A 57,671-nucleotide genomic window follows, 5' to 3' on the forward strand; every position below is an offset into this window, starting at 1 on the left:
AAACAAAAATCTCATTAATGGGTAAAGTTTTAGATACAGTAGCCCACCAGTGGAAAAATCCTATTTCAAATATTACTATACAACTTGCTTCTTTAAATGCTAGGATTTTAAAAAATACTTTTGAAAAAGAAGAGCTAAAAAAAATACATGATGAAATTGAATACCAATTAAAAACTTTATCAATAACTTTAAATGAGTTTAAAACTCTTTTTAATAAAAATACACAAAATGATAAATATAATTTATTTCAAGTATTAAGTGACTCTAAAAATATCGTAAAAATGGAGTGTTTATTACATAAAATAAAAATAACTTTAAATGCAAAAAAAGAGATATATTGTTTTGGAGTATATAATGAAATTAAATTAATAATTACTAATTTATTTAAAAACTCTATTGAGGAAAATATAAAAATAAAACAAAATAATGCTGAGATTAAAATTGATGTTATTGAAGACGATAATAAAGATATAATTATTAGAATAATTGATTCCATACCATACAATAATAAAATCAAAGAATTTTTTGAAAATGATGAAGCAAAAGATGAAGAAGATTTAAATCTTCATATTGCAAAGCTTCTTATTAAAAAAACAGGCTCTTCAATCTGGTTTGATAAAAATGAACAAAGCAGGGTTATTTACTTAAAACTTATCTCTAAAGATAGACGAAAGAAGGAAAGAAAATGAAAAGCATTCCTTTTTACTTAAAAATATTTTTTGCTTTTATTCTTTTTTCTTCTATTTTATTGGCACTTTTTATTTTCTTATTTAAAAACTTTTATGAAGCTGATTTACAAAAAAGAGAAATTTTTGAGGTTAAAAAAACTTTAGAATATAAAGAAAAACTTTTAACAGATTATATTAAAAAAGTAAATAATAAACTTCAAGCTTTAAATAATACGCATATTTTTAAAGAGTTTAGTTTAGATAAAAAAAATAAAACTGATGTGGAAGATTTGTTTAAATTAATTATGTCAAGCAATAATGATATTTTACAAATTAAATATATGAATTTTTTAGGTAAAGAATTAATTAGAGTAGATTTAAAAAACAAAGTGCTAACTCCTATTAAAATCAATGAACTTCAAAATAGTAATATAAGTGAATATTTTAAAGATATAAGAATATTAAAAGATAGTGAAATTTGGCATTCTAAAATTGAAATTTTTAAAGATAAAGGTGAAATAATAAAGCCTTTAAAATATATATTAAGAGTTGTTTTAAGAGTAGAAAATGGTTTTTTATCTATTGTTTTAGATGTAAATAATCTTTTAAATGAAATTCAAAATATTTCAAAAGATAGTTCTTTTATTATAGATGAAGAGGGATATTTTTTAATAGGAAATGAAGCTAAGTATAATTGGTCAAGATATTTTAATTCAAGTTTGAAAGTAGATAAACTTTATGCAAATTCTTCAAATTTAATTTTAGAAAAAAACTATTTTGAGTCAAAAAGTTTTATTTCTAAAAGAGTGTATTTAAACTATAAAGATTATATTATTCTTTTAACACAATTGAAAAATTTTGAAAATAGTAGTTTGGAAAATTTTAAACAGTATTTATATACGATTTTTACAGTAGGTTTAATAATTACGATTATTCTTTCATTAATCTTTTCAGAACCAATTGCAAAACTAAATAAAAAAACAGAAGATGAAAATAAAGATTTAGACCTTTATATTAAAAAAAGTTCAGAGGAACTCGAAGAAAGTTCAAAAATTATTGATAAATATGTAATGTTTGTTAAACTTAATAGTGAAGGTATAATTGAAAATGTTAGTTCTGCTTTATGTAATGCTTCTGGATTTTTAAAAGTAGAATTAATAGGACATCACCATAAAATTTTAATTCATTCAGATATGTCTGATAAAAATTATAATTCCATTTGGGATAGTTTAAAAAAAGGAAATACTTTTACTGCTGAAATAAAAGCAAGTAAAAAAGATGGAAATTTCTTTTGGGTAGAGTCTTTTACTGAGCCAATTTTTAATCAAAACCATGAAATAGTAGGTTTTAGTATTATAAGAAATAATATTACTGATAAAAAAATAATTCATGAACTATACAATGATATAAACTATAAAATGCAACAATATAATGCAATTTTTGAAAATGCAAACAGTGGTATAGGACTTGTGGATTTAGATGGAAACTTTAAAAAAGTAAACTTTATGTTTTCAAAAATTTTAGGTTTTTCCAATGAAGAACTTTTAAATATGAGTTGCTTTGATATTATTTTAAAAAACTCAAAAAAAATATTAAGAAAAATTTTTGAAGAGGCAAAAGAAATAGGTTTTATTTCAAATATTGAAAAAGTTTTTATTCATAAAGATAATTCATATATTCATCTTGAAATGTCATTAAATTTACTTCCAGATAGGAAAAATTTTGTATTAGTTGTTAATTCACTTCAAGATAAAAGAAAGCTACAAGAGTTAAATCAAAATCTTGAACAAAGAATTAAAGAAGAAGTTGAAAAAAGTCGTCAAAAAGATAAAATACACCAAGAAGAACAAATAAAAAGTATTAAACTTTCTTCAATAGGTTCACTAGCAGCTGGTATTACACATGAAATTAATACTCCATTAACTTATATTAAAGGTAATTTTGAAATGATGGGGTATGATATTGAGGATTTACCTAATAGTGAAATTAAAACTAGAATGAAAGAAGACTCTCAAAAAATTAATGAAGGACTAAATAGAATAGCAAATATTATTGAATCAATGAGAGAAATTTCTCAAAGCTCTTCTGAAATAAAAGAAGAAGTAAATATTTATTCTACTTTAATTACTTCTTTAACAATGGCTTATAACAGGTCAAAACAAATATGTAAAATATATTTAAATAATAAATTATTTACTATTGATAATATAAATAAAGATGAATATACTTTTTTATCAAAAGTTCAAAAACAAAGAGTAGAGCAAGTTTGGATTGTAATAATTAATAATGCTTTAGATGAATTATCAAAAATTGAAGATTATGAAAAAAGAGTTTTAAATATTAATATACAAGAAGATAATAAAAATATAATTGTTTATTTTGAAGATAATGCAGGAGGAATTAATGAAGAGATACTTGATACTATTTTTGAACCTTTTGTCTCTTCTAAAACTCATGGTGGTATGGGAGTAGGGCTTAATATTTCTAAAAAAATTATAGAACAACAAAATGGAGAGATAATTGCTTACAATAAAAATAATGGTGCTGTTTTTGAAGTAAGATTAAAAAAGCTTAGTTAGTAACAAAAGTTACTAACTAAGTAGATGAATAAAGTGCATATGTTTTTGGTAGTGATCAACTATATCATTTCTAACACCTTCTTTTGACCAACCCATAATATCATAATCTTGCCCACCTTCTATTAGGTGAACTTCTGCACAATAGTATAACTCTTCTTCTTGTTTTAAAGAGTTTTCTTTTTCATCTTGAGCAAAATTTGGTTTTGTTCTTTCAACTAATCTTACTTCATAAATAAAGTTTTTATTTTCTCCAAAATTTCCCTCTTCTCCTATATTTACAATTAAAGTGATTTTTTCATTTTTATCATCTTCTTTTATTGTGGCATCTAAATCATGTTTTCTTAACTGTGTCTCAATATCAATAAATGCAGGTTTTGCAATAGTTTGTATAAACTTTTTTACATTTGTTTTTGATGGATATTTTATTATATTACTTAATCTAGTATCCCAATTATCCTTAGTTTGACTAGGGGTAAATGGAGTAACATTGTATTGTAAGCTCTCTTTTTTAGCTATATCAACCCTTAATGCTTTTATAAGACCATATGTGGCTACTAATAAAATAATAGAAAAAGGTAAAGCACTTGCTATTGTCATTGTTTGTAAGGCTGCTAAGCCTCCAGCTATTATTAAAATAGAAGCTATAACTCCCTCTCCAACAGCCCAATATACCCTTTGCCAAATAGGAGTATTATTATTTCCATTTGAACAAAGCATATCTATTACCATAGAACCAGAATCAGCTGAAGTTACAAAAAATATAATTACCATTATAGTTGCAAAAAATGAAGTTATACCACTAAAACTAAAATTTTCTAAAAATGCAAAAAGTGCAATTGTTACATCATTTGATACGGTACTTCCTAAAGCTGTAATACCTTCATTTAAAATTAAATTAATAGCAGAATTTCCAAAAAAAGTCATCCACATTAAAGTAAATCCTGTTGGGACTAATAAAACACCTAATGTAAACTCTCTAATTGTTCTACCTCTTGAGATTCTTGCAATGAAAAGCCCCACAAAAGGTGACCATGAAATCCACCATGCCCAATATAAAATTGTCCAACCCCCAATCCAATCAGTTTTTTCATAAGCATATAAATTAAAAGTACTATTTAGTAAGTTTGAAGCATAAGCTCCTATATTTTGAACATATGCTTTAAGTAAAAAAATAGTAGGACCTACAAGTAAGATAAATACAAGTAAAATTACTGCTAATAAGATATTTAGCTCAGATAACTTTTTTATTCCTTTATCAAGTCCTGTTGTTACTGAAATAGTCGCAAGTGCTGTTATACCTATGATTAATACCACTTGTGAAGTTGTATTAACAGGAATATCCCAAAGATAATTAAGTCCTGTATTTACTTGTAAAACTCCATATCCAAGTGAAGTTGCTACTCCAAAAAGTGTTCCAATTACTGCAAAAATATCAACAGTATGTCCTATTGGGCCATATATTTTATCTCCAATTATGGGATATAAAGCAGACCTTAGAGTAAGAGGAAGATTGTGTCTATAACTAAAAAAAGCTAAGATTATAGCTACTATTGCATAAATAGCCCAAGCATGTAATCCCCAGTGAAAGAAAGTGATTTTCATAGCTTCTCTTGCTGCTTCAACTGTTTTTCCATCACCAACTGGAGGATTTAAAAAGTGCATAACAGGTTCAGCCACCCCAAAAAACATAAGACCAATTCCCATTCCAGCAGAAAAAAGCATAGCAAACCAAGATAGATATGAATAATCAGCAGTTGAATGATCAGGGCCTAATTTTATATCCCCATATTTTGAAAAGGCTAAATAAGCAACAGTAATTAAAATAATAGCAACAGTTAAAACATAAAACCAACTTCCATTTTCTACAATAATATTTTGTAGTTTTTGAAAAAAATCATTGGCATTACTTGGAAATATTGAAGCAAAAAGTGCCAATGCCAAAATAAGTCCAGATGAAATAAAAAATACATTTTTATTTAATTTTTTTTCCATTAATCTCCTTTATTTATACAATTGATAAATTTAATACAAATAAAAGACTTACAAATTGTATAATTGCTTTCTATTCTAACATTTAAAACTTAGAGCTTTATTAACACTATTTAAATTAAACCTTGTCTAATTGGTAATAAATCAAGATTTAAATACAATTTGAAAAAAATTAAAAAGAAGAATTTTATAAATGAGAATAGCTTTTATTGGAGATATAGTAGGAAGACCTGGACGAAAAATAATAAAAGAGAATCTTCAAAAAATTAAAAATGAATTTTCTATTGATTTTATTATTGCAAATGCTGAAAATGCTTCCCATGGATTTGGATTAACTATAAAAAATTGTGATGAATTATTAAAATGTGGAGTTAATATAATAACAGGAGGGAATCACTCTTTTGATAAAAGAGCTGATATGATGACACTTCTTGAAACTAAACCAGTTCTAAGACCTGATAATTACCCTAAAGGTTTAATAGGAAGTGGAGTAAGAGTTGCTGAGGTAAATGGTGAAAAATTAGCAGTAATAAATCTAATGGGACAGTTTGCAATGCCAACTGTTGAAAATCCTTTTAATTGGGCAACTCAATTAATAGACTCACTGCATAATGAAGGTATAAAAAATATTTTTATTGATTTTCATGCAGAAGCTACAAGTGAAAAAAGAGTTCTTTTTATGATGCTAAAAAATAAAGTAAGTGCTATTTGTGGTACACATACTCATGTGGGAACAGATGATTTACAAATTAGTGATAACACAGCATATTTAACAGATATTGGATTAACAGGTTGTAGGGATAATGTAATAGGAATGGATAAAAAAATACCTATTTTAAAAGCTACAACAGGACTTGGAGGACATTTTGAAATACCTTCAACTTGTAAAACAATTTTGCAAATAATGGTTGTGGATATACAAGAAGGTAAAGCAATTAATGCTTTTAAGATTAAAAAATTATGTAATAAGCAAGAATTGATTCTTACAAATGCAATCATTGACTAACTCTTATGAACTTTTAGTTTTTCTAAAAGAGCAAAATTTACTAGAAAACTCTCCTAAATTTTGGTGGCCTAGTAGTGATGATTTTGAAATTTTAGTAGGAGCTATATTAACTCAAAATACAAAATGGATAAATGTAGAAAAATCTTTACAAAACCTAAAAAAATTAGAACTTCTATCTTTAGAAACTTTAGCAAATGCAGATATTAATCTTCTTATAAATGCAATTGCCCCAAGTGGTTTTAAAAATCAAAAAGCAAGTAGATTAAAGCTTTTATGTAAAAATATAATAAAGACTTTTGAAACTTTTGAAACTTTTCAAAAAAGTGTTACTTCTTCTTGGTTATTAAAACAAAAAGGAATTGGATTAGAGACAAAAGATGCAATTTTATGTTATTGTTGCCATCAAGAGTATATGGTTGTGGACAAATATACAGCAAAGTTATTGTTAAGATTTGGGTATGAATTTGATACATATGAGGATATACAGACATGGTTGGTATATGGAATTAATGAAAATTACGATAAAATAGTCAAGCTTTATGGCTATGAAATATCTCTAAATGAGATTTATTGTAAATTTCATGGCAAAATTGTTGAATTTATGAAACGAAATCCAAAGGATTAATTGATGATTATAATTCCACAGACAAAGGGTGGTGTAGGAAAATCAACTGTTGCTATGCAAGTTATTGCACCATATCTTTATAAAAAACATGGTAAGAAAATTACTTATATAGAAATAGATGATGAAAACAATGATAGTAAGTCTTTTACAAGAACTGAAATTGTTGATAAAAGAATGTTAGGAACAAATAAACTAACTGAATTAGATGAACTAATTTTAATGGATGATAATCATGAGATTATTGTTGATGTTGGTGGAAATAAGACATCATCTTTAGTATTAGAAGAGATTAAAAAAGTTGGTTCTTTTGGAAATGTAAAATGGATTATTCCCTTAGGTGATGGTGAGCTAGATGGGAAAAATGCAATTGCAACTATGAAAAAAATTAAAAAAATTGAAAGCAATCCAGAAGAAAATATGATATTTGCACTAAATAGAGCAGTATCTATGGAACCTGATTATATTGAAGAACAATATATTAATTTTTTTGGACATAAATATTTAGATAGTAACTCAGTATTATGTGATTTTGTAAAAAATCCAAAATATTTCCCTGTTAAAAATGATAAGATAATTACTATGAGTAGGTATCTTGGAAGTACAGTATGGGAAATGGCTTATAACAATACAGATTTTGCTGCTAAAGCTATAAAAGCAAAAGAATTAGGGGATATAGAAGGTGCTAGAAAATATCTTTTCTTTAGAAGAATTCAAACAGAAGCAAAAGATTATGTACTTGGTGTATTAAATAGAATTTTTCTTGATTTAGATAGATGGATAGACATTAAAAAATGAGTGAAATGAGTTTTAAGCAAGCAAAAGAGATAGTTGAAAAACTAGAATTCTCTGAACTTGCATTAAGAAAATCTTTTAAAGATATAAACACTTCATCTAAAGTGCTTAATGAGACAACAAAAGAGCTTGAAAAGTCTTTAGAAAAACAAAAACTAGTATTAACACAATTGCCAACAATGAATAAAAAAATAAATGTTTTAAGGTCATTAATTATGATAAATATAGGATTTATTTTAGGATTATTTGTTGGAAAATATTTATTATGATTTAGGATTATTTATATGAGCAAACAAGAAAAAATTGTATCAATGTTTAATGATATTGCTGGAACTTATGATATTACAAATAGAGTTCTTAGTATGGGAATTGATAAAACTTGGAGAAATAAAGCTTGTAGATTAGCTTTTGATTTTTATGGAAAAAATGAAATAGAAAAAATTGTTGATGTTGCTTGTGGAACAGGTGATATGATAGATTATTGGATAAAAATAGCAAAAGATAATAGAATTAAACTTGATAATATTGTTGGTGTTGATCCAAGTGTTGGGATGATGGATGTTGCAAAGAAAAAACTTCCAGAAGTGCAGTTTATTGAAGCTGGTGCTGCTTCTATGCCTTTAGAAGATTCAATTGCAGATATTATTTCTATTTCTTATGGGATTAGAAATGTTGTTCAAAGACAAGAGGCTTTTTTTGAATTTGCTAGAGTTTTAAAGCAAAATGGATTAGTGGTAATTTGTGAATTTACAAAAAATGAAAAGAAAAATCCAATAGATTATATAACTGATTTTTATATAAATAAAATTTTACCTACAATTGGTGGATTAATCTCTAAAAATAAAGAGGCTTACACATATCTTCCAAATTCAATTGATGAGTTTTTAACAACTGAAAATTTATGTAAAGAGCTAAAAATTGCAGGTTTAGAACCAATTTATGCAAAAGCTTTTTCTATGAATATTTCAACTTTAATCATAGCTAGAAAAATATAACTCAAAGAGGATTATTATATCCTCCTTGTAAAAAAAGAAGGAAAAATGAACGCACCTCTTAGTGTAACTGCTTTAAATACTCAAATAAAATCCCTTTTAGAAACCACTTTTTTAGATGTATATGTTGAAGGGGAAGTTTCAAATTTAACTTATCATAACTCTGGACATATATATTTTTCTATAAAAGATGAAAATTCAACCATTTCATGTGTTATGTTTAAAGGTAATACAAAATATTTAAAGTTTCAATTGGAAGTAGGATTAAAAATCTTAATTAGAGGAAATATTACTGCATATACTCCAAGGGGAAGCTATCAGTTATTATGCACAAGAATAGATCCTTCTGGACAAGGGGCTTTAGCTTTGGCTTTTGAGCAATTAAGAAATAAGCTTCAAGCTTTAGGATATTTTAATCCTGAAAATAAAAAATCTCTTCCAAAATATCCTAAAAAAATAGCTATTGTAACCTCTCCCACAGGTGCAGCAATTGAGGATATGAAAAAAGTAGCAACAAATAGATGGCCATTGGTTGAATTTATTTTAGTTCCTAGTTTAGTTCAAGGAGTTGAAGCAAAGTTTGATATTGCCACATCAATAAAATATGCAGATAGTTTAAATTGTGATATTATGATTGTTGGACGAGGTGGGGGAAGTATAGAAGATTTATGGGCTTTTAATGAAGAAATAGTTGCAATGGCAATATATGAAGCAAAAACTCCTGTTATTTCAGCTGTTGGTCATGAAGTTGATTTTTTAATTAGTGATTTTATTGCTGATGTAAGAGCTGCTACTCCTTCAAATGCAATTGAAATAGCCCTTCCTGATATAAATGAACATAGAATTTATATGGATAATTTGGAATATGAATTTAATAATAAGTTTAAAAATATTTTATATTCAAAAGAACAAAATATAATATATTTAAAAAGAATGTATGAACAAAATTCTCTTGAAACAAGATTTAATCTTATTGCTTCTGAGATAAAAATGTTAAATTTAAGTTTTGATAATAGTTTTAAAAATATTATAAGTTCTTATCAAAATAGTTTAAATTTATTAAAAAATTCATATGATTTAAGTAATCCTAAAAATAAAGAAAAAAAAGGTTTTGTTCAACTAAGTAAGGATGAAAAAATAATAGATTTGGATGAAGTAAAAGTAAATGATATTGTATCTTTACAAACACCAAATTATATAGCTTTTGCTAAAATTGAAAATATTAAAAAACAATAAAGTATTAAGTTTATAATAGATAAAATAAATAAAACTTGAAAGAAGGTTCGGTATGTTCGGTTCTGTTTCTAAAAAAGAATTAGAAATTATTGATAAATATTTTGAGCAATTCGTAAAATTTGTACAATATAAACAAAATAGTTTTAATTATATTCACTCTACGGGTAATAAAAGTATTGATGAGATGTTTGTAAAGTGGAATAAATTAATTTGTGATACAGATAAACAAATAAAAGATGATATTAAAGTTATTGGAGAGATTGTTTTAACTACAGATAAAGTAGAACAAGGTATTTTTAGATGTAGAGTAAAAGCAGATACTAAAAATCCTATGGTTTTTACTTTAAAAGATACAGTAAATAAAATGCTTGATACTTTAGAAACTCATATGAAAAATCTAGAATCAACACTACAAAGCTACGCAAATAATGATTTTACAAAACAAATAGAAATATCACCAACACTAAAAGCAAGAATGTTGTCAGTAATGCAAGGAGTAAATGCTTTAGGAAAAGCATTAGCAACAGGAGCAAAAAATAACCTAGAAAATGGACAAATGCTAGAAAGAAACTCAAATACAATGAAAGCATCAATGAATAATCTAGCAGCAAAAGCAAATGAACAAGCAGCGTCACTAGAAGAAACAGCAGCAGCAGTAGAAGAGATAACATCAATAACAAGAAATAATGCAGAAAATGCAAATAAAATGGCACAACTAAGTACAACAGTAAGAGGCTCAGTAACAAATGGACAAGAATTAGCAAGTAAAACAGCCCTATCAATGGATGAAATAAATCAACAAGTAACTTCAATAAATGAAGCAATAACAGTAATAGATCAAATAGCCTTTCAAACAAATATCTTAAGTTTAAATGCAGCAGTAGAAGCAGCAACAGCAGGAGAAGCAGGGAAAGGATTTGCAGTAGTAGCACAAGAAGTAAGAAACTTAGCAAATAGAAGTGCTCAAGCAGCAAAAGAGATAAAAGATTTAGTAGAGAATGCAACAAATAAAGCAAATGAAGGGAAAGTAATATCTGATAATATGATAAAAGGATATGAAGAGCTAAATGTGCATATAAATGAGACAATACATATAATAGAGAATGTAAGTGCAGCATCAAAAGAACAGATGACAGGAATAGAACAAATAAATGATACAATCACAATGTTAGATAGAGTAACACAAGAGAATGCAAATGAAGCAACACAAATATCAAATATAGCCTCAGATGTATCATATATGGCAAAAGAGTTAGTAGATGATGCAAAAAGTAAGAAGTTTTAAAGGAGGTGAGATATGGCAGCAGGACAAGAGACAGTATTAGATGAATATGCATTTTTAGTAAGTGAGACAGATTCAAAAGGGATAATATCATTTGCAAATGATGATTTTTGTAAAATAGCGGAATATAATTTAGAAGAATTAATGGGGCAGCCACATAATATGGTAAGACACCCAGATATGCCAAAGAAAGCCTTTAAAAGTTTATGGGATAGTGTACAAAAAGGTGAGATATGGACAGGATATGTAAAGAATGCGACAAAATCAGGGGGATATTACTGGGTATTTGCAACAGTATATCCATTTGAGAGTTGTGATGGTTCAAAAGGGTATTTATCATGCAGAAGAAGAGCTTCTGAAGATGAAATTAAAGCCTCTGAAGAACTTTATAGAAAATGGAAATTAGAAGAATAACTTTTATAAGGAGATAACATGGAAAATAATTCAACAACAAATGTAGAAGAAAAAGAGATTATAGATTATGCTAATACTAGCGAATATATGACATTTGAATTAGGTGCAATGAAATATGCAATAGAGTTACCTAAAATTAGAGAGATTTTAACTTATCCTGATATTATCACACCCTTACCAAATACGGAAGATTGGGTAAAAGGACTTATAAACTTAAGAGGGGAAGTTGTTCCAATTTTGGATATTAGAATTAAATTTAATACGGGAAAACCTGTTTATAATTCAAATACAGCAGTAATTGCAGTAATTACTAAAGATAAAAGAATGATAGGAATAGTTGTAGATAAAGTAGATGATGTTCAAAGACTAGATACTTCTGCTCTTGCTCCTGTTTCAGATATGGGTTCTGCAATTCCTTCTAAGTATTTAAAAGGTTTTGTAAGATTACAAAATAATCAAATGCTTGTTATTATGGATATTGAAGCAGTTGTACATAAAGATGAACTAAAAGATTAAAAATGCAAGAAAAAATAGTTGAGTTAAGGAAATTAAAACTTCTTTTTGTTGAGGATGAAGATGATTTAATAAATATAATTACAGATACTTTAACAAAACTTCAAGCAAATTTTTTAACAGCACAAAATGGTCAAGATGCTTTAAAAATAGTTGAAGAGAATCCTGATATTGATGCTGTAATAACAGATATAAATATGCCAATTATGAATGGCTTAGAGATGATTAAAATCTTAAAAGAAAAAAATCCTTCAATCCCAGTTGTGATTATGTCTGCACATACTGAAATAGAATATATTGATAAAGCAAAAGAGTTTGGAGTAGAAAATTATCTACTTAAACCTTTTGATTTTATTAAATTTATTGAGTTGATTACAACAATGGAAATAAAAAAACATGGCATTTGATAAAGAAGTTTTAAAAAGATTAAGAGCATTATATGTGGAAGATGATGATAATATAAGAAATGAATTATCTTCCTTATTATCTAATTTCTTTGGAAAAATCTATGTGGCTAAAGATGGGAAAGAAGGTCTTGAAACCTATTTAGAAAACAAAGAAAATATTGATGTAATAATTTCAGATATAAATATGCCTTATCTAACTGGTATAGAAATGATAAAAAAAATTAGAGAAACCAATAAAGATATTTCTGTGATTTTTACCACTGCATATTCTGATACTGCCTACTTAGCTGATGCAATTAAATTAAAAGTATATGAGTATATTGTAAAACCTATTGATATTAGAAATTTACTAGTAGTGCTTAATGAATTAGCAACAATTCTTTATCAAAATGATTTAATTGCAAAACAAAATATTGAGTTAGAAAAATATAAAGATGTTATTGATGCAAATAATATTGTTATTAAAACTAATGAAAATATGCAAATAACTTATGTAAATGAACTTTTTTGTAAAACTACAGGTTTTTCTAAAGAAGAGCTTTTAGGTAAAGAGTTAAATTTTTTAAAGCACCCTGATACTGATCCTCAAATCTATAAAGATATTTACTCTAGTATTTTAAATAGTAATAAAGAGTGGAAAGGTAGAATTAAAAATATTACTAAAGAAAATGGTTATTATGTAAGTGATACTTATGTAATTACTACTACAAATGATAATGGCACAATTACAGGCTCTTTTTGTGTTCAAAATGATATTACTGAAGAGTTAAATAAAAAAAGAGAAGTTCAATTGGCTCTTATGAAAGATAAGGGTGATATTTTTATTAAAAGTAAAGCAGGTTCTGCTGAACAAACTGTAATTATAAATAATTTAAAAGCAGATATAAATGAACTAGAAAGAGAACTAGTTAATCTAAGAGTTGAAAGAGATAATTATTTATATAAAGTTGAAAAATTAAGTAAAGATAATAAAAAATTAAGATCTGATTTAAGTTATTATATAAGTAGTTCTGAGAAAAATAAAAGTGTAAGTAATTTAACACTTAAAACAAATAAAGAAAATGCTGATCTAAAAATAAAAGTTAAAAAATTAAATGCTAAACTTGAAGATACAATTGAATATTATGAAAAAAAATGTAAACAAATTGAAGTTAATTCACAAATAGAAATTGATGAATTAGAACAAGAATTACATGATATAAAAAGTAAACTTGGTAAGATTGAAAATGCAGAAGTTTTAACTCAAAAAATTGAATACTGGAAAGAAAAAGCTAAAAGTGAAGCTAAAAAGATTGAAAAACTTGAAAGAGAAATTATGAGGTCTTCTGATAAAGGTTTAATAGATAAGCTTTTTGGAATGGCAAAATAAAGTAGAAATTTCTACTTTATTTCAATAGAGATTATTTTTTGTTCAACTAAAGGTCTATTTCCTTGATATTGTCCATTTGTTGGAGTATTTTCTATTTTTCTAAGAACATCCATTCCTTTAGTTACATATCCAAATATTGTATGCTTTCCATTTAGCCAATATGCTGGAACTGTAGTAATGAAAAATTGACTTCCATTTGTATTAGCTCCTGCATTTGCCATTGCTAAAATCCCTGGTTTGTCAAATACTGCATTTGGTGCGAACTCATCTTCAAAAGGTTTTTGCCAAATTGACTCTCCACCTCTTCCTGTACCAGTTGGGTCTCCACCTTGAATCATAAAGTTTTTAATTACCCTATGAAAAATTTGACCATTATAATAACCATTTTTTGCATGTGTTGAAAAATTTTCAACTGCTTTTGGTGCCAAATCAGCCCTTAATTCAATTTCAATATCTCCCTTTGAAGTTTTAATTATTGCTGTTTGGGCATAAACTTGCATAGATAAAAATAGAGTTATTGTAAGAAAAAAAAGTTTTTTCATTATATCCCTTTGAATAAATTTTTTTTAGTATATTATTTATGGTTTTAATCTATTATTAAAAAGGATATTTTAGAATAATTTAATAATTGTTTGTTAAAATTCAAACAAGAATAAGCTATAAGGAAAAATTATGCAAATGCCATCAATGCCACAACCAACATTTTATATTTTTAAATGTGAACAAAGTGCACCTCCTGGGATGCCAAAACCTTCATGTGTTAATCAACAAACACAAGAATTATTTAACCACCTTGCACAAACACTTATGCAAAAGGGAGTTTTTGGACCAGTTCAGGCTATTAGAACTTCATGTTTAGGTAGATGCCAAATGGGTCCTGTTATGCTAGTTGAGCCTGGTCACTATATGTATAGCCATTTATCTAAGGAAAAAATAGATAAAATAGTAGAACAACATATATTAGGTGGAGAACCAGTAATTGAATATCTAATCCCAGAACAATTTTGGGGTGAACCAGTTAGTTTAGGAAAATAAAGGGTTATAAATGACATTTGATATGTTATATAGTAAGATACATAGAGCAACAGTAACAGATGCAAATTTAAATTATGTAGGTTCAATTACTATTGATGAAGAGTTAATGAATGCTGCAAAACTTAGAGTTGGACAAAAAGTAGAAATTGTAAATGTTAATAATGGTGAAAGATTTGCAACTTATGTAATAAAAGGAAAAGCAGGTAGCAAAGATATGTGTTTAAATGGTGCTGCAGCTAGAAAAGTTGAAATTGGTGATAAGATTATTGTAATTTCTTATGCTTCTTATTCAGAAGAAGAGTTAAAATCATATAAACCAACAGTAGTAATTGTTGATGAAAAAAACAATATAGACACAATAACAAATGAACTTGTAGGAAGTAAAGATGTTTGATGGAATGGATTTTAGTAAATTAAATCTAAATGATATGATGAACCAAGTTCAAGATATGGCAAGTAAAGCTAAAGAGGAAAATGCTTCTAAAATCTTTACAGCAAAAGCTGGTGGAGGTATGGTAGAAATCTCTATAAATGGAAATAGTGAAGTTATTGATTTACAAATAGATGATTCTTTACTTGAAGATAAAGATTCATTACAAATATTACTTATTTCGTGTATGAATGATGTAATAAAACAATCTGATGAAAATAAAAAAATGATGGCCATGAGCATGTTAGGCGGAATGGGTTCATTTGGACAAAAATAAAAAATGAAAGAATTATTAGTTAAATTTGAAGATTATTTATTAAATAATCTTCCCTCTTCAAATACCTTTCATCCTCACTTTGAAAATGCCTTAGCTGATATGTTAAAAGCAGGTGGTAAAAGATTTAGACCTATGCTTTTATTATCTATTGTTAAAGCATATAAAAGTTTATTGCTAAGTAACTCTATGCCAGTTGCTTTAGGTTTAGAGTATTTACATACTTATTCACTTGTGCATGATGATTTGCCAGCAATGGATAATGCAGATTTAAGAAGAGGTTTTCAAACTTTACATAAAAAATATGATGAAGTAACAGCAATTTTAGTTGGTGATGCTTTAAATACACATAGCTTTAATCTTATTGCAAATGCTTCATTAAGCAATGATATTAAAGTTGATTTAATTAAAACATTATCAAGTGATGGTGGAATTGATGGTATGATTATTGGGCAAGCAATAGATTGCCATTATGAAAATCATAAATTAGAACTAAATCAATTGGAGTTTTTACATCTTCATAAAACAGCAAAATTAATAGCTGCTTCTCTTAAAATGGGAGCAATTATTTGTGAACTTGATTTAGCATTACAAGAGAGATTGTATAAATTTGGATTGGATATAGGTTTACTATTTCAAATACAAGATGATATTATTGATGAGACGCAAACTGAAGAAGAAGCTGGAAAAACAACACAAAATGATATTGCTAAAAACTCTTTTGTAAACCTTTTAGGTTTGGAAGGTGCAATAAGTGCAGCTAATAAACTTGCATTTAAGTGTGAAGAGGAATTAAACTCTTTTGATACTAACTTACAAGATGCTTTAAAAGAGCTACTTTCAAAATATCTACATAGACATAAAAAATAGTGAAAAACTTTTAGTCAAATATGCTCAAACTACTTGACAAAAAAAGAAAAATTTTATAAAATTTAGCACTCAAAAAAATAGAGTGCTAATTTAATTTAAAAACTTGATAGGAGATACTATAATGAATTTTAAACCATTAGGGGAAAGAGTTCTTGTGAAAAGAACTGAAGTTGAAAATAAAACAGCAAGTGGAATTTATATTCCTGATAATGCAAAAGAAAAACCTCATACTGCAGTTGTAAAAGCAGTTGGTTCAAAAGTTGAAGATGTTAAAGTTGGAGACACTGTAGTATTTGAGCAATATAGAGGTACTGAATTTACTCTTGAGGGTGAAGAATATTTAGTATTAAATCTTGAAAATATTATTGGAGTAATGTAAGATAAGTTGCAAAGCAATTTATTTACAAAAAATATTTATATAACTGAAAGGAAGAATTAATATGGCAAAAGAAGTAATGTTTAGTGATGTTGCAAGAAATAAATTATTTACAGGTGTAGAGAAATTAGCAGATGCTGTAAAAGTAACAATGGGACCAAGAGGAAGAAATGTATTATTACAAAAATCTTTTGGTGCACCTGCAATCACTAAAGATGGTGTATCAGTTGCAAGAGAAATTGAATTAGAAGACACTTTAGAAAATATGGGAGCTCAATTAGTAAAAGAAGTAGCTTCAAAAACTGCAGATGAAGCAGGAGATGGAACAACAACAGCAACAGTTTTAGCATACTCAATTTTTAAAGAGGGACTAAGAAATGTAACAGCTGGAGCTAATCCTATTACATTAAAAAGAGGAATGGATAAAGCTTGCGAAGCTATTTTAGCTGAACTTAAAGCTTCTTCAAAAGTTGTTGCAAATAAAACAGAGATTGAACAAGTTGCTACAATTTCAGCAAACTCTGATAAAGCAATTGGTTCTATGATTGCTGAAGCTATGGATAAAGTAGGAAAAGATGGAGTTATTACTGTTGAAGAAGCTAAGGGAATCTCTGATGAGTTAGATGTTGTTGAAGGTATGCAATTTGATAGAGGATACTTATCTCCATACTTTGTAACTAACTCAGAGAAAATGGTTGCTGAAATGGCTAATCCATTTATTTTATTATATGATAAAAAAATCTCAAATTTAAAAGAGATGTTACCTATTTTAGAAGCTGTAAATAAAACAGCAAGACCACTTTTAATTATTGCAGAAGATGTTGATGGTGAAGCATTAGCAACTTTAGTTGTAAATAGATTAAGAGGGTCATTAAATATTGCTGCTGTTAAAGCTCCAGGATTTGGTGATAGAAGAAAAGCAATGTTAGAAGATATTGCTGTATTAACAGGTGGTACAGTTGTTTCTGAAGAGATGGGAATGACTTTAGATGGCGCTACATTAGAGACTCTTGGTACTGCTTCTAGAATTGTGATTGATAAAGATAATACAACTATTGTAAATGGTGCAGGTGAAACAAGTGCTGTTGAAGCTAGAGTAAATCAAATTAGAAATGAAATAGCAAATACAACAAGTGATTATGATAGAGAAAAATTACAAGAAAGACTTGCAAAACTTTCTGGTGGAGTTGCTGTAATTAAAGTTGGTGCTGCAACAGAAACAGAAATGAAAGAGAAAAAAGACAGAGTTGATGATGCTTTAAGTGCAACAAGAGCTGCTGTTGAAGAAGGTATTGTAATTGGTGGAGGAGCAGCATTAATTAAAGCTGCTTCAAGAGTATCTTTAAATTTAGAAGGTGATGAGCAAATTGGTGCAGATATTGTATTAAGAGCTATTAAAGCACCTTTAAAACAAATTGCAATTAATGCTGGATATGATGCTGGTGTTGTTGTAAATGAAGTTGAAAAAGCACAAAGTCCTACTTATGGATTTGATGCAGCAACTGGTGAATATGTTGATATGTTTGAAGCTGGTATTGTAGATCCAGCTAAAGTTGAAAGAGTTGCAATGCAAAATGCTGTATCTGTAGCTTCTTTATTATTAACAACTGAAGCAACAGTTACTGAAATAAAATCTGAAAAACCAGCTATGCCTGATATGAGCGGAATGGGTATGCCAGGTATGATGTAATAGATGTCTATATCTGTCATTGTATCCTTTATGGATACAATGACTATATTTCTAACCACCACAGTTGTCTAATTTTGACTAAGTTCATTGTGGGAATATAATTTCTAATTTTATATTCATTTATAATCAATAAAAAGAAGTGAAAGATTTTTTTGTCAAATAAAGTATATATAGCGGTTAGTTAAGATGGATATATTGCGGATAAAAATGGTAGTGTTGATGATTAAGTATCGTACCAATAGACGGAGAAACTCAAACTAATTTTTTAAATTTTATTGATACTATTGATAGTTTAATTATGGGTAAAAATTTAAAGGTTTTGGTGGAGAATGGCCATATAATAAAAAAGTATTTGAGATAGTAGATACTAAAATAGTTTTAGAGCTATTTATACAAACGCATTATGAAAGAAAAAAGTAATATTATCAAAATTAAGGTGTCTAAATTTGTCTAAGTAAGTCTAAAAAAGTTACCCCCAAAAATTAATAAAGCATTTTTCCCCAACTCATTTCCTATCAAAAATTATTTTAATTTCTATATCTCATATGAATTGTTTTGAAATTTTAAAATGGGTAAAACAGCCAATTTCAAATATCTATAATAATATTAAAGATTAATTATACTTATATATATAGTTAGCTAAAATCATCATCAATTTTCATATCCTTTATAATATATTTTTATTTATGAGTGGTAGTTTAGTTTATCACAGGAGAGATTGTGCTTTTTAATTCATATGAATTTATTTTTGCTTTTTTACCATTTACATTTTTTATATATTTTTATCTTAATAAAAAGAGATTAACTAAAGCTTCAAATTTTTTTTTAGTTGCCTCATCACTTTTCTTTTACAGTTGGTGGAATCCAATTTATTTACCTCTTATATTAATCTCAATGATATTTAACTATGTAATTGGAACATCTCTGACAAAAAATAAAGAATATAGGAAAGTTTCAAAGAAACAATTACTTACTATAGCAATAGTAGCCAATATTGCTTTATTGGGATATTTTAAATATTCAGATTTTTTTATTTCAAATGTAAACTTTGTTTTAGGAACAGAAATAGCACTGTTATGTTTAGCATTACCATTAGCTATTTCATTTTTTACATTTCAACAAATAGCATATTTAGTTGATAGTTATAGAGGTAAAATAAAAGAGTATGATTTTATGAATTATGCAATATTCGTTACATTCTTTCCTCAATTAATAGCTGGCCCGATTGTTCATCATAAAGAAATGATGCCTCAATTTGCTAATGTAAGAAATAAAGTAATCAATTATAAAAATATTGCTTTTGGTTTGTTTATCTTTTCAATTGGATTATTTAAAAAAGTTGTAATGGCTGATACTTTTGCGGTATGGGCTACAGCAGGTTTTGATGAGGCAACTACTTTAAGTTTATTTGAAGCATGGGCAACTTCTTTATCGTATACATTTCAGTTATATTTCGATTTTAGTGGCTATACAGATATGGCTATTGGAGCAGCACTTTTATTTAACATTAAGTTACCAATCAATTTTAATTCCCCATATAAAGCTACTGATATACAAGACTTTTGGAGAAGGTGGCATATTACTTTAACTAGATTTTTAAGAGAGTATATTTATATCCCTTTAGGTGGTAATAGAAAAGGAAACTTTCGAACATATATCAACCTTATGGCTATATTTATTATTGGTGGATTTTGGCATGGAGCTGGTTGGACATTTATATTTTGGGGATTCTTACATGGATTTGCTTTGGTACTTCATAGAGCTTGGAGTAGTTTAGGATTTAAATTATACACTTGGCTTGCTTGGTTAGTTACTTTTAACTTTGTAAACATTGCTTGGGTCTTTTTTAGAGCTAAAGAATGGGATGATGCTCTTAAAGTATTAAGTGGAATGCTTGGCTTAAGTGGAATAAATTTACCAAATATATTATCTGGTAAATTGGCATTTCTAAATCACTATGGAATTGAATTTGGTAATTTTGTTATAAATATAAAAGGTGATAATTTCACTCCCCTTTGGTTACTTTTTGGATTTATATTAATACTAGTATTTAGAAATACAAATCAAAGAATAAATAGATTTAGACTCTCTAAAGATAATATTATATTTTATGGTGTTTTATGTGGAGTGTTTTTATTTGTAGGTGTTATGTTTATTGGTTCAGAAAGTGAATTTCTATATTTCAATTTTTAGGAAATTATATGTACAAAAGATTTATTTCTATTTTGATTATAACTATGTTTTTTTGTTTTTGTATTTTTACTTATGTAACATATAAAGAAAAAAAATTCTTTCTTTCAAAAGATTATCCTATGAGAGTATTTGTAATGAATACAGTATTGAATAAGCAAAATATTAAATATAGTACCATTGTACTTGGTGATTCTAGAGTTCAATCAGGTTTTATTCCCAAAGCATATCAAAATCCATTAAATGCTATAAATTTGTCAATGAGTGGAAGTACACCTATAGAAGGTTATTTCATTTTAAAAAAGTATCTTCTTAATAACATAAAGCCTGATAATATTATATTAAGTTATGCTCCCTTTCACCTTACAAAACAAGATTCTTATTGGAAATATACTGTAAAACATCAACTTTTCACAAATGAGGAATATGAAGAAGTTGAAAATAATGCTAATTTGTTAAAAGATGATATTACCTTAGGTACAAAAAGAACATTTAAAGATTATAGAAATCTATTTCTTTATTCAGAAAATTTTATAAAAGGTATTTTAAGTTTGAGATTTCTTTATTATACAAAAATAATTGATGAAATGAATTATAATCTTGGTCATCATTATCATGGAAAAAATAATGGGAATAGTGGTCTAAATGAAGAAATAGAAAATACTGATTTTAAATACTCACCACTTATTGATATGTATATGAGAAAGTTAATAAGTCTTGCTAAAGAAAATAACATTAAAATATTCTATTATACAATGCCATTTAATGAATCATCATATAAAAAAGTTACAAAAGATTATAAAAGAAATTACTCATTTTATGTGGAAAGTTTAAATATTAATGTATGTAATAAAATTTTCTACATGAATGATTCAATGTTTGGAGATCCTTCTCATTTATATAAAGGAAGTATTGAATCAACTATGCTAATTAATAAATGTATTTTAAATTCAAAATAATACTATTTAAAAAGATGTGCCTTTTTTATAAAAAATTTAAATAGATATATTAGAACAAAAAAAAGTATCTAAAATAAAAAAGGGGAAAAAGATAACTATCTTTTTCCCCTTTTCTTTTCATAAATGTTAGAGAAAATTAAACTCTTCTCCCAAGTCTTTACTAATGACTTACATTATGTTTTTTTTGTAACAGTGATAAGTTTTTTAAATATTCTATCTATTTAAAACTCCTATTTTAAGTACCTCCGTTACTTTTGGATAAAGTAAGTATAGCACTTTATATACTTAAAAGTAAATTAATTTTTAATATTAAATTACTTTTAGCATAAGATTTGCATTTGAGTTATCTAAAGATTGAATTTCATTAAAATCAAATTTTTTATAAAAAGTTTTTAATTTCTCTAAAGGTGGAGAAAAAGAGTCCAAAGGAAGAGCATTTAAATAGATTTGTTTAAAGCCTTTTGTTTTTAAATATTCAATAGATTTTTCCATCATATTTGAAGCTACTTTTTTATTTCTATATTTATATTCAACTTTCAATAATTCAATAAAAATAGTATTTTCATCAATAATATTTGCATTTAAATAGGCTTTATCTTCATCTTTTATATAAATTTTATTATTTAAAAATTTTGCTTTCAAAGTACCTCATTAAATAAAGTACAAAATTTTGCCAAAAAAAAGAAACAAAAAAGTGTCAATAATAATTATAAGTAGTAACTATCTAAATTTTTTAAAGATTGAAGATGTAACTTTATAAATTTGTTATTAAAATCCTCTTTAAATTTATAAAAATCTATTGCTTTTAAAGTTATAGCTTTAGTTAAGTTTTCTTTTTTATTAAAGTTTTCAAAATTAAAGTGTGTTTTTATATAGTTTTCTTGATATTCTTCAAATTTATAAGTATTGAAATCCTTATTTAAAATACCATTTTTAAAAACTATTTTACCCTTATCTCCTAATGCAGGACAAGTAGTATCTAAATAAATATGATTATCTAAGTGGGCACTTAAAGGATAGTTTCTACATATTGAGGGTCTATTTTCATAAATTGAGCATTTTAAATCTTTTATATATTTACAAAAATCTTTTCCATTTGATAATAAAATCACAGGCTTTAAGTATCCTAGCTCTCCAAACATAAATAAAATAGGAAAATATTTACTACATTTTTCAAAATCTTCTAAAATAATTTGTGCATATAAGCTTCCCATTTTACCACTACAGCACTGGGCTTCACAATTTTCACAAGAACTAAAATATATAGTTTCATTTTCAACTTTTTTAAAAGACTTCATTAATATATATCTTTTAATGATTTTCTAATTTTTAGAATTTCATCTAAATTTTCAAAGAAACAGTCAATAATTTTAGGGTCAAAGTGTTTACCTTTTTCTTCTTTAAATAGCTTAAAAATCTTCTCATCTTCCCAAGCTTTTTTATAAATTCTATCACTTCCTAAAGCATCAAATACATCTGCAACTGCTGTAATTCTTCCATATATATGTATATCTTCTTTTTTTAAAGCATTTGGATATCCTGTCCCATCCCATTTTTCATGGTGCATTAAAGAGACAATAGCTGCAGCTTTTAAAATAGGTTTATTTGAATGTTTTAGCATTTCAAATCCAAGTTGTGCATGGGTTTTCATTATCTCAAACTCTTCAAAAGTTAATTTTCCAGGTTTATTTAAAATAGAATCAGCAATGGCTATTTTTCCAATATCATGCATAGGAGAGGCTTGTTTTAGTAATTCGGCTTCTTCTTTAGGTAAGCCAAGCTTTAAAGCTAAAAGTTTTGAGTATTCAGCAACCCTTTTTACATGAAACCCTGTCTCTTTACTTCTTGTTTCAGCAATTTCCCCCATAGTATAAATAATCTCTTTTTGAGTATTTATAATCTCTTCATTTAAATCCTCAATTTTACAAATTCCTTGTTTTATTGAAGCTGACATCTCTTTAATAGCATAAGAAATTTCCCCTAATTCATCAGGTCTATTTATAGTTTTTGTATTTAAATACTCTTTATTTTTTACATTTTTTATATTATTTATAATGATTTTTGTATCTTCTTTTAAAACTTTTGCAAAAATGATAGCTAAAATAATTGCAGAAATTAACATTAAAGAACCCACATAAAAAAGCTCTAACGTTACATGTTCATCAACTACTCCATCAAGATTAAATCTTCTTACAATTAAAAGTAAAGTTATTATTGGAGCAACAGTAAAAATTAAAAAAGTTTCAATTATTCTTCTTGATAATTTTTCATTAAAAATTGTATATTGTATATCTTTTGATATTTCTTTATATCTTTTTTCAAAAATTATATATTCAAGTTGGCATAATATTGCTGCACCTAAAGTTATATAACTTGAAAAGATTTTCAAATGACTTGAAATAGGGAAATTGGGATATAAATAATTGTGTAAAATAAAAGCACTAATCCCTGCTAAAACCCATGAAATAATACTTAGAAAATAAGCTTGTCTTGGTAAAGATAAATTTTTAATATTTTCTTTAAATATATAGTATAAAAGTTCTCTATATAATAGATGTAAGATAAATATTATAAATAAGTTTCTTAAAAGTTGTAAGGGTTGAAGACCATCTATAAAGGGGCAAATATTAGTACAAAAAGTTTGTAAAAAGACTATGGAACTAAGGGAAAAAAGATATAAAATTACTCTAGTTTTAAAATTTAGTAAGTCTTGTATGGTATATTTAGTTGCTTGCAATCTCTATCCTATAATTTTTTTAAATTTTATCATAAGAATTATTTAGTATTATTAATACTTTAAAGAAAAGATTGGTGGTAAAATGAAAAAAGAGTTAATTAAAATAATAAAAGAAGCAGCAAAGATATTAAAAGAGGGATACTATAAAAATAAAAAAGTATCTTTTAAAGCAAAAAAAGATTTAGTTACAAAATATGATGTTGCTGTTGAAGAGTATTTAAAAAGAGAATTTTCAAAAACTTTTAAAGAGTTTAATATAATAGCAGAAGAGTCTGATAATAGTAATTTAGAATTTAATAATTCAATTATTATAGACCCTATTGATGGAACTACAAATTTTGTAAATGGTGTACCTCATACTGCAATATCAGTTGGAGTTTATAAAAATAAAAAGCCTTTTATAGGTGTGGTATATAATCCAATTTTAGATGAGTTATATTATGCAAAAGTTGGAAAAGGTGCATATTTAAATGGAAAAAAGATAAAGGTTTCAACACAAAAAGAGTTTCAAAAAGCTTTAATTTCTACAGGTTTTCCTTATACAAGTGGAACTAATAAAAAAGATTTAAATTTAGTGGTGACACAAATTAAGTCAATTCTTCCTGCTTGTCAAGATATAAGACGACTAGGTTCAGCTTCTTTGGATTTATGTTATGTGGCAAAAGGTGTGTATGAAGGTTATTATGAAATGAATTTAAAAGCTTGGGATGTAAGTGCTGGAATAATTATTCTAACAGAAGCTGGTGGAAAAGTAAGTAATGAAAAAGCAGAAGAATATACTTTATTTAAAGATAAATATATAGTTGCTACAAATGGAAAAATTCATAAAAAATTATTAAAGCATTTTTAGTAAAAAAGTAACATAAAAGAAGAAACTTAGATACTTTTTTGTAAAATTATAGCTTCAAATTAAAACTAAGGTCAAATTTTAATGTGCGGAATTGTTGGTTATATTGGTAAAAAGAAAACAACAAAAGTTTTATTAGATGGACTAAAAGAACTTGAGTATAGAGGGTATGACTCTGCTGGAGTTGCCTTATTAGACTGTGAAAATATAGAAGTTTATAAAGCTTTAGGAAAATTAGAAAATCTTAAAGAAAAAACTAAAAATATTTTAGAAAATGATTATAATCTTGGTATTGGACATACTAGATGGGCAACACATGGGAAACCAACTGAATTAAATGCACACCCACATTTAGGAGAATATTCTTATGTGGTTCACAATGGAATTATTGAAAACTATAAAGAATTAAAAGATGACTTGATAAAAAAAGGACATAAATTTATCTCTCAAACTGATACAGAGGTAATAGTTCACTTATTTGAAAATATTAATAATAAAATCAATGATACAACACAAGCTTTTAAAGATACAATTTCACAATTAGAAGGAGCTTTTTCTATTCTTCTAATTACAAAAGCAAATCCAGATAAAATCTACTTTTTTAAACATGGAAGCCCCTTAATTGTTGCTAAAGGAAATGAAGAAAAAGAAGTTTTATTTGCTTCTTCAGATGCTCCACTTATAGGTTTAGCTAAAAAAGTAGTTTATCTTGAAGATAAAGTTGGTGGAGTTGCTAGTGCTGAAAATATAGAGTTTTTTACAGATGAATTTTCTTGGAGCACTTTACCTGAATCTAAACAGTTTGCTCAAAAAAATGGTTTTAGATTTTTTATGGAAAAAGAAATTTATGAGCAAAGTGATGTTGTAAGTGATTGTATGCTTGGAAGAATCCAAGATAATACTGTAACTTTTGATGAAATTGAGCCTTCTATTATTGAAGGTATAAATGAGATAAAAATTTGTGCTTGTGGTACAAGTTACCATGCAGGGATGACATCTTCTTACTTTTTTGAAAGATTAAGTAAAATTAAATGTCATGTGGAAATTGCTAGTGAGTTTAGATATAAAGAGCCTTTATTATCAAAAGATACGCTTTTTATAGTAATTTCTCAAAGTGGTGAAACAGCTGATACCTTAGAAGCACTTAAAATGGCTAAAAAAGCAGGTTTAAAAACTTTAGTTATTTGTAATGTTGATAACTCTTCTATGACTAGACTTGCTGATTTTACTATTTTAACAAGAGCAGGTATTGAAAAAGGTGTTGCTTCAACAAAAGCTTTTTCAACTCAAACTATTGTTTTATGGCTATTATCATTATATTTTGCAAAAATTAGAAATAGTATTTCAAGTGAAAAGATGCAAAAAGAATTATTAGCTTTAAGAGAAGTTCCTAAAGCTTTAATAATTAGTGATAAAATTCATGAAAAAACTAAAAGATTATCTAAAAGGTACCTACATGGTCATGGCTTCTTCTTTATTGGAAGGGATGTTTTTTATCCTTTAGCTTTAGAAGGAGCTTTAAAGCTTAAAGAGATTTCATATTTACATGCGGAAGGTTATCCCGCAGGTGAGATGAAGCATGGTCCAATTGCTTTAGCTGATCCAGAGCTATTTACAATTGCACTTATGCCAAAAAATCTTCTTTATGATAAAGTTAAATCAAATGTTGAAGAATTAAGTGCTAGAGATAGTACAATTTGCTCAATATCTCCACTTGACTTTGAATTAAGTGATGATTTTATAAAAATAAATGAAACAGAACATTATATGTTAGAATTTTTTGAAATGTTAGTTGTATTACAACTTTTATCAATGGAAATATCTATTAGATTAGGAAATGATGTTGATATGCCGAGGAATTTAGCAAAATCTGTTACTGTTGAGTAGATATTTCAACTTGCTGCCATATTTATTATTTTTTGGGCAGCAATAAGGTGCAATTAAAAATAATGGAAAACAAAAATGGAAAACCTACGAGGAAAACAAAGATGGAAAACAAAAAACAGACACAATATTTATTCACTTCAGAAGTTGTAAGTCCAGGACACCCTGATAAGTGTGCTGATATAATTGCAGATAGTATAGTTGATAAATTATTAATAGAAGATAGCAATAGTAGAGTTGCTTCAGAGGTATTTGTTGCAGGTAAGCATGTAGTAATTGGTGGTGAAGTTAAATCAACTTGCCAATTAACACAAACTGATTATGAAAAATTAGTTAAAGACGCCCTTGCAAAAATTGGTTATGATGGAAATGCATCATTTACAAAAGAACAATGTTTACATCCAGATGATGTGAAAGTTCAAGTGCTTTTAAATCAACAAAGTCCTGATATTAATCAAGGTGTTGATCAAGAATCTGGAGAGATTGGAGCAGGTGACCAAGGAATTATGTTTGGTTTTGCCTCAACTGAAACAGCAGATTTAATGCCAGCAGCAATAACTTATGCTAGAATGTTATGTGATAAAGTGTATAATTATGCTTTAAATCATAAACATAAACTTGGTGTTGATATTAAAACACAAGTTACTGTTGATTATGGTACAAAAGAGAATTTTGAAAATTGTAAACCACAAAAAATTCATACTATAGTTGTAAGTGCACCTTCTGTTGAAGGTATGCCAATTGAAGAAGTAAGAGAGTTAATTCAAGGTTTAATTGATGATACTGGACTTCCTACAAATATGTATGATAAAAATAGTACAATTATTCATATTAACCCAACAGGAAGATATGTATCTCACTCATCATTACATGATAGTGGATTAACAGGAAGAAAACTTATTGTTGATTCATTTGGTGGATATGCACCTATTGGTGGTGGAGCACAAAGTTCAAAAGATTATACAAAAGTTGATAGAAGTGGTTTATATGCTGCTAGATGGGTTGCAAAACAAATTGTTGCAGCAGGACTTGCAAAAAAAGCAATTGTACAAATTTCTTATGCAATTGGAGTTGCAAAGCCAACATCTGTAGCTGTTGATACAATGGGAACATTTACAAAAATTGATGATGATAAATTATCTGAATTTGTAATGGAAAATTTCCCTTTAACACCAAGATGGATTACTGAAAAATTTGGATTAGATAAACCTTCTGCTGAAACATTTTTATATGCAGATGTGGCAAGTAGAGGACAAGTTGGACAAAGTGATTATCCTTGGGAAAAACTTGACGCAGTAGAAATATTTAAAAATTTAAAATAAAAGTTTAAAAGGATTATAAATGGATTTAAAGAACTTATTTAGCAAAATATCATTTGATAGAAAAAAAGAGCAACCCTCAATGAAAGATGCTCCTTCACACTGGATTAAATGTCCAGAATGTAATGCTTTAATGTTTTTTAAAGAGGTAGAGAATCAAGAAAATATTTGCCCAAAATGTAATTTTCATATGAGAATTGGTGCGAAAAGAAGAATAGAAATTCTAGCAGATAAGGACTCTTTTGTAGAATATGATGCTGATTTAAGGCCTGTAGATCCATTAAACTTTGTTGATAAAAAATCTTATAAAAAGAAGATTGAGGAAGCTGAAAGTAAAACAGGTAGAACTTCTGCTGTTATAAGTGGAGAATGTACAATTAACTCAAAACCAGTTCAAATTGTAGTATTTGATTTTGCTTTTATGGGTGGAAGTTTAGGTTCTGTTGAAGGTGAAAAAATTGTAAGAGCTGTAAATAGAGCTATGGAAAAGCATCAAGGATTAATTATTATTTCTGCTTCTGGTGGAGCTAGAATGCAAGAATCAACTTTTTCTTTAATGCAAATGGCAAAAACATCAGCAGCCCTTAAAAAAATGGATGCTTTAGGACTTCCATATATCTCAGTTTTAACTGACCCTACTATGGGAGGAGTATCTGCTTCTTTTGCTTTCTTAGGTGATATAATTATTGCAGAACCTGGAGCACTTATAGGATTTGCTGGACAAAGAGTTATTAAACAAACTATTGGTGCAGATTTACCAGAAGGATTCCAAAGAGCTGAATTCTTACTTGAAAAAGGTTCAATTGATATGGTTGTTAATAGAACAAAATTAAAACAAACACTTGGTGATTTATTAACTATGTTCTATAAAAACGACCAAGTTAGCTAATGAAAACTAAATTAAAAGAGCTTTTATCTTTAAAAGACTCTTTTAATAACTTATATGCATTATGTGATTTTCAAACTCTTCAAAATAAAAATATAAGCTTAGATGATTTTATACAAATTTGTATAAAGAAAAATGCAAAAATTGTGCAATATAGAGATAAAATAAATAGTGATTCTATTCAAATACAAAACCTTAAATATTTAAAAACTAAGTTAGATATACCAATTATTATAAATGATAAAATTGATTTAATACAGTATGCAGATGGTTTACACTTAGGACAAGAAGATTTTTTAAAATTTCATACAAATAAAAAAATAGCTATAAAATTAATAAGAACAAAAATAAAAGATAAACTTTTAGGTTTATCAACTCATAATGAAGTTGAAATACTTGAATCAAATGAACTTGATTTGGATATGATAGGGCTTGGTGCATATAAAGGAACAAATACAAAAGATGTTTCCACTATTTTAGGAGATAAAATTTCATATTTAGCAAAAATTTCAAAACATCCTGTTTGTGCCATAGGTGGCGTTAAGTGTGAAGATAAAATTAGTAATGTAAGATTTAATGTGGTAGGAAGTGCTTTATATGAAGATTAATGTTTATTCCATAATGAAACCTTCAAATGATGAATTTGAAACTTTAGCAAAAGAATTTATAAAAATGAGTTCAAAATATGCTAAAGTAGAGATGCACTATATTTTTAATAAAAAAATAGCTAAAGCACAAACAGTAAATGAAATAGAAGCACAAAAATCATATAGTGAGACTTATGAAGCATTTATTAAACCTACTTCTTATAATATAGCATTGGATGTTTTAGGTAAAAAAGTAGATAGCTTTAAATTTGCCAAATATTTTGATAATAGTGCAGAAGTTAATTTTTTTATTGGTGGAGCTTATGGCTTTGAGCGAGAGTTTTTAAAAAAATGTGATGCAATTTTAAGTTTAAGTGAACTAACAATGGCTCATAAAGTAGCCAATATAGTTCTATTAGAACAGATTTTTAGAGGCCTATGCATAAAAAACAATCACCCTTATCATAAATAATTTATTAAAAATTTTGTATAATATTCAAATTTTTAATAAGGGATGAGAGTGGCTAACGCAAAACAAATTGAAGAATTAAAAGAGGCTTTAGTTGTAAGAAAAGCACTTATTACAAAAAATATTGAGGGTAGTAGAGAGAGTATTGATTCTTTAAAAAATTCTGAGTGCAAAGATGATTATGATTTTGCAGAGGTTTCAAGTGATAGTTTTAAAGAAGGGATTATCGCTAATCAACAAATTAAAGAGTTAAAAGAGATTGAAGACGCCTTAAAAAGAATAGAAAAAGGTAAATATGGTATTTGTGAAATGTGTGATGAGTCTATTGCTATAGGAAGACTTAGAGCAAAACCTTTCGCAAAGTTTTGTACACCTTGTAGAGAAATATATGAGGTAGAACAACAATAAAGGATAAGTTGTGGGACTTAAAAAATATATATTATTTTCAATTTTATTAATAGTTTTAGTTTTTGGTTATGTTTTTAGTATTGAAGCAGGTGAATATAAGGTTACTGTTTTAGATATTTCAATTACACTACCAGTTGCAATATGGGTTATTTTACCATTATTAATACTTTTTATTGGAAGTGTAGCTCATATAATGTTTTATGGTTTTAAAAGTTATTTAAAATATAGATCAATAACTAAAGATGAAGAGAATATTTCTGAGAGTATTAAATCATATCTTTTACAAAAAAGTGATAAAACTACTTATAAAACTAAAGCGTTTAAAGATATTTCAAATATTTTATCTCAAATTAATTTTGATGTAAAAGATAATGCTTTTACAACTTCAAATGAAGAGATAAATAAAATAGTTTCACAAATCAAAGATATTAAATCAGGTATTTATGTACAAGATAAGAGTTTAAAACTAGAACCAAATTCTTCATTAGCTCACAAAAACCTATTAAATAGATTAAATAGTGAAATAGACTTTTGTTTAGAAGTTATAAAAAAACCAATGAATTATTCAAGTGATGCATTAAAATTAGCTTTTTTAAATATTGTTGAACAAAAAAGTATGACAACTGTTAAAAAACTTTATGAAAATGTATCTTTAGATAAAGAAATGGCAGAAAAACTTTTTGAAAAAAGTGCTAAAAACCCTGAATTTTCGCTTTCAAATGAAGAAATTATTAAGATTACTAAGAATTTAGATTATGATAAATTAGATTATATTAATTTAGCAAAATTATTTAAAAATAGTTTTACTCCTGATGATTTAATTTCACTATTTGAAGAACTTTCAAAAGAAGTAGAAAGTAGTGTTGATGCTTATTTTTATATTCTTTTTGAATTTGAAATGATTGATAGAATTAGAGAATTATTAACTACTTATACAAATGATGATTTTCCAGCATTTAGAGCACTAATCCAGTTAAAAGATTCTGGAAAACACTACTCTTTAGAAAGTCTTTGTTACAAAAACTAATGGAAAAAAAGATTGATTTTAGCCAACCCTTAATGGTGTTGGCTCCCCTTGCTGGATACACTGATTTACCTTTTAGAAGTGTTGTTAAAAAATTTGGTGCTGATATAACAATTTCTGAAATGATTTCTTCAAATGCTTTAGTATATAAGTCTGAAAAGACTTTAAAAATGATTGAAAAATCGCCTAGTGAAGATCCCTATATTGTTCAAATTGCTGGAAATAAACCTGAACTTGTAAGAGATGCAGTTTTAATTTTAAATGAAATAGATGGAATTGATGGGATTGATTTAAACTGTGGATGTCCTGCTCCAAAAGTTTTTAATCATGGTTCAGGTTCTAATTTACTCGGGGATTTAAAAAAACTTGAAGAGATTTTAAGTACAGTAAAAAAATATAATAAAAAGCAATATACAACTGCAAAAGTTAGGCTTGGAGTTAATGAAAAAATTCCAGTTGAAATTGGAAAGGCAGTTGAAGCTTGTGGAGTTGATTTTGTTTCTGTTCATGGAAGAACAAGAGCAGGAAAATATAAAGCTCCTGTTGATTATGATGCTATTAAATTAATGAAAGAATCTATTAAAATTCCTGTTATTGCAAATGGTGATATTAAAGACTATGCTAAAGCAAAAGAGGTTTTAGAATATACTAAAGCAAATGGAGTTATGATAGGTAGAGGTGCTATTGGTAAACCTTGGGTTTTCTATCAATTAAAACATGGGGTAGAAGATATAAGTGAAGAGATAAAAAAAGAGATTATTTTAGAACATTATGATGCTGTTATTAGATTTCATGGAGAACATGGCGCAGTTATGTTTAGAAAATTACTTCATTCTTACTCTAAAGGCTACAGAGGTGCTAATGAATTTAGAGATGTGGTTAATAGAGTTTCTGATATACATATTATGAGAGATTTAATCGAAAGCTTTTTTTAATGAATTTTAAACAGATATTTAGATAAAATATTTTACTTTTAGAAAAAGGAAATATTTGTCTGAATATTATTATGAATTAACAATTAATCCCCAAAATAATTATGAACTATTTTTAGAACTATTATCAGCTTTAACAAATGAAGCTATTGAAGAGTGTGAAGATGGCACTTTAATAGCAAGAAGTGAAGAGGATTTAAGTGATGTTGAATTTGGTATTTTAGAATTTGCTAAAAGATTAAATATAAACTGCACTACTACTTGTATAAAAAAAGAAAATCAAGACTGGATTGAAAATTATAAAAAAAGTGTAAAATCAGTAGAGGTTGGAAGCTTTTTTATTAGACCTTCATGGGAAGAAAAAAAAGAAGATAAAATTGATATTATTATTGATCCTGCTTTATCTTTTGGTTCTGGTCACCATGAAACAACTTCTTCTTGTATATTAGCAATTGATCAATTTGTAAAAAAAGATAATGAAGTTCTAGATGTTGGGTGTGGAAGTGGTATTTTATCAATAGCTGCTGCTAAACTTGGTTGTGGTGTTGATATTTGTGATACAGACGAAGTTTGTATAAATGATACAATAGAAAATTTTAAATTAAATAATGCTACTTTTAATAATAGCTGGATTGGCTCAGCAAATAAAGCAACAAAACAGTATGATGTGGTAATTGCAAATATTGTTGCTGATGTTTTAGTAATGATTCATAAAGATTTAAAAAAATGCTTAAAAGATGGTGGTATTTTAATAGTATCAGGAATTTTAGATAAACATCTTGATAGGGTATTATCAAAATTTAAAGATTTAAAAGAGTTGGAAGTTATTCATAAAAATGAATGGGTAACTGTAGTATTCTCTAAATAATAAAGGAGTTTTATTTTATGTCAAAGAAACAACAGAATAACAATGATAATGGAAAAGGTAATAACTTTTTTAATAATAATCCATTATTAGTTTTTGTTCTATTTTCTGTAATTACAATTTTTGCTTTTAAAGCAATCTTTCCTGAAGGAGAGATGGGAAGTAGTTCAAATTCTAATATCGCAGCTTATGGGAAAACAAAAAATAAAACAGTTGCATATTCTGAATTAAAACAATTAATTGCAAATGCACAGATTGAATATGTAGGTATTGGAAATACTCAAATAAAAGCTGTTTCAAAAGCATCAAGTGGTGAAATTACTACTTATACTGCAAGAAGAGTAATTCCTGATGATACACTAATTCCTCTTTTAGAAAAAAGTAAAATTGGTTATGGTGGAATTAATGAAGAAAATCTTTTAGCAGATATTCTTTTTGGATGGGTTTTACCTATTTTTATCTTTTTTGCAATTTGGATGTTCCTAGCTAGAAGAATGTCAAAGTCTATGGGTGGAGGTTCAGGAGGTATTCTTGGAATAGGAAGCTCTAAAAAGATGATTAATTCTGAAAAGCCAAAAGTTAAATTTGATGATATGGCTGGAAATAAGGAAGCAAAAGAAGAAGTTCAAGAAGTAGTTGATTTTTTAAGTAATCCTGATAGATATGTAAAACTTGGAGCTCAAATTCCAAAAGGTGTTTTATTAGTAGGACCTCCAGGTACAGGTAAAACTTTACTTGCAAAAGCAGTTGCTGGTGAAGCAGATGTTCAGTTCTTATCAGTTTCTGGTTCATCTTTTATTGAGATGTTTGTGGGAGTAGGTGCTAGTAGAGTAAGAGACTTATTTGAACAAGCAAAAAAAGTAGCTCCTGCTATTATTTTTATTGATGAGATTGATGCAATTGGAAAAAGTAGAGCAAGTGGTGGACCAATGGGTGGTAATGATGAAAGGGAACAAACTTTAAATCAATTACTTGCTGAAATGGATGGTTTCTCAACTGAAGCAGCACCTGTTATTGTTTTAGCTGCAACAAATAGACCAGAAGTTCTAGACCCAGCACTACTAAGACCAGGAAGATTTGATAGACAAGTTTTAGTTGATAAACCAGATTTTGAAGGTAGAGTTGAAATCTTAAAAGTTCATATTAAAGATGTAAAACTTGCAAAAGATGTTGATTTAGAAGAAGTTGCTAGAATGACTGCTGGACTTGCAGGGGCTGATTTAGCAAATATTGTAAATGAAGCAGCATTACTTGCTGGAAGGGCAAGTAAAGAGGAAGTTCAAGCTTGTGATTTTAAAGAATCAGTTGAAAGACAAATTGCTGGTTTAGAGAAAAAATCAAGAAGAATTTCACCAAAAGAGCGAAAAATTGTTGCTTATCATGAATCTGGACATGCTTTAATTGCTGAAATTACAAAAGGTGCTAAAAAAGTAAATAAAGTATCTATTGTTCCAAGAGGACTTGCTGCTTTAGGATATACTTTAAATACGCCAGAAGAAAATAAATATTTAATGCAAAAGCATGAATTAATAGCAGAAGTTGATACATTATTAGGTGGAAGAGCTGCTGAAGAGGTATTTATTGGTGAAATTAGTACTGGTGCAGGAAATGACCTAGAAAGAGCAACTGATATTGTAAAAGCTATGGCTTCTATGTATGGTATGAGTGATATTGCTGGTCTTATGGTTTTAGAAAGAAGACAAAATCAATTTTTAGGTGGACAAACACATAAAGATTTTTCTGATGAGATGGCTAAAAATTTAGATGAACATGTTAAAAAAGTTCTAAATGAAAGATATGAAGTTGTAAAACAAGCTTTAAAAGATAATAATGATGCAATTGAAAAAATGACTGCTGAGTTATTGGAAATAGAAGTTATCACTGGTCAAAGAGTTAGAGAAATTATTATTGAAAATGGTGGAAAAGTATTTGAAGAAGAAGATTTACATTCAGATGCAATTAAACCAGAAGATAAGACAACTACTCCAGTAGAAACTAGTGAAGACAACACTACTGAAGAAGAGAGTTTAGAAACAAATACTAATGAAACTTCTGAAGTTAAAGAAGAAAAAAGAGACTAAAAATGTTTGATAAATATATATTAAAGCAGGGGCAAAAAGTGGTTTTTTCACTTTTTGCTTTTGCTATTTTTTTTGGGTTAATTGATTTTGAATTTATTTCAACACTTCTTTTTTTGATTTTTATTTTATCTTTATATATTTTTAGAAATAAAAAAATTAAAGTTGATAATGATGCTTTATTTATCTCACCTGTTAGTGGAAGAATTGAAGCAATAGATTTTAATGATACTCACAAATTTATATATATTAATGTCTCTTTATTTGATGAGTCTTTTTTTATCTCTCCTGAAACCTCACAAATAGAAGTTATTGAACATAGAAAGGGACTAAATCTCTCTTTTGATGATAGAAAATCAAAAGATTTAAATGAAAAACTACATTTAAAAACTGAAAATTCACAACTTGAATTAATCTCATCTTTTTCTACAAATAATATTTCTACTTTACCACAAAAGAATTACCAAATTGGTCAATTTATCACTTTATTTACTCAAGGTGAAGTAATTATAAAAATAAAAAAAGATTTTAATTTAGATTTAAAAATAGCAGATCGCCTAAAAATAGGACAAGTTTTACTAAAAAAATAAATAAAAAAATAATATATATTATTTTTTTATTTTTATTTGTATATAATTCCTTAATAAAAAAAAAGGCATTATATATCTATGAAAAAAATATTATTATTCTTAATCTTAAATTACTGTTTACTTTTTTCAAATTCAATTATATTGAACTTAGATACGGCAATAGATATTGCACTAAAAAATAATGAACAAAAAAAGATTTCAAAACTAGCTTTTGAAATTGCTAATGCACAATATAATCAAGCTTTAAGTGCCAATTATCCCACTTTAGATTTAGATTTTATAGCAACTAGAAGAGATGAAGCTATTAATATGAATATAAAAGGAGAAATTCCTTTATCTGATGAAATTTCAAAAGGTATAATTTTTTCAAATGCTTTAAATCAAACAGGTAATGTAGCAATGGCTCAAAATATAGCAAATTCTGCATCTTTAAATCAAAGTTTATCAATAGATTCAAATTTTGAACTAATAAATAGAGATAATTCTTTAATAAAATTAGAATTAAAATATCCAATTTATACGGGTGGAAAAATCCAATCTATAATAAATCAAGCAAAATTAAATAAACAAATAAAATCTCAAGAGATAAATTTACAAGATGATGAAATAATATTTTTAGTTAAACAGATATATTATGGACATATTTTAGCAAAGCAGATTTATAAAACTATGCAAAACTCTTATATAAAAATGTTAGCTATAAAAGATTTAACAAAAAGACTTTATAAAAATGAATCTTTAAATATTAAAAAAACAGATTTTTTAAAGACAAATATTACAGTTACTTTAATGAAAGTAAAACTTGAAGAATATAAATCAAATATACAACTAACTAAAAATGCTTTAAAAAATATTTTAGCAATTGATTATACAGATGATATAAAAATTATTGAAGATAGTCTTAGTATAGACAATTTAGATAATTATTTAAATAAAGATATAAATAGTTTATATAAAGAAGCTTTATTAAGTAATCCAATAACAAATAAAATAAATTTGGCTTTAAAAGTTCAAAATGAAAAAATACAAGAAGTAAAAAGTCAATATTTTCCTACTATTGCACTTTTTGCAAGTACTACAAAAATAAAAAGTAGTGAAACAAATGGTTTATATACTGATGAAAATAAAAATAATTGGTTAGTGGGAATAAATGCAAATATAAATATCTTTAGTGGTTTTAAAAATGAATATGAGATTTTAGAGCAAAAATTAAATAAAAAGAAGATGCAATCAACTAAAAAACTTATTAATGACTCTATTATTTTAAATTTGCAAAATGCATTGGTTAAAAGTAATGAAATCTTTACTAGTATAAATAATTATAAACAAGCAAACTTTGAAGCAATAACTCATAGAGATTTAAATTTAAAAGCTTATAAAATAGATATGGTTGATACTAAAGAGATGATTGAATCTCAAGTTATTCAAACAAAAACTGAAGTATTATATTATAATTCATTATATGATTATATTATTTCAGAAGCTTTAATTGATAAATTACTAAGTAGAAAATAAAATGAAAAAATTAATAATTCTCTGTATATTGATACTTTGCTTAAATGCAAAAGAATATAGACATATCTCAACTTTTGGATTTCTTTCAAATGGAACTTCATTGCAAAACTTTAAAGATGGACAAGTTGCTTTTTCTTTATGGATTGAAGAGTTAGCTTCTTTATATGATAGTAAATTAGATGTTGAGTATTATACAGATAAAAATGATATTCTTCATGAATTTACAACTAAAAATTTTTTAGATATGATTGTAATTCCTGTACCTTTTTATTTTGAAAATAAAAAACAAATTGATGAAATTTCAGATGACTTTTGGTCTGTTTCTATAAATGATAAAAAATATATTAAATATATTTTAATTGCTAGAAAAGAATTAAATGCAAAAAGTTTTAAAGATTTAAAAGATAAAAAGATTATTCTTAATGAAGAAAATAATATTTCTGAAACTTGGTTAGATAAACAAAGTATTATTTATAATAATAAAAGATATAAAGATGTGGTAAGAGAAGAGTTTTATGAAAAAAAAGAATCAACTATTCTTTTAAGGGTATTTTTTGGAAAAAGTGATTTTGGTGTAATTAGTGAAAATGTCTGGGATACTATGCTTGAATTAAATCCTGCTATAAAAAATAGAGTTGATATAGTTGCAAGTTCTAAAAAAGAGCATTTCCCTTTTATAGGTTTTTTTAAAAAAGAATCTAATAAAGATATACGTGAAATTTTTTTTAATATTGCTTCAGATTTAAAGCAATTTCCAAAAAGTGAACAAATAATGGATCTTTTAAAATTTGATGCAGTTTTTAAAATAGAAAAAGATAGCTTACAGAATTTAGAAAAGTTTTATAATGAGTATTATGATTTAAGAAAAAGAGTAGATAATGTTAATTCTTTTTAAAAATAAAATATTTGGAAAAATCTTTTTTTTACTCTTTTCTTCTATACTTTTTGTATTATGTATTTTTTTTATATTAACCTTAAATCTTCAGAAAAAATCAATTTTGGATTCTTTACTATCAAAAGCAAAAACAATGGCAGAAGCTATAGTTTTTGTAAAGAAAGACTCTTTTATTGTGGATGATGAAGCAACAATTTTAGAGTTTGTTTATTCTTTTGTAAATAAAAATGATAAAGTGAAAACTTTAATTATTACAAAAAGCAATAATTCAAGCTTAGTTGTTAGTAATAAAAACTGGGAAGTGATTAATAAGTTGCCTTCTTCTTATAAACAACTTCAAAAAGAAGAAAACCCATATGCAATAGCCACTTCTTTATTTATTAAACAAAAAGTTTTTATGTATAACTATACTATTTCTTTTTCAGGTATTACTTGGGGAAATTTACATTTGGAATTATCTTTAAATGACTATAATAATAAAATTGCTTTTATGTATAAACAGTTTTTATACTTAATAATTTTATTCTTATTTTCAACTATCGCTATTTCTTTTTTTATTGCAAAACTTTTTTCAAGACCTATTATAAAACTAAATAATGTTTCTAAAGAAATAGCAAAAGGAAATTTATTTGCCAGAAGTGATATAATAGGTAATGATGAAATAGGTACTTTATCAAAAACCTTTAATAAAATGATTGAGAATTTACAACTTTCACAAAAGCAATTAAAAGAATCTCACGAAGAGTTAGAACAAAGAGTAATACAAAGAACCCAAGAGTTAAATAAAGTAAATAAATCTTTACAATTAAAATCAATACAATTAAAAGAATTAAATGATAACTTAGAAGATAGAGTAAAAGAAGAAATTTTAAAACAAAAAGAACAAGAGCAGATATTAATTCAGCAATCAAGGCTTGCAGCAATGGGTGAAATGATAGGAAATATTGCCCATCAATGGAGACAACCTTTAAATGCTTTAAGCTTACTAATCCAAAATATATATTTTTCATATAAGATGGAAAGTTTAGATGATGAATTTATGCAAAGGTCATTAGATAAAGCCAATTTATTAACAAAAAATATGTCAAAAACAATTGATGATTTTAGAAATTTTTTCAGACCAAATAAATCAAAAGAACTTTTTGAAGTTAATAGTTTTATTTTAAAAAGTATTTATTTAGTAGAGTCCTCTTTTGAACATAATAATATTCAAATTGATTTTATTCAATCTAATCCTATTCAAATAGAGGGCTTTCCAAATGAATTTTCTCAAGTTGTTTTAAATATTTTATCAAATGCAAAAGATGCTTTGATTGAAAAGAAAATTGCAAATGCAAAAGTTATTATAAAAATAGTTTTACAAAATGAATTAATAAATGTTATAATTGAAAATAATGCAGGTCAAATACCTGAGGAAATTTTAGAAAAAATTTATGAGCCTTATTTTACCACTAAAGAAGAGGGTAAAGGAACAGGTATTGGTCTTTATATGTCTAAGACAATTATAGAAAATAATATGAATGGTAAATTATTTTCTAAAAATATTGATGATGGAGTACAATTTATAATTCAAATACCAAAAGCTTAATAATTAATCAAGGATTAAAAATGAATTTTGAAAATTTATTAAAAATCAAAGTTTTATATGTGGAAGATGATAAAAACACAAGAGAAGAAATAAAATATTTTTTAGAAAAAAGAGTTGAAAAATTATATTTAGCAGAAAATGGAGAAGAAGGATTTAACCTTTATAAAGAAGTTAATCCAGATATAATTATTACTGATTTACAAATGCCAAAGCTTTCTGGTATAGAAATGTCGAAATTAATAAGAAAAGAAAATAGCAATATACCTATTATTATAACAACTGCATTTAATGATTTAAATTATCTTTTTGAAGGGATAAATATTGGTGTTACTAGTTATTTAACAAAACCTTTAAATCTTAAACTTTTAATTGAAAGTCTTATTTCTATTTCCAAAAATATCTTTTTAGAAATAGAAAATAAAGAGATTTTTAATACTTTAAAACAGTATAAAGATATAGTTGATGAAAGTGCAATTGTTTCAAAAACTAACTTAGAAGGAATTATTACTTATATAAATGAACCTTTTGAAAAGATTTCTGGATATAAAAAAGAAGAACTAATAGGCCAATCTCATAATATTATAAGACATCCAGATGTTGAAAAAAGTTTTTTTACAAATATTTGGCACTTAATAAAAGATGAAAAAAAATCTTGGCAAGGTAAAATAAAAAATATTTCAAAAGATGGCTATGCTTATTATTTAGATATTTTAATAAAACCAATTTTAGATTTAAATGGTGAAGTAATAGAGTATATCTCTTTAGCAAATGATATTACATATTTTGAAGAGACTAAAGAGTATTTTAAAGAACAAACAATAAAAAAATCTTTAGATTTAAGTGAATCAGTTAATATTTTAAATCAATATAAAGATGCAATTAATGAAAGCAATATGATTATAAGGTTAAATACGCAAAGAGTTATTACATATGTAAATGATTCTTTTGCAAGTGAAACAGGCTTTAAAAAAGAGGACTTAATATATAAACCCTATTCAATTTTAAAACAACCTACTTTAAATCAAAAAGAGTATGAAGAAAAAGTTGAAAATATTTTTTCAAGTAAAGGTTGGCGAGGTCAAATTACAAATGAGACAAAAAGTGGAAAATTACTTCACTGTGATGTGGTAACTTTCCCTTTAAAAAATCTAAAAGGTGAAATAATTGAATATCTTGGAATTAGACATAATATTACTGAAATTGTAAATTTACATGAAGAGTTAGAAGAAACTCAAAGAGAAATAATTTATAAACTAGGTGATATAGGAGAAAGTAGAAGTCAAGAAACAGGTAATCATGTAAAAAGAGTTGCTGAATATTCAAAATTAATTGCTATAAAATTAAATATGTCAAGTGATGAGATTTCTACAATTTTTACTGCTTCTCCTATGCATGATATTGGAAAAGTAGGTATACCTGATGCTATATTAAATAAGCCTTCAAAACTTAATGAAGAAGAATGGGAAATAATGAAAACCCACTCAGAAATTGGTTATGAGATTTTAAAAACTTCAACTAGACCTATACTTCAAGCAGCAGCTATAATCTCTTATACTCACCATGAAAAATGGGATGGTACAGGGTATCCAAAAGGTTTAAAAGGTGAAGATATACATATATATGGAAGAATTACTGCACTTGCAGATGTTTTTGATGCTTTAGGAAGTAATAGAACATATAAAAAGGCTTGGCCTCTTGAAGATATATTAGCTTTATTTAAAGAACAAAAAGGGAAACATTTTGATCCTAAATTAGTTGATTTATTTATGGATAATTTGGATGAGTTTTTAACAATAAGAAATAAATTTAAGGATTAATTATGTTAGAGTTTTCAAAAGAGTTGTTTAATGATATAAGTGTTTTATATGTTGAAGATGACCAAATGACCCTTGATGAGATAGAATTTTTTTTAAAAAGATATGTAAAAAATCTTTATATTGCAAAAAATGGTCAAGAAGGTTTAGAACTTTTTAAAAAATATAAACCAAATATTATTATAACTGATATTCAAATGCCTATAATGAATGGCTTAGTTATGGCTGAGAAGATTTTTGAAATAGACCCTAGCATACCAATTGTTGTAACAACTGCTTTTAGTGAAAGTGATTATATTATTAAAGCTATAGAATTAGGAATTGATAAATATATTTTAAAACCTTTAAATATGCAAGAATTATTAGCAATAATTCATAAAAGTTTATATTTAGAAAAACTACAAAAAGAAAATAGCAATTATGAAGATTATATACATTTTATTTTAGATAGTAATCCTACTTTTATGTTTATTATGCACTCAAATGAAATAGAGTATGTAAATAAAAAACTTTTAAATCTATTAGGTTTAGATAATATTGAATCTTTAAAAAATCAACTGAAAAATAATAATAATTTAGTAGAGTTTGGTGAAGATATTAATATGTCAAATTGGTTAGAATATATAAGTGCTAATAGTCATAAAAGACATTTAGTTAAATTAAAAAATACAAAAAATAATAAATTCTTTCAAAGAGAATTTTATATTAGTTATCGATATTTTAAAAATATGGATAAAAGTGTATTTATCTTTATTGATAAAAATGAGGAAAAACTTGAACAAATAAATAATGTAACTTTAAAACTTATTAAAAATTTAGAAGTAGGTATTTCAAATGAATTTTTAATGGATGAACTAAAAAAAATATTAGATATTTCTACTAGAAGTTAATATGAAAAATTTAACTATTAAAATAAAACTTATTTTACTATTTATTTTAATTAAAGTAATCCCATTATTGTTTATTGCTTATATTGCTTTTCAAGGAGTTATAAAATTAGATAATTATTTTTCTGATAGTACAAAAAAACTATTTTTAGAAAATAAAGAAATTATTTCAAACACTGCAAATAAAGCTATTGATGATAGTATTAAAATGTTAGATAAAAAATCTCAGCTTTCTTTAGAGCGACTTTCATATGAAATAGCAAAAAATGTGGCTAATTTTTTATATCAAAGAGATGAAGATATTTTATTTTTATCAAAACTAAATCTAAATCAAAAAATAATAGAAGATTTTTATAATAGTAAACAAAGGGAAGTAATAGAGCATGGGAAATACTATTATGATGAAAAAAGCTTAAGCTGGAAAGTAAATGAGAGTATAAAAAGTTTAAAAAGAGAAAAGACAAATGCGTTATTAAAAGATAATGAAAAAGAGTTTAATTATACAGACCCAATAAATTTAAAAAGAAGAGTAATACCAATATATAAAGAGATAACATATTTTGATTTAAAAGGTCAAGAGATATATAAGATTTCACAAATAGATAAAAAGTTAAAAGATATATCAAAAAAGACAAATACATATGTAAACTCAGAAGAGTATTATAAAGAGATAAAGAAGCTAAAAAAAGAAGAGATATATGTAAGCGATGTAATAGGGGAGAGTTTAAAAACAAAAATAATAGGGAGATTTACAAAAGAGAGTGCAAAAAAAGCAGGAATAGAGTTTGAACCAGAGAGATATGCCTATGCAGGGAAAGAGAATCCAGTAGGAAAAGAGTTTGAAGGGATAGTAAGATTTGTAACACCAGTGTATAAAGCAGAAAAGAAAGTAGGATATGTAAGTGTGGCATTGGACCATAAACATATAATGCAATTTACAGATACAGTGGATCCAACAGGAAAAAATCCAGTACAAGATATAGCAGATGCAAGCGTAGGGAATTATGCTTTTATGTGGGATTATGAAGGAAAAAATATCTCTCATCCAAGAGACTATTCAATCTTAGGATATAACCCCAAGACGGGGGAAAAAAATATGCCCTGGCTAAGTAGTGATGTGGCAGAGAAATTTTATAATTCAAAAAAAGATATAAATGAGTTTTTAAAAGATTATCCACAATTTGAAGAACAAAGCTTAGAGAAAAAACCAAATATAAAGCAGATAAAAGAAGAGGGGAATGTAGGATTAGATTGTCGATATTTAAATTTTGCACCTCAATGTCAAGGGTGGATGCAAGTAACAGAAAATGGAGGATATGGTTCTTTTATAATATATTGGAGCAAGGTATGGAAACTAACAACTGCCGCAGCAATCCCATATTATACAGGGAAGTATGCAAATAGTAAAAGAGGTTTTGGATTTGTAACAATTGGTGCAAATGTTGATGAATTTCATGCAGCTGCAAATGAGACTAAAAAAAATGTAGATGAAATACTTCTTATTCAAACAGAAAGTATGCATAAGAGTTTAGAAAAAAATAAAAATGAAATAGATAAATTTGTTGTTCAAATGTTAAATGAACTTACAATAACTACTGCAATAATGATTATACTAGTAATAATTATTGCTTTATGGATGTCTAATTATATAAGTAAAAAAATAGAGTCTTTACTTTTAGGTACTAAAATGTTTGCTGAAAATAAATTAGATTATAGAATAGAAGTACATTCAAATGATGAAATAGGGCAACTTGAAAAATCATTTAATGATATGGCAATAAAAATAGAAGAACTAATAAAAGAACAAAAAAGTTTAAATGAAACTTTAGAAACTAGAGTTCAAAAAGAGATAAAAAAACAAAGAGAACAAGAACAATTACTTATTCAACAAAGTAAGTTAGCTGCAATGGGTGAAATGATAGGAAATATTGCCCATCAATGGAGACAACCTTTAAATGCTTTAGGTTTAGTTATGCAAAATATTGAATTTACATATAAAATGGGTGAATTAGATGATGCATATTTAGAAAAAGCCATTAAAAAAACAAATAACTTAACTTCAAATATGTCAAAAACAATAGATGATTTTAGAAACTTTTTTAAACCAAATAAAACAAAAGACTATTTTAATTTAAATGAGACTTTAGAAAAAACAATTTCTTTAGTAGATTCAACTTTTGAAAACTATAATATAGAAATTATTAAAGAATTTAATAAAGAAGAGATAGAAATATATGGATTTGCAAGCGAATTTTCACAAAGTGTTTTAAATATTTTAACAAATGCAAAAGATGCAATTATAGAAAATAATAAAAAAGAAAGGAAAATAACTGTAAGAACATATACTTGCGATAAAAAATCTATAATTGAAATAGAAGATAATGCTGGCGGAATAAAAGAAAATATAATTGAAAAAATCTTTGAACCTTATTTTACTACCAAAGAGGAAGGAAGGGGAACAGGTATTGGGTTGTATATGACTAAAACAATTATTGAAAATAGTATGAATGGTAAAATATTTGTAAAAAATATAAAAAATGGTGCTAATTTTACTATTGAGATATAATTTTATTTTAAAATTAATAATAAAAGTGCTAAACTATTTTACAAAAATAAAAAGAGTATATGTTGAAAAAAATCAATAAAGAACTATTATCTAATATAACAGTATTATATGTTGAAGACGAAACTATGATTAGAGAAGAAGTTTCTTTTTTCTTTAAGAAATATATAAAAAATTTTTATTGTGCTACAAATGGTCTTGAAGGGATAAAACTTTTTAATGAAGTAAATCCTGATATTATAATTACAGATATTCAAATGCCTAAGATGAATGGCTTAGATATGATAAAAGAGTTAAATACAAATGTTCCTGTAATTATTACTACTGCATATTCAGATATAGAATACTTTTTAAAAGCAATAGAATTAAAAGTTCAAAAATTTGTAATTAAGCCACTTGATTTAATAGAGTTAGTTAGTAGTATACAAGATTGTATTATTACAAATAATTTGCAAGATAAGTTTTTTGAAAAAGAGAGTTTATTAAAAATTATAAATGAAAATGTATTATTGTCAATTGCCGATAAAAATGGAACAATAATTGATGTAAGTAGTGCTTTTTGTGATTTTACAGGCTTCTCAAAAGGTGAGTTAGTTGGACAAAAACACAATCTTTTAAAACATGAAGATACTAGTGATGAGTTTTATAAAAATATGTGGCAAACAATTTTATCTGGAAAAATTTTTGAATCAGAAATTAAAAATAAAAAGAGAAATGGTGAAGCTTATATTGCAAATTTAACTATTAGTCCTGTTTTTAAAGATGGTGAAATAGTTAGTTTTACTACAATTACACAAGATATTACAAGTAAAAAAAGATTAGAACAATTAACAATTGAAGATGATTTAACAAAACTTTATAATAGACGACATTTTAATACTGTTTTAGAAGCTGAAATAAAAAGAATAAGAAGAGAGAAGTCATTTTTATCTTTTTTAATAGTTGATATAGATTATTTTAAAAAGTTTAATGATATGTATGGACATCCTAAAGGGGATCAAATACTAAAAAATGTAGCAAATATTTTAAAAAAATGTGTAAATAGACCAACAGATTATATTTTTAGATTAGGTGGAGAAGAGTTTGGGGTATTATTTTCTGGCTTAGATATAGAACAATCAATGGATTTTTCTAAAAGAATAGTTGAAGCTATTTATGAAGAGCAAATAGAACATTTAGGAAATGAAATACATGGAGTAATCACAATTTCTGCTGGGCTTTTGGTTCATTCTTATCATTATATTGAAGATGATGAAAAAGTCTATAAATATTCAGATGATGCTTTATATGAAGCAAAACATGCTGGAAAAAATAGAGTTGTTTTATCAAAAAAATCAAAATAACTCTTGACAAATAAAAATTTATTAATTATAATTGAACAAATTTATGGGAGAGTAAAATGAAAATATTCGATTTTTTTAATAATCAATTCATCAAAAGTGTTAATACTCTTCTTCTGCTTACAAAATCACTCTAATATTTACACAATATACAATTAATCATCACGTTTACAAATAACTGTTTTTTTTCTTTATAGAAAAATAGATATAATAATGTACTTTTTAAAGGGTAAAATCATGGATAAAAATAGAATTATAGTATTTGATACTACATTAAGAGATGGAGAACAAAGTCCAGGCTGTTCAATGAACACTGAAGAGAAAATCAAAGTTGCTAAGCAGTTAGAAAAATTAGGAGTTGATGTTATTGAAGCAGGATTTGCAGCAGCTAGTCCAGGGGATTTTGATGCTGTAAGTAGAATTGCTGAGCAAATTGAAAAATCATCAATTTGTTCATTAAGTAGAGCAGTTGAAAATGATATTAAACAAGCTGGATTAGCAGTTCAAAGAGCTAAAATGCATAGAATTCACACTTTTATTGCAACAAGTCCTATTCATATGAAATATAAATTAAAGATGAGTGAAGAAGAGGTAATAAAAAGAGCAATTCATGCAGTAGAGTATGCAAAAACTTTTGTTGATGATGTTGAGTTTTCTTTAGAAGATGCAGGAAGAAGTGAAATTTCTTTTATGAAAGAAGTTATGGATGCAGTAATTAGTGCAGGTGCTAGAACTATTAACTTACCAGATACAGTTGGATACAGATTACCAACAGAATTAGGTGCAATGGTAAAAGAATTAAGTGATTTTGCTGGAAATAGAGCAATTATTTCTGTACATAATCATAATGACTTAGGATTAGCAACAGCAAATACTTTAGCAGCAGTAGCAAATGGAGCTAGACAAATTGAAGTAACAATCAATGGTTTAGGTGAAAGAGCTGGTAACTCTGCTTTAGAAGAAGCTGTAATGGCTATAAAAACAAGACGTGATGCTTTTGGAGATTTATATACAAATATAAATACAAAAGAGATTTATGCTACTTCTAGATTAGTTGCAACTATTACAGGAGTTGAACCACAACAAAATAAAGCAATTGTAGGTAAAAATGCATTTTCACATGAAAGTGGAATTCACCAAGATGGTGTATTAAAACATCAAGAAACATATGAAATTATGAAACCTGAAGATGTTGGTGTAATTAAAGATTCAACATTAATTTTAGGAAAACATAGTGGAAGAGCAGCTTTTAGAGATAAAATAAATCAATTAGGTTTTGATAATGTAAGCGATGAAGAATTAAACTCTTCTTTTGAAAAATTTAAAATTTTAGCTGATAAGAAAAAAGAAGTAACAGATGATGATGTAAGAATGTTAATTACAGATGAGTCTTTAAATCAAGATAAAATCTATGAATTAGTAGGATTACAAATTTCTGATTGTTCTAATGGAGTTCCAACTGCGGCAGTTAGTATAAAATATAATGATGAAATTTTAACAGATGCAAATATTGGTAATGGAACAATGGATGCAATTTTTAAAACAATTGATAGACTTACAGGATATAATGGGGAGTTACAAAATTATAATGTAACTTCAGTAACAGAGGGTAAAGATGCCCTTGCAAAAGTTACAACAAGAGTAGTTTTTGATGAAACTTCACCATCTTTTGTAGGACATGGTTTAAGTGTTGATACTATGCTTGCAACTGCAAATGCATATGTAAGTGCATTAAACTCTTATCTTTCTCAAAAACAAAGACTATTAAAAAATAAAGAACACCAAGTATAAAGCAGTTTTTACTGCTTTATAATAAAAAAATCTTTCTAAAAATAACTCAAATATGTCATTTTTTCAGCAAATAATTTGAATAATAATATTAAAATACATTTAAACTTTAGAACTAAATTCTAATAAAGGTAGGAGAAAAAAAGGGCATATGACACAATTTAATTTCTTTTTAAAGCTTTTGAGAGAGTCTTTTCGAGATTTACTTCCAATTATAGTAGTAATTTTATTCTTTCAACTAGCAATTATTCAAACAGTTCCTGAGAACTGGCTTTCAACAGCAATTGGATTAACAATTGTAGGTGTGGGGCTTGCAATATTTTTGCAAGGTTTAGAAATAGGGATTTTTCCTGTGGGAGAGGGATTAGCCCGAGAGTTTGCTAAAAATGGAACCTTTATTTGGATTTTAATTTTTGGCTTTTTAATAGGTTTTGGTACTACAATTGCTGAACCAGCACTTGCAGTTATTGCCGATAAAGCAGCTTCTATTTCTAGTGGAAGAATAGATGCTACAATGCTTAGACTTGTTGTTGCGGGTTCTGTTGGCTTTGCTATTTTATTAGGTGTATATAGAATTATAAAAGGTCACCCAATACACTTTTATATAATTGCTGGTTATATTTTAGTTGTAGGTGTTACATTTTTTGCTCCAAAAGAGATAATAGGTTTAGCTTATGACTTAGGAGGAGTTACTACTTCAACTGTAACAGTTCCTTTAGTTGCTGCACTTGGAATTGGTCTTGCAACTTCAATAAAAGGAAGAAATCCTGTTATTGATGGTTTTGGTCTTATCGCTTTTGCTTCTTTAACTCCTATGATTTTTGTACAAATATATGGTATTGCAGTTTATAACTTAGTTGATGCAAAACAAGTTAGCGAAGTAGTAGTTCATGCAACTGTATCAAATGTAGTTACAATTACTCCTTTTTCTATTCTTTCTGGAATTATTGCTGTTACAAAAGATGTTTTACCAATTTTAGTAATTATTTTATTTTTTCAATATATTGTATTAAAAAAGAAAATTAATAATTTAAAAACAGTATTTTTAGGTTTTGCTTTAGTAATTATTGGATTGTATGCATTTATTCTTGGGTTAGAAATGGGGCTTTTCTCTCTTGGTGAGACAATGGCCTATCAATTAACAAAAGGTAACTCTGTACTTGTAATTTATGCTTTTTCTTTTGCAATAGGATTTTCAACTACAATGGCAGAACCAGCTCTTATGGCTATTGCTAAAAAAGCAAAAGAGATAAGTGATGGAAAAATCAATGATTTTGCATTAAGATTATTTGTAGCACTTGGAGTTGCTATTGGTATTGCATTAGGTGCTTTTAGAATAGTTGATGGTGGACATATTCACTACTATATTATTGTGGGATATATAGTGGTTATTATACTAACTTTTTTAGCTCCTAGATATATAATTCCAATTGCATATGATAGTGGAGGAGTTACTACATCAACAGTTACTGTTCCTTTAGTAGCAGCACTTGGAATTGGACTTGCAACTAATATTGAAGGAAGAAGTGCTTTAATTGATGGTTTTGGACTTATTGCCTTTGCTTCTCTTTTTCCAATGATTACAGTGATGCTTTATGGTATTATAATTGAAAAACTTGGAGTTAAATCAGATACTGAAATTGAAGCTGCTAATATCTTAAAAGATGCTCTTGTTGATGCAGAAAATATGGATTTAGCAACTGTAAATATTGATGGAGGAAATAGAAGACACTCTTTACCTATGGATTTTAGTGCAGTTGTTATTATTGTTCCTGCTGATAAAAAAATTGATGCAATTGAAGCTGCAAGTAAAGCAGGTGCAAGTGGAGTAACTGTTTTAAAAGCAGATGGTATAGGCTTAGAAGGTATTGGGAATTTTTATAGAACTTCTTTTGAGGCAAATGATGTATTGCTTCTTTTCTTACTTCCTAGTGGAATGGTAAATAAAGTTATTAAATCAATAATTCATACACTTCATATTACAACAACAGGAAAAGGTGTCGCTTTTGCATTTCCTTTAAGTCATATGAAAGGGATTAGCTTAAATAGACATGATATTTTCACATATAGAAAAGATCATAAAAACCCTGAAAATAATTTAAAAAGTCAAGAAGATGAAGATAAATTTAATCAAGAATTAGAAAGAGAATTAAATGATACAAGTAACAACTCTTGATTTTATAACTTCAAAGATTAATACAGGTGAGCCTGTATTAATCTATTTTAGTGGCGAAATGTGCTCTGTTTGCAATGTTTTAAAACCAAAAATTCAAGAAGAAATATCTAAAAAATTTCCTAAAATAGAGCAATTTGAAGTAAAAGCAGATTTGTATAAACAAATAGCAAGCCATTTTACGGTATTTTCTATTCCAACAATATTGGTCTTTTTTGATAAAAAAGAGTTTAAAAGAGTAGGAAGAAATATTAGTATTTCTTTATTTATGCAAGAGTTAGAAAGACCATATAACCTATTTATTTAAAGAAGAGTTTTAAATGAAAAGAACTTTATTAATCTTTTTAATAGTATTTGTAGTAATGCAATTTATTAGGCCAACACAACAAAATGCAAAAACAACTAAAGAGTTGGAACTAGTAGCATCTTCTGAAGTTATGCAAATCTTTCAAACTTCTTGTTATGATTGCCACTCAAATAGCACTACTTGGCCTTGGTATTCTCAAGTAGCACCATTTTCATGGGTTATTGCTTCCCATGTGGAAAATGGAAGAACAGCATTAAACTTTTCTACTTGGCAAGAATATCCTAAAGAAAAACAAGAAGAAAAACTAAAATCAATTTATAAAAAAATATATGCTTCTATGCCTTTAGAAAGTTATACGGCTTTTCATAAAGAAGCACAATTAACAAAAGAACAAAGAGAATTTATTAGAGAATGGACAGGAGTGAGAAAATAAATTGAGACAAGAAGTTCAAGAGTTATTAGACGATAAAAAAACTTTACTTACAAAAACTTATTTTAAACTTCAAAAATTATTTGAAAAAAAATATGGTAAAAATACCCTTGTGCTTATGGAAATAGGGACTTTTTTTGAAGTTTATGAAGTAAATAATGAAACTGAACAAATAGGTAAAGCAAAAGAAATTGCAGAATTATTAAATATTCAATTAACTAGAAAAAATAAATCAATTTTAGAAAATTCACAAGAAAATCCTATTATGGCAGGTGTTCCTGCTATCTCTTTTGATAAACATCTTTCAAGAATTATTAGTGAGCAAAAATATACAGTTGTAATAATTAGACAAAAAGGTATACCTCCAAAAGTTTCTAGGTATTTAGATACTGTTATTAGTCCTGGAACAAACTTTGATTTTGTAGTTGATCAAGATGAAAATAATATAACTTCATTAATTGTTGATCAAGTAAAAGGTATTTATTTAATTGGATATAGTGCTATTGATGTAACAACAGGAAAGTGTTATTATAATGAAATTCATGGGACAAGCGAAGATAAATTTTATGCATTAGATGAAGTATTTAATTATATGAATATGCATAAAACAAATGAAGTTGTAGTAACTTTTGCAGATAAAAATATAAATCAAAAAGAGTTTATTGATTATTTAGAGTTAAATTTAAAAACTTTTCATATTGGAACTTTTAGACCAAAAATAAATTATCAAAATGAACTTTTTAAAAATGTATTTAATATTCAATCTTTACTTACTTCAATAGAACATCTTGATATGGAAAGAGTACCTTTATGTAGCGAATCACTTGCTATTTTAATTGACTTTGTAATAGGTCATGATTCAAATATTGTTCAAAAATTATCTCCTCCAATAAAATTAGATATTTCAAAATATATATATCTAGGCAATAATGCTCTTGAACAATTAAATATAATAGAAACTTCTCATAATCCAAGTTTAATAAAGCTTATTAATAATACTTCAACTGCAATGGGAAAAAGACTTTTAAAAGAAAGACTTACTCATCCTGTAAAAGATAGTAAAGAGTTATTAAGAAGATATGCTTTATCAAAAGAGTTATATGATTATCACACTCCAATAGAAAATGAATTAGCAAATATTTATGATATAGAAAGACTTACAAGAAGAATAAAACTTACAAGATTACATCCTTTTGAATTAAACTATTTATATGATTCTTTATTAAGTATTAAAGAGGTTGTAAAATTTATGGAAAACTATAAGTTTTTTACACCTCCTTGTAGCTCTGAAGAGTTACAACTTTTTATTGATTCTATAGATTCTACTTTTGATTTAAATGTTTCTGGTAGATATATGTTAAAAGATGTGGAAGCAAATATGGTTTGTGAGGGGATAAATGTTCAAATTGATGAATTAAATAAAGAAAATGAAATACTTTATTCTAAACTTGAACGATTAAAAGCACATATTTTAACTTATTTAAAAAGTGATGATGAAAATCAAGTAAGTATAAATAGGCTTGATAAAGAAGGATTTTATTTAGGTATTACAAAAAATAGATTTAATTTAATAAAAGATGAGTTATTAAATTCTCATATAATTATTGATGATGAATTATTACTTGTAAAGGATTTTAGTTTTAAAGTACAAACAACAAATGTAAAAATTTCTTGTTGCTTAACAGAGAGTGTATCTGATAAATACGTACATAACTTAAGAAAGATTATAGAATTAAATAAACTTGTATTTAAAGAAAAACTTATAGAATTTGAAAAGAAATTTGCTTTTCTTTTAGAAGAACTTGTACAATTTATTGCTGAAATTGACTTAACGGTATCAAATATAAAAACAGCAAAAAAATATAATTATACTTGCCCTAAAATAGTAAAAACAAAAGATGATGAAAACTTTTTAGAACTAATTGAGCTTAGACATCCAATAATTGAAGCAAATGAAGAACAAGGTATATATGTTCCAAATGATGTGATTTTAGGACAATTGACTTATGCTTCAAAAGAGTATAAAAATAATGTAATTATAAAAAATTCAAATCCTTTAAATATTACTGATAATAAGATGAATGGAGTTTTACTTTATGGTATTAACTCTTCTGGAAAATCTTCTTTAATGAAATCAATAGGAATTGCAGTTATTTTAGCCCAAGCAGGATTTTATGTGCCTTGTAAATCTATGAGATTTTCTATTTTTGATGCAGTTTATACTAGAATTAGTGGAGCTGATAATATTGCAAAAGGGCTTTCATCTTTTGCAGTAGAAATGCTTGAACTTAAAAATATTTTTAATCGTGCCACTAAAAAATCTTTAATCTTAGGGGATGAGATTTCTCATAGTACAGAGACTTTAAGTGGATTAAGTATAGTTGCAAGTGCTATTTTAAAACTTGCAAAATTAGAATCAATTTTTGTATTTGCTACACATTTACATCAACTTCCAGAAATTAAAGAGATAGAAGAATTAAGAAATATTATCTCTTTACATCTTTCTGTTATGTATGAAGATAAAGAAGACAAGCTTATCTTTGATAGAAAATTAGCTTATGGAAGTGGTTCTTCTATGTATGGCTTAGAGTATGCAAGATCTCTTCATATGGATAAAGAGTTTTTAAATGTGGCAAATGATATTAGAAAAAGATTATCTGATGATTATACTAAAGTTGAAAGATTAACTCAAAGAAAAACTTCTAAATATAATAAAGATGTTTATGCTAGTTCTTGTGTAATTTGTGGTAAAGCTTGTGATGATGTTCATCATATAAAAGAACAAGCAAGGGCAAATAAAGATGGCTTTATAGGTCATATAAATGCAAATCATAAATATAATCTTATTCCTTTATGCAAAGAACATCATAAATTAGTACATGAGGGTAAAATAAATATAAATGGGTTTGTTGCAACTTCAAATGGTTTAGAGTTGCACTATACTATAATAGAAAATAATTAACTTTTTTTAAAAAAGTTTCTTATTAATAAAAAAATAAAAAATAAAGCAATAGATAAGTTTAGATAAAAGCCTTGCATATTCCCTTCATTAAAAAAGGTATATGCTAAAGCTAGAAAAATAAAAGATATTATAAGGCACATTATAAGATTTTAAAAGCCTCTTGTAAATCAATAGTTCCTTCATAAAAGGCTTTTCCTACTATTACACCAGAAATATTACCATTGTTTTTACAATTTACAATATCAGAAATATCTTTAACTCCTCCACTTGCAATAGTTTCAATTCCACTAGCTTGTGCAATAGCTTCTGTAAATTCAACATTTACTCCACATAACATTCCATCTTTACTAATATCTGTACAAATAATAGCTTGAACACCAGCATTTGCAAACTCGCGTGCAAGATCTGTAGCTTTCATATTTGAAACCTCTGCCCAACCTTCAACAGCTACCATCCCATCTTTTGCATCAATTCCAACAGCAATTGGGTATTTACTTGCCATCTCTTTTACAAATTGTGGGTCTTTTACTGCAATTGAACCTAAAATTAACCTATCAACACCTAGTTCTACATACATCTTGATAGTCTCTTCATCTCTAATTCCACCACCAAGTTCTATTTTTAAATTACAATTTTCTCTTATTTTTTTTATTTGCTCTAGGTTTGCAGGCTCTCCTGCAAATGCTCCATTTAAATCAACAATATGAAGCCATTTACTCCCTAATTCTTCAAACTTTTTTGCCACTTGCCAAGGCTCATCTGAGTATATTTTTGCACTTTCCATAAGTCCTTTACTTAATCTTACAGCTTTCCCATCTTTTAAATCAATCGCTGGTAATATATCCAAAACTTTTCTCCCTTTTATAAATTAAACTAGACTATTTACAGTCTCTTGTATATCATTGTATTTAAATTTAAAACCTAAACTTAATAGTTTTTTAGGAACCACATCTTGTCCATCTGTTAAAACTTTTGCACCTTCACTAAAAATAAGTTTTAAAACAAATTCTGGAACAGGGAAAAAAGTAGGTCTTTTTACTGCTTTTCCTAAGGCTCTTGTAAGGCCTAAATTTGTAGTTGGTTTTGGAGCAGTTAAATTAAAAGTATCAGCTAAATTATTATCAATTACAAATTTATAAGCATTTAATAAATCATCTATATGAATAAATGAAAAAGCCTGATTTCCACTTCCAATAACTCCACCAAGTCCTAGTTTAAAAGGTGTAAGCATTTTTGCAAAAGCTCCACCTTTTTTACCCAGTACTATACCAAATCTAAAAATAGATACTTTTGTATTTGCTTTTTTAGCTTCTTCTTCCCATCTTTGGCAAAGAGTTGATAAAAAATCATTTGAAAAATTTCCTTTTTCATCATAAGTATCTTTATTATCATAAATACCAACAGCAGAAGTTGAAATAAGTAATTCAGGCTTAGTTTCACTATTATTTATAGCTTCAACTATTTTTGAAGTTGTATCAATTCTACTAGAGTATAGTAATTGTTTATATTCAGGCGTCCATCTACTAATAATATTTGCACCTGCAAGGTTTATTACTATATTACTATTTGCCATAAGTTCTTGAAGTTTTTCTTTATTATTTAAAATATCTCTTGAAATAGCAACTACTTTATATCCATATTTTTGAAAAAAAGTTGTAAGTGAAGAACCTACAAAGCCACTTGCTCCTGTTATTGCTATAGTTTTCATGGTATCTCCTTTATTTTATATTCATAAAATTTTTAAGAATCTTTAAACCATTATCATGGGATTTTTCAGGATGAGGTTGAAATCCAAAAATATTATCTTTGTTTACCGCACTAGCAAAATCATATCCATAAGTAGTTTTACCAATGATATTTTTTTCATTTGTTACTGCATGATAAGAGTGAACAAAGTATAAATAAGGATTTTTTAGTCCTTCAAATAGTTTATGTTCTTTATTTGCTATTGTGTTCCATCCCATATGAGGTATTTTAAAATCTTCATGCATTTTTGATTTATCAAATTTTACAACATTACCTTCAATTAAACCTAAGCCTTTTGTTAATCCAAACTCTTCTGAACTTTCAAATAAAAGTTGCATACCTAAACAAATACCAATCATTGGTTTTCCTGTTTTTGCAAATCCAAAAATTGCTTCTTTCATTCCTGTTGTATTTAAGTGTTCCATTGCATCGGCATAGGCACCAACTCCTGGAAGAATTATTCTATCAAAATTTTTTAACTCTTCAGGGTTTTGTACTATTGTAGCTTTTGTATCTAATAGATGACAAGCATTATAAACACTTGCTAAGTTTCCCATATTGTAATCAATTATTCCAATCACTTTTATTCCCTCTAAATAAAATTGATTATACTAAATTTTAGCATCATCTAAGGTTAAAATAAAATCTTTCTTTTTTATTATTAAAATAACTTAATTTTATATTTATAAATTTATAAAATAATAAATATTTATTGATATAAGTGTTGAAAAAAGCACTTATTTTTAGTTATTTTTTAAAAATAATATTAAGAAAAGATTTGATATACTCTATATTTTTACAAGTATTAAAAAAGTGGAGAGTAATATATGTTTGGAAAAATTAAAAAAAAAGAATTGATTTCTTTTGGTTTAATTTGGGCTTTTTTATTTTTTATAATAGGTTTATATCCACTAGTTTATAGTAAAGATTTAAGAGTTTGGTCTATTATTATTGCAAGTATTATATTAATTATCTTAATTATAAAACCCGAGATTTTAAATAAATTTTATATCATTTGGATAAAATTTGGTGAATTTATTGGAAAATTTATGTCAAAAATAATTATGTTTATTTTATATTTTGGCATATTTACTCCAACTTCTTTTGTTTTAAAAATACTAAAAAAAGATTTGCTAAGAAAAAAAATTAATAAACAAGAGAATTCTTATTGGATTTCAAGAGATACTCAACCCCAATCAATGAAAAAACAATTTTAGGAAAAAAATGTCAATATTAAAAGAATTATGGGATTTTATGAAAGTTAGAAAAAAATATTGGTTAGCACCAATAATCTTTTTAATGCTTATGTTAGGAGCTATAATTGTACTTGCTCAAGGTAGT

53 protein-coding genes and 3 pseudogenes (2 of these 56 running past the window's edge) are annotated in these 57,671 nt (G+C 26.5%); 47 read left to right on the plus strand and 9 right to left on the minus strand.

The genetic code is table 11. The annotated features are described in order from the left end of the window. A protein-coding gene (locus AMYT_RS02640) for a PAS domain-containing protein (protein ID WP_114841020.1) crosses the window boundary here: on the plus strand, nucleotides 1–689 show its 3' portion. Its footprint begins 1,483 nt before the window's first position; the window shows 689 of its 2,172 coding nt (coding positions 1,484–2,172); its start codon lies beyond the left edge, outside the window; its stop codon occupies nucleotides 687–689. After that, a complete protein-coding gene (locus tag AMYT_RS02645) occupies nucleotides 686–3,247 on the plus strand; it encodes a PAS domain-containing sensor histidine kinase (protein ID WP_114841021.1) in 2,562 nt (853 codons plus the stop codon). The genes AMYT_RS02640 and AMYT_RS02645 overlap by 4 nt, the downstream gene beginning before the upstream one ends. A gap of 12 nt (nucleotides 3,248–3,259) precedes the next feature. Here AMYT_RS02645 and AMYT_RS02650 read toward each other — a convergent pair whose 3' ends face one another. After that, nucleotides 3,260–5,239 carry a BCCT family transporter gene (locus AMYT_RS02650; protein ID WP_114841022.1) on the minus strand — a complete coding sequence of 660 codons (1,980 nt, stop codon included), beginning with the start codon at nucleotides 5,237–5,239 and terminating at the stop codon, nucleotides 3,260–3,262. A 190-nt stretch (nucleotides 5,240–5,429) separates the two neighbouring features. Here AMYT_RS02650 and AMYT_RS02655 point away from each other — a divergent pair, with 190 nt between their 5' ends. The 11 genes and pseudogenes from AMYT_RS02655 to AMYT_RS02705 all read left to right on the plus strand — a co-directional run bounded on the left by AMYT_RS02655 (nucleotide 5,430) and on the right by AMYT_RS02705 (nucleotide 13,872). Continuing rightward, nucleotides 5,430–6,242: a TIGR00282 family metallophosphoesterase gene (locus tag AMYT_RS02655; protein ID WP_114841023.1), complete on the plus strand. Its 813-nt coding sequence runs from the start codon at nucleotides 5,430–5,432 to the stop codon at nucleotides 6,240–6,242. Then, nucleotides 6,226–6,867 (plus strand): 3-methyladenine DNA glycosylase, encoded by a 642-nt coding sequence (locus AMYT_RS02660; RefSeq protein ID WP_114841024.1) that lies wholly within the window; start codon nucleotides 6,226–6,228, stop codon nucleotides 6,865–6,867. Before AMYT_RS02655 ends, AMYT_RS02660 begins: the two co-directional genes overlap by 17 nt. 3 nt (nucleotides 6,868–6,870) lie before the next feature. Further along, nucleotides 6,871–7,662, plus strand: coding sequence for a P-loop NTPase family protein (locus tag AMYT_RS02665; protein ID WP_114841025.1), 792 nt, complete (start codon nucleotides 6,871–6,873; stop codon nucleotides 7,660–7,662). A gap of 5 nt (nucleotides 7,663–7,667) precedes the next feature. Further along, the gene (locus AMYT_RS02670; protein WP_228197884.1) at nucleotides 7,668–7,928 is read left to right on the plus strand and encodes a hypothetical protein; all 261 of its coding nucleotides are present in this window, start codon (nucleotides 7,668–7,670) and stop codon (nucleotides 7,926–7,928) included. Between the two features lie 15 nt (nucleotides 7,929–7,943). Further along, a complete protein-coding gene (gene ubiE / locus AMYT_RS02675; protein ID WP_114841027.1) occupies nucleotides 7,944–8,654 on the plus strand; it encodes a bifunctional demethylmenaquinone methyltransferase/2-methoxy-6-polyprenyl-1,4-benzoquinol methylase UbiE in 711 nt (236 codons plus the stop codon). 45 nt (nucleotides 8,655–8,699) lie between these two features. Then, nucleotides 8,700–9,887: an exodeoxyribonuclease VII large subunit gene (gene xseA / locus AMYT_RS02680; protein ID WP_114841028.1), complete on the plus strand. Its 1,188-nt coding sequence runs from the start codon at nucleotides 8,700–8,702 to the stop codon at nucleotides 9,885–9,887. 538 nt (nucleotides 9,888–10,425) lie between these two features. After that, a pseudogene (locus tag AMYT_RS15235) lies at nucleotides 10,426–11,172 on the plus strand (methyl-accepting chemotaxis protein); the annotation flags it as partial. 12 nt (nucleotides 11,173–11,184) lie between these two features. After that, a complete protein-coding gene (locus tag AMYT_RS02690) occupies nucleotides 11,185–11,583 on the plus strand; it encodes a PAS domain-containing protein (protein WP_114841030.1) in 399 nt (132 codons plus the stop codon). A gap of 18 nt (nucleotides 11,584–11,601) precedes the next feature. Next, the gene (locus tag AMYT_RS02695; protein ID WP_114841031.1) at nucleotides 11,602–12,099 is read left to right on the plus strand and encodes a chemotaxis protein CheW; all 498 of its coding nucleotides are present in this window, start codon (nucleotides 11,602–11,604) and stop codon (nucleotides 12,097–12,099) included. Between the two features lie 2 nt (nucleotides 12,100–12,101). Continuing rightward, the gene (locus tag AMYT_RS02700; protein ID WP_114841032.1) at nucleotides 12,102–12,503 is read left to right on the plus strand and encodes a response regulator; all 402 of its coding nucleotides are present in this window, start codon (nucleotides 12,102–12,104) and stop codon (nucleotides 12,501–12,503) included. Continuing rightward, complete coding sequence (locus tag AMYT_RS02705) at nucleotides 12,493–13,872, plus strand: response regulator (protein ID WP_114841033.1); 1,380 nt, start codon at nucleotides 12,493–12,495, stop codon at nucleotides 13,870–13,872. Before AMYT_RS02700 ends, AMYT_RS02705 begins: the two co-directional genes overlap by 11 nt. 11 nt (nucleotides 13,873–13,883) lie before the next feature. Here AMYT_RS02705 and AMYT_RS02710 read toward each other — a convergent pair whose 3' ends face one another. Then, on the minus strand, nucleotides 13,884–14,372 hold the full coding sequence (locus tag AMYT_RS02710; RefSeq protein WP_323571580.1) for a peptidylprolyl isomerase: 489 nt from the start codon (nucleotides 14,370–14,372) through the stop codon (nucleotides 13,884–13,886). Nucleotides 14,373–14,544: 172 nt separating this feature from the next. Here AMYT_RS02710 and AMYT_RS02715 point away from each other — a divergent pair, with 172 nt between their 5' ends. From AMYT_RS02715 to AMYT_RS02750, 8 genes are all read left to right on the plus strand, one after another. Further along, complete coding sequence (locus tag AMYT_RS02715; protein WP_114841035.1) at nucleotides 14,545–14,907, plus strand: (2Fe-2S) ferredoxin domain-containing protein; 363 nt, start codon at nucleotides 14,545–14,547, stop codon at nucleotides 14,905–14,907. Between the two features lie 10 nt (nucleotides 14,908–14,917). Further along, nucleotides 14,918–15,301, plus strand: a complete 384-nt coding sequence (gene panD, locus AMYT_RS02720) for an aspartate 1-decarboxylase (protein WP_114841036.1) — start codon at nucleotides 14,918–14,920, stop codon at nucleotides 15,299–15,301. After that, complete coding sequence (locus AMYT_RS02725; protein WP_114841037.1) at nucleotides 15,294–15,614, plus strand: YbaB/EbfC family nucleoid-associated protein; 321 nt, start codon at nucleotides 15,294–15,296, stop codon at nucleotides 15,612–15,614. The genes panD and AMYT_RS02725 overlap by 8 nt, the downstream gene beginning before the upstream one ends. A 3-nt stretch (nucleotides 15,615–15,617) precedes the next feature. Beyond that, nucleotides 15,618–16,481 carry a polyprenyl synthetase family protein gene (locus AMYT_RS02730; protein WP_114841038.1) on the plus strand — a complete coding sequence of 288 codons (864 nt, stop codon included), beginning with the start codon at nucleotides 15,618–15,620 and terminating at the stop codon, nucleotides 16,479–16,481. Nucleotides 16,482–16,602: 121 nt separating this feature from the next. Then, nucleotides 16,603–16,860 carry a co-chaperone GroES gene (gene groES / locus AMYT_RS02735; RefSeq protein WP_114841039.1) on the plus strand — a complete coding sequence of 86 codons (258 nt, stop codon included), beginning with the start codon at nucleotides 16,603–16,605 and terminating at the stop codon, nucleotides 16,858–16,860. 61 nt (nucleotides 16,861–16,921) lie between these two features. After that, nucleotides 16,922–18,547 carry a chaperonin GroEL gene (gene groL / locus AMYT_RS02740; RefSeq protein ID WP_114841040.1) on the plus strand — a complete coding sequence of 542 codons (1,626 nt, stop codon included), beginning with the start codon at nucleotides 16,922–16,924 and terminating at the stop codon, nucleotides 18,545–18,547. Nucleotides 18,548–19,267: 720 nt separating this feature from the next. Further along, the gene (locus tag AMYT_RS02745; protein ID WP_114841041.1) at nucleotides 19,268–20,740 is read left to right on the plus strand and encodes an MBOAT family O-acyltransferase; all 1,473 of its coding nucleotides are present in this window, start codon (nucleotides 19,268–19,270) and stop codon (nucleotides 20,738–20,740) included. An 8-nt stretch (nucleotides 20,741–20,748) separates the two neighbouring features. Continuing rightward, a complete protein-coding gene (locus AMYT_RS02750; protein ID WP_114841042.1) occupies nucleotides 20,749–21,696 on the plus strand; it encodes a hypothetical protein in 948 nt (315 codons plus the stop codon). 309 nt (nucleotides 21,697–22,005) lie between these two features. On the opposite strand, the gene AMYT_RS02755 is transcribed toward AMYT_RS02750, so the two are convergent. From AMYT_RS02755 to AMYT_RS15215, 4 genes and pseudogenes are all read right to left on the minus strand, one after another. Then, nucleotides 22,006–22,338, minus strand: a complete 333-nt coding sequence (locus tag AMYT_RS02755; RefSeq protein WP_114841043.1) for a GNAT family N-acetyltransferase — start codon at nucleotides 22,336–22,338, stop codon at nucleotides 22,006–22,008. A 65-nt stretch (nucleotides 22,339–22,403) separates the two neighbouring features. After that, nucleotides 22,404–22,994 carry a YkgJ family cysteine cluster protein gene (locus AMYT_RS02760; protein ID WP_114841044.1) on the minus strand — a complete coding sequence of 197 codons (591 nt, stop codon included), beginning with the start codon at nucleotides 22,992–22,994 and terminating at the stop codon, nucleotides 22,404–22,406. Next, nucleotides 22,994–23,641, minus strand: a pseudogene (locus AMYT_RS15210) (HD-GYP domain-containing protein); the annotation flags it as partial. The gene AMYT_RS02760 and the pseudogene AMYT_RS15210, both read right to left, overlap by 1 nt. A 261-nt stretch (nucleotides 23,642–23,902) precedes the next feature. Next, a pseudogene (locus AMYT_RS15215) lies at nucleotides 23,903–24,433 on the minus strand (hypothetical protein); the annotation flags it as partial. Nucleotides 24,434–24,515: 82 nt separating this feature from the next. Between AMYT_RS15215 and AMYT_RS02770 the strand changes: the two are divergent. From AMYT_RS02770 to AMYT_RS02885, 24 genes are all read left to right on the plus strand, one after another. Further along, nucleotides 24,516–25,283, plus strand: coding sequence for an inositol monophosphatase family protein (locus tag AMYT_RS02770; RefSeq protein ID WP_114841045.1), 768 nt, complete (start codon nucleotides 24,516–24,518; stop codon nucleotides 25,281–25,283). A gap of 81 nt (nucleotides 25,284–25,364) precedes the next feature. Next, the gene (gene glmS / locus AMYT_RS02775) at nucleotides 25,365–27,167 is read left to right on the plus strand and encodes a glutamine--fructose-6-phosphate transaminase (isomerizing) (RefSeq protein ID WP_114841046.1); all 1,803 of its coding nucleotides are present in this window, start codon (nucleotides 25,365–25,367) and stop codon (nucleotides 27,165–27,167) included. A 101-nt stretch (nucleotides 27,168–27,268) separates the two neighbouring features. After that, entirely contained in the window at nucleotides 27,269–28,486 is a 1,218-nt protein-coding gene (gene metK, locus AMYT_RS02780) for a methionine adenosyltransferase (RefSeq protein ID WP_228197885.1), read from the plus strand. Nucleotides 28,487–28,505: 19 nt separating this feature from the next. After that, nucleotides 28,506–29,372, plus strand: coding sequence for an acetyl-CoA carboxylase, carboxyltransferase subunit beta (gene accD, locus AMYT_RS02785; RefSeq protein WP_114841048.1), 867 nt, complete (start codon nucleotides 28,506–28,508; stop codon nucleotides 29,370–29,372). Further along, a complete protein-coding gene (locus AMYT_RS02790; RefSeq protein WP_114841049.1) occupies nucleotides 29,372–29,977 on the plus strand; it encodes a thiamine phosphate synthase in 606 nt (201 codons plus the stop codon). Before accD ends, AMYT_RS02790 begins: the two co-directional genes overlap by 1 nt. After that, nucleotides 29,967–30,428: a 23S rRNA (pseudouridine(1915)-N(3))-methyltransferase RlmH gene (locus AMYT_RS02795; RefSeq protein WP_114841050.1), complete on the plus strand. Its 462-nt coding sequence runs from the start codon at nucleotides 29,967–29,969 to the stop codon at nucleotides 30,426–30,428. The genes AMYT_RS02790 and AMYT_RS02795 overlap by 11 nt, the downstream gene beginning before the upstream one ends. Before the next feature lie 48 nt (nucleotides 30,429–30,476). After that, nucleotides 30,477–30,833 carry an RNA polymerase-binding protein DksA gene (gene dksA, locus AMYT_RS02800; protein ID WP_114841051.1) on the plus strand — a complete coding sequence of 119 codons (357 nt, stop codon included), beginning with the start codon at nucleotides 30,477–30,479 and terminating at the stop codon, nucleotides 30,831–30,833. A 10-nt stretch (nucleotides 30,834–30,843) separates the two neighbouring features. Next, entirely contained in the window at nucleotides 30,844–31,860 is a 1,017-nt protein-coding gene (locus AMYT_RS02805) for a hypothetical protein (RefSeq protein ID WP_114841052.1), read from the plus strand. Continuing rightward, on the plus strand, nucleotides 31,860–32,792 hold the full coding sequence (locus AMYT_RS02810; RefSeq protein WP_114843134.1) for a tRNA dihydrouridine synthase: 933 nt from the start codon (nucleotides 31,860–31,862) through the stop codon (nucleotides 32,790–32,792). The genes AMYT_RS02805 and AMYT_RS02810 overlap by 1 nt, the downstream gene beginning before the upstream one ends. Before the next feature lie 55 nt (nucleotides 32,793–32,847). Further along, nucleotides 32,848–33,657, plus strand: a complete 810-nt coding sequence (locus AMYT_RS02815; RefSeq protein ID WP_114841053.1) for a 50S ribosomal protein L11 methyltransferase — start codon at nucleotides 32,848–32,850, stop codon at nucleotides 33,655–33,657. Between the two features lie 17 nt (nucleotides 33,658–33,674). Next, entirely contained in the window at nucleotides 33,675–35,735 is a 2,061-nt protein-coding gene (gene ftsH, locus AMYT_RS02820) for an ATP-dependent zinc metalloprotease FtsH (protein ID WP_114841054.1), read from the plus strand. Nucleotides 35,736–35,737: 2 nt separating this feature from the next. After that, nucleotides 35,738–36,322: a hypothetical protein gene (locus AMYT_RS02825; protein WP_114841055.1), complete on the plus strand. Its 585-nt coding sequence runs from the start codon at nucleotides 35,738–35,740 to the stop codon at nucleotides 36,320–36,322. A 78-nt stretch (nucleotides 36,323–36,400) separates the two neighbouring features. Further along, a complete protein-coding gene (locus tag AMYT_RS02830) occupies nucleotides 36,401–37,837 on the plus strand; it encodes a TolC family protein (protein WP_114841056.1) in 1,437 nt (478 codons plus the stop codon). A 1-nt stretch (nucleotide 37,838) separates the two neighbouring features. Further along, on the plus strand, nucleotides 37,839–38,732 hold the full coding sequence (locus tag AMYT_RS02835) for a PhnD/SsuA/transferrin family substrate-binding protein (RefSeq protein WP_114841057.1): 894 nt from the start codon (nucleotides 37,839–37,841) through the stop codon (nucleotides 38,730–38,732). Nucleotides 38,733–38,835: 103 nt separating this feature from the next. Further along, on the plus strand, nucleotides 38,836–40,320 hold the full coding sequence (locus tag AMYT_RS02840; RefSeq protein WP_162919458.1) for a sensor histidine kinase: 1,485 nt from the start codon (nucleotides 38,836–38,838) through the stop codon (nucleotides 40,318–40,320). 20 nt (nucleotides 40,321–40,340) lie between these two features. Beyond that, on the plus strand, nucleotides 40,341–42,137 hold the full coding sequence (locus AMYT_RS02845; RefSeq protein ID WP_114841059.1) for an HD domain-containing phosphohydrolase: 1,797 nt from the start codon (nucleotides 40,341–40,343) through the stop codon (nucleotides 42,135–42,137). Nucleotides 42,138–42,139: 2 nt separating this feature from the next. Further along, on the plus strand, nucleotides 42,140–43,024 hold the full coding sequence (locus AMYT_RS02850) for a response regulator transcription factor (protein ID WP_114841060.1): 885 nt from the start codon (nucleotides 42,140–42,142) through the stop codon (nucleotides 43,022–43,024). A gap of 1 nt (nucleotide 43,025) precedes the next feature. Then, nucleotides 43,026–45,587 (plus strand): sensor histidine kinase, encoded by a 2,562-nt coding sequence (locus AMYT_RS02855; protein WP_114841061.1) that lies wholly within the window; start codon nucleotides 43,026–43,028, stop codon nucleotides 45,585–45,587. Nucleotides 45,588–45,649: 62 nt separating this feature from the next. Continuing rightward, nucleotides 45,650–46,927, plus strand: a complete 1,278-nt coding sequence (locus AMYT_RS02860) for a GGDEF domain-containing response regulator (RefSeq protein WP_162919459.1) — start codon at nucleotides 45,650–45,652, stop codon at nucleotides 46,925–46,927. 234 nt (nucleotides 46,928–47,161) lie between these two features. After that, nucleotides 47,162–48,715, plus strand: coding sequence for a 2-isopropylmalate synthase (locus tag AMYT_RS02865; RefSeq protein WP_114841063.1), 1,554 nt, complete (start codon nucleotides 47,162–47,164; stop codon nucleotides 48,713–48,715). Nucleotides 48,716–48,863: 148 nt separating this feature from the next. Then, nucleotides 48,864–50,888 carry a DUF1538 family protein gene (locus tag AMYT_RS02870; RefSeq protein ID WP_114841064.1) on the plus strand — a complete coding sequence of 675 codons (2,025 nt, stop codon included), beginning with the start codon at nucleotides 48,864–48,866 and terminating at the stop codon, nucleotides 50,886–50,888. Then, nucleotides 50,866–51,192, plus strand: coding sequence for a thioredoxin family protein (locus AMYT_RS02875; RefSeq protein ID WP_114841065.1), 327 nt, complete (start codon nucleotides 50,866–50,868; stop codon nucleotides 51,190–51,192). The genes AMYT_RS02870 and AMYT_RS02875 overlap by 23 nt, the downstream gene beginning before the upstream one ends. A gap of 13 nt (nucleotides 51,193–51,205) precedes the next feature. Beyond that, entirely contained in the window at nucleotides 51,206–51,625 is a 420-nt protein-coding gene (locus AMYT_RS02880) for a heme-binding domain-containing protein (RefSeq protein ID WP_114841066.1), read from the plus strand. Nucleotide 51,626: 1 nt separating this feature from the next. Next, nucleotides 51,627–54,584, plus strand: coding sequence for a MutS-related protein (locus AMYT_RS02885; RefSeq protein ID WP_114841067.1), 2,958 nt, complete (start codon nucleotides 51,627–51,629; stop codon nucleotides 54,582–54,584). 139 nt (nucleotides 54,585–54,723) lie between these two features. Here AMYT_RS02885 and hisA read toward each other — a convergent pair whose 3' ends face one another. From hisA to hisH, 3 genes are read right to left on the minus strand one after another with little or no spacing between them, the layout of a single operon-like run. Continuing rightward, nucleotides 54,724–55,431, minus strand: coding sequence for a 1-(5-phosphoribosyl)-5-[(5-phosphoribosylamino)methylideneamino]imidazole-4-carboxamide isomerase (gene hisA / locus AMYT_RS02890; RefSeq protein WP_114841068.1), 708 nt, complete (start codon nucleotides 55,429–55,431; stop codon nucleotides 54,724–54,726). 21 nt (nucleotides 55,432–55,452) lie between these two features. Further along, nucleotides 55,453–56,292, minus strand: coding sequence for a TIGR01777 family oxidoreductase (locus AMYT_RS02895; protein ID WP_114841069.1), 840 nt, complete (start codon nucleotides 56,290–56,292; stop codon nucleotides 55,453–55,455). A 10-nt stretch (nucleotides 56,293–56,302) separates the two neighbouring features. After that, nucleotides 56,303–56,911 (minus strand): imidazole glycerol phosphate synthase subunit HisH, encoded by a 609-nt coding sequence (hisH, locus tag AMYT_RS02900; RefSeq protein WP_114841070.1) that lies wholly within the window; start codon nucleotides 56,909–56,911, stop codon nucleotides 56,303–56,305. Nucleotides 56,912–57,157: 246 nt separating this feature from the next. Between hisH and AMYT_RS02905 the strand changes: the two genes are divergently transcribed. Together AMYT_RS02905 and AMYT_RS14910 are read left to right on the plus strand one after the other, a co-directional pair. Continuing rightward, nucleotides 57,158–57,547, plus strand: coding sequence for an SxtJ family membrane protein (locus tag AMYT_RS02905; RefSeq protein WP_114841071.1), 390 nt, complete (start codon nucleotides 57,158–57,160; stop codon nucleotides 57,545–57,547). Between the two features lie 7 nt (nucleotides 57,548–57,554). After that, a protein-coding gene (locus AMYT_RS14910; protein WP_162919460.1) for a DUF5989 family protein crosses the window boundary here: on the plus strand, nucleotides 57,555–57,671 show its 5' portion. The gene runs 33 nt beyond the window's last position; only the first 117 of its 150 coding nucleotides appear in the window; its start codon is at nucleotides 57,555–57,557; its stop codon lies off the right edge, out of view.

Source organism: Malaciobacter mytili LMG 24559 (assembly GCF_003346775.1).
GTDB lineage: Bacteria > Campylobacterota > Campylobacteria > Campylobacterales > Arcobacteraceae > Malaciobacter > Malaciobacter mytili.

What these genes read in the sequence shown, in the direction of transcription:
- AMYT_RS02645 (WP_114841021.1), top strand. Translation starts at nt 686, where the DNA reads ATGAAAAGCATTCCTTTTTACTTAAAAATATTTTTTGCTTTTATTCTT.
- AMYT_RS02650 (WP_114841022.1), bottom strand. Translation starts at nt 5,239, where the DNA reads ATGGAAAAAAAATTAAATAAAAATGTATTTTTTATTTCATCTGGACTT.
- AMYT_RS02655 (WP_114841023.1), top strand. Translation starts at nt 5,430, where the DNA reads ATGAGAATAGCTTTTATTGGAGATATAGTAGGAAGACCTGGACGAAAA.
- AMYT_RS02660 (WP_114841024.1), top strand. Translation starts at nt 6,226, where the DNA reads ATGCAATCATTGACTAACTCTTATGAACTTTTAGTTTTTCTAAAAGAG.
- AMYT_RS02665 (WP_114841025.1), top strand. Translation starts at nt 6,871, where the DNA reads ATGATTATAATTCCACAGACAAAGGGTGGTGTAGGAAAATCAACTGTT.
- AMYT_RS02670 (WP_228197884.1), top strand. Translation starts at nt 7,668, where the DNA reads ATGAGTTTTAAGCAAGCAAAAGAGATAGTTGAAAAACTAGAATTCTCT.
- ubiE (WP_114841027.1), top strand. Translation starts at nt 7,944, where the DNA reads ATGAGCAAACAAGAAAAAATTGTATCAATGTTTAATGATATTGCTGGA.
- xseA (WP_114841028.1), top strand. Translation starts at nt 8,700, where the DNA reads ATGAACGCACCTCTTAGTGTAACTGCTTTAAATACTCAAATAAAATCC.
- AMYT_RS02690 (WP_114841030.1), top strand. Translation starts at nt 11,185, where the DNA reads ATGGCAGCAGGACAAGAGACAGTATTAGATGAATATGCATTTTTAGTA.
- AMYT_RS02695 (WP_114841031.1), top strand. Translation starts at nt 11,602, where the DNA reads ATGGAAAATAATTCAACAACAAATGTAGAAGAAAAAGAGATTATAGAT.
- AMYT_RS02700 (WP_114841032.1), top strand. Translation starts at nt 12,102, where the DNA reads ATGCAAGAAAAAATAGTTGAGTTAAGGAAATTAAAACTTCTTTTTGTT.
- AMYT_RS02705 (WP_114841033.1), top strand. Translation starts at nt 12,493, where the DNA reads ATGGCATTTGATAAAGAAGTTTTAAAAAGATTAAGAGCATTATATGTG.
- AMYT_RS02710 (WP_323571580.1), bottom strand. Translation starts at nt 14,372, where the DNA reads ATGCAAGTTTATGCCCAAACAGCAATAATTAAAACTTCAAAGGGAGAT.
- AMYT_RS02715 (WP_114841035.1), top strand. Translation starts at nt 14,545, where the DNA reads ATGCAAATGCCATCAATGCCACAACCAACATTTTATATTTTTAAATGT.
- panD (WP_114841036.1), top strand. Translation starts at nt 14,918, where the DNA reads ATGACATTTGATATGTTATATAGTAAGATACATAGAGCAACAGTAACA.
- AMYT_RS02725 (WP_114841037.1), top strand. Translation starts at nt 15,294, where the DNA reads ATGTTTGATGGAATGGATTTTAGTAAATTAAATCTAAATGATATGATG.
- AMYT_RS02730 (WP_114841038.1), top strand. Translation starts at nt 15,618, where the DNA reads ATGAAAGAATTATTAGTTAAATTTGAAGATTATTTATTAAATAATCTT.
- groES (WP_114841039.1), top strand. Translation starts at nt 16,603, where the DNA reads ATGAATTTTAAACCATTAGGGGAAAGAGTTCTTGTGAAAAGAACTGAA.
- groL (WP_114841040.1), top strand. Translation starts at nt 16,922, where the DNA reads ATGGCAAAAGAAGTAATGTTTAGTGATGTTGCAAGAAATAAATTATTT.
- AMYT_RS02750 (WP_114841042.1), top strand. Translation starts at nt 20,749, where the DNA reads ATGTACAAAAGATTTATTTCTATTTTGATTATAACTATGTTTTTTTGT.
- AMYT_RS02760 (WP_114841044.1), bottom strand. Translation starts at nt 22,994, where the DNA reads ATGAAGTCTTTTAAAAAAGTTGAAAATGAAACTATATATTTTAGTTCT.
- AMYT_RS02770 (WP_114841045.1), top strand. Translation starts at nt 24,516, where the DNA reads ATGAAAAAAGAGTTAATTAAAATAATAAAAGAAGCAGCAAAGATATTA.
- glmS (WP_114841046.1), top strand. Translation starts at nt 25,365, where the DNA reads ATGTGCGGAATTGTTGGTTATATTGGTAAAAAGAAAACAACAAAAGTT.
- metK (WP_228197885.1), top strand. Translation starts at nt 27,269, where the DNA reads ATGGAAAACAAAAAACAGACACAATATTTATTCACTTCAGAAGTTGTA.
- accD (WP_114841048.1), top strand. Translation starts at nt 28,506, where the DNA reads ATGGATTTAAAGAACTTATTTAGCAAAATATCATTTGATAGAAAAAAA.
- AMYT_RS02790 (WP_114841049.1), top strand. Translation starts at nt 29,372, where the DNA reads ATGAAAACTAAATTAAAAGAGCTTTTATCTTTAAAAGACTCTTTTAAT.
- AMYT_RS02795 (WP_114841050.1), top strand. Translation starts at nt 29,967, where the DNA reads ATGAAGATTAATGTTTATTCCATAATGAAACCTTCAAATGATGAATTT.
- AMYT_RS02810 (WP_114843134.1), top strand. Translation starts at nt 31,860, where the DNA reads ATGGAAAAAAAGATTGATTTTAGCCAACCCTTAATGGTGTTGGCTCCC.
- ftsH (WP_114841054.1), top strand. Translation starts at nt 33,675, where the DNA reads ATGTCAAAGAAACAACAGAATAACAATGATAATGGAAAAGGTAATAAC.
- AMYT_RS02825 (WP_114841055.1), top strand. Translation starts at nt 35,738, where the DNA reads ATGTTTGATAAATATATATTAAAGCAGGGGCAAAAAGTGGTTTTTTCA.
- AMYT_RS02830 (WP_114841056.1), top strand. Translation starts at nt 36,401, where the DNA reads ATGAAAAAAATATTATTATTCTTAATCTTAAATTACTGTTTACTTTTT.
- AMYT_RS02835 (WP_114841057.1), top strand. Translation starts at nt 37,839, where the DNA reads ATGAAAAAATTAATAATTCTCTGTATATTGATACTTTGCTTAAATGCA.
- AMYT_RS02845 (WP_114841059.1), top strand. Translation starts at nt 40,341, where the DNA reads ATGAATTTTGAAAATTTATTAAAAATCAAAGTTTTATATGTGGAAGAT.
- AMYT_RS02850 (WP_114841060.1), top strand. Translation starts at nt 42,140, where the DNA reads ATGTTAGAGTTTTCAAAAGAGTTGTTTAATGATATAAGTGTTTTATAT.
- AMYT_RS02855 (WP_114841061.1), top strand. Translation starts at nt 43,026, where the DNA reads ATGAAAAATTTAACTATTAAAATAAAACTTATTTTACTATTTATTTTA.
- AMYT_RS02865 (WP_114841063.1), top strand. Translation starts at nt 47,162, where the DNA reads ATGGATAAAAATAGAATTATAGTATTTGATACTACATTAAGAGATGGA.
- AMYT_RS02870 (WP_114841064.1), top strand. Translation starts at nt 48,864, where the DNA reads ATGACACAATTTAATTTCTTTTTAAAGCTTTTGAGAGAGTCTTTTCGA.
- AMYT_RS02875 (WP_114841065.1), top strand. Translation starts at nt 50,866, where the DNA reads ATGATACAAGTAACAACTCTTGATTTTATAACTTCAAAGATTAATACA.
- AMYT_RS02880 (WP_114841066.1), top strand. Translation starts at nt 51,206, where the DNA reads ATGAAAAGAACTTTATTAATCTTTTTAATAGTATTTGTAGTAATGCAA.
- AMYT_RS02895 (WP_114841069.1), bottom strand. Translation starts at nt 56,292, where the DNA reads ATGAAAACTATAGCAATAACAGGAGCAAGTGGCTTTGTAGGTTCTTCA.
- AMYT_RS02905 (WP_114841071.1), top strand. Translation starts at nt 57,158, where the DNA reads ATGTTTGGAAAAATTAAAAAAAAAGAATTGATTTCTTTTGGTTTAATT.